The sequence below is a fragment of the Agromyces sp. NPDC058484 genome (assembly GCF_042720415.1).
Classification (GTDB): Bacteria; Actinomycetota; Actinomycetes; order Actinomycetales; family Microbacteriaceae; genus Agromyces.
The window spans coordinates 54221-111891 of sequence record NZ_JBHXMP010000004.1 but is presented as its reverse complement, the minus strand read 5'-3'; the positions used below and the strand labels follow the sequence as shown (position 1 = coordinate 111891).

Annotated in this window: 47 protein-coding genes, 1 tRNA gene and 2 pseudogenes (1 of these 50 cut by a window edge); 21 read left to right on the top strand and 29 right to left on the bottom strand. The window is 70.9% G+C overall.

Annotated elements, in window-relative coordinates; genetic code table 11:
* Positions 1 to 1398, top strand: the 3' portion of a protein-coding gene (locus ACFWN7_RS05045; protein WP_376937637.1) for a tyrosinase family protein. Its footprint begins 51 nt before the window's first position; only the last 1398 of its 1449 coding nucleotides appear in the window; the start codon falls outside the window, past its left edge; it ends in the stop codon at positions 1396 to 1398.
* A gap of 91 nt (positions 1399 to 1489) precedes the next feature.
* Positions 1490 to 1708: pseudogene (locus ACFWN7_RS05040) on the top strand (RNA-binding S4 domain-containing protein); the annotation flags it as partial.
* A gap of 80 nt (positions 1709 to 1788) precedes the next feature.
* On the opposite strand, the gene ACFWN7_RS05035 reads toward ACFWN7_RS05040, so the two are convergent.
* From ACFWN7_RS05035 to ACFWN7_RS05010, 6 genes are all read right to left on the bottom strand, one after another.
* Entirely contained in the window at positions 1789 to 3000 is a 1212-nt protein-coding gene (locus ACFWN7_RS05035; protein WP_376937636.1) for a tyrosine-type recombinase/integrase, read from the bottom strand.
* A complete protein-coding gene (locus tag ACFWN7_RS05030) occupies positions 2997 to 3236 on the bottom strand; it encodes a helix-turn-helix transcriptional regulator (RefSeq protein WP_376937635.1) in 240 nt (79 codons plus the stop codon). The genes ACFWN7_RS05035 and ACFWN7_RS05030 overlap by 4 nt, the downstream gene beginning before the upstream one ends.
* 169 nt (positions 3237 to 3405) lie before the next feature.
* Positions 3406 to 3482 (bottom strand) — tRNA-Met (locus ACFWN7_RS05025).
* 64 nt (positions 3483 to 3546) lie between these two features.
* Positions 3547 to 4410, bottom strand: a complete 864-nt coding sequence (locus ACFWN7_RS05020) for a class I SAM-dependent methyltransferase (RefSeq protein WP_376937634.1) — start codon at positions 4408 to 4410, stop codon at positions 3547 to 3549.
* Position 4411: 1 nt separating this feature from the next.
* Positions 4412 to 7333, bottom strand: coding sequence for a UPF0182 family protein (locus tag ACFWN7_RS05015; RefSeq protein ID WP_376937633.1), 2922 nt, complete (start codon positions 7331 to 7333; stop codon positions 4412 to 4414).
* A gap of 71 nt (positions 7334 to 7404) precedes the next feature.
* The gene (locus ACFWN7_RS05010) at positions 7405 to 8517 is read right to left on the bottom strand and encodes a PDZ domain-containing protein (protein ID WP_376937632.1); all 1113 of its coding nucleotides are present in this window, start codon (positions 8515 to 8517) and stop codon (positions 7405 to 7407) included.
* A 162-nt stretch (positions 8518 to 8679) separates the two neighbouring features.
* Between ACFWN7_RS05010 and ACFWN7_RS05005 the strand changes: the two genes are divergently transcribed.
* Positions 8680 to 10056: a zinc-dependent metalloprotease gene (locus ACFWN7_RS05005; protein WP_376937631.1), complete on the top strand. Its 1377-nt coding sequence runs from the start codon at positions 8680 to 8682 to the stop codon at positions 10054 to 10056.
* 843 nt (positions 10057 to 10899) lie between these two features.
* On the opposite strand, the gene ACFWN7_RS05000 is transcribed toward ACFWN7_RS05005, so the two are convergent.
* Both ACFWN7_RS05000 and nudC read right to left on the bottom strand, forming a co-directional pair.
* Positions 10900 to 12714: an ATP-dependent helicase gene (locus tag ACFWN7_RS05000; protein WP_376937630.1), complete on the bottom strand. Its 1815-nt coding sequence runs from the start codon at positions 12712 to 12714 to the stop codon at positions 10900 to 10902.
* Positions 12711 to 13718, bottom strand: a complete 1008-nt coding sequence (gene nudC, locus ACFWN7_RS04995) for an NAD(+) diphosphatase (RefSeq protein ID WP_376937629.1) — start codon at positions 13716 to 13718, stop codon at positions 12711 to 12713. The genes ACFWN7_RS05000 and nudC overlap by 4 nt, the downstream gene beginning before the upstream one ends.
* An 86-nt stretch (positions 13719 to 13804) precedes the next feature.
* Here nudC and ACFWN7_RS04990 point away from each other — a divergent pair.
* A pseudogene (locus ACFWN7_RS04990) lies at positions 13805 to 14560 on the top strand (phosphotransferase); the annotation flags it as partial.
* 278 nt (positions 14561 to 14838) lie between these two features.
* Here the strand turns inward: ACFWN7_RS04990 and ACFWN7_RS04985 are convergent.
* Entirely contained in the window at positions 14839 to 18309 is a 3471-nt protein-coding gene (locus ACFWN7_RS04985; protein ID WP_376937628.1) for an ATP-dependent DNA helicase, read from the bottom strand.
* Positions 18306 to 21425, bottom strand: a complete 3120-nt coding sequence (locus ACFWN7_RS04980; protein WP_376937627.1) for a PD-(D/E)XK nuclease family protein — start codon at positions 21423 to 21425, stop codon at positions 18306 to 18308. Before ACFWN7_RS04980 ends, ACFWN7_RS04985 begins: the two co-directional genes overlap by 4 nt.
* A 92-nt stretch (positions 21426 to 21517) precedes the next feature.
* Between ACFWN7_RS04980 and ACFWN7_RS04975 the strand changes: the two genes are divergently transcribed.
* The gene (locus ACFWN7_RS04975) at positions 21518 to 21742 is read left to right on the top strand and encodes a DUF3107 domain-containing protein (RefSeq protein ID WP_376937626.1); all 225 of its coding nucleotides are present in this window, start codon (positions 21518 to 21520) and stop codon (positions 21740 to 21742) included.
* Between the two features lie 2 nt (positions 21743 to 21744).
* Entirely contained in the window at positions 21745 to 22056 is a 312-nt protein-coding gene (locus ACFWN7_RS04970; RefSeq protein WP_376937625.1) for a hypothetical protein, read from the top strand.
* 19 nt (positions 22057 to 22075) lie between these two features.
* Here ACFWN7_RS04970 and ACFWN7_RS04965 read toward each other — a convergent pair whose 3' ends face one another.
* Positions 22076 to 22792 (bottom strand): ferritin-like fold-containing protein, encoded by a 717-nt coding sequence (locus ACFWN7_RS04965; protein ID WP_376937623.1) that lies wholly within the window; start codon positions 22790 to 22792, stop codon positions 22076 to 22078.
* 133 nt (positions 22793 to 22925) lie between these two features.
* Between ACFWN7_RS04965 and ACFWN7_RS04960 the strand changes: the two genes are divergently transcribed.
* Entirely contained in the window at positions 22926 to 24410 is a 1485-nt protein-coding gene (locus tag ACFWN7_RS04960) for a DEAD/DEAH box helicase (protein ID WP_376937622.1), read from the top strand.
* A gap of 25 nt (positions 24411 to 24435) precedes the next feature.
* Here ACFWN7_RS04960 and ACFWN7_RS04955 read toward each other — a convergent pair whose 3' ends face one another.
* Positions 24436 to 25305 (bottom strand): PHP domain-containing protein, encoded by an 870-nt coding sequence (locus tag ACFWN7_RS04955; RefSeq protein ID WP_376937621.1) that lies wholly within the window; start codon positions 25303 to 25305, stop codon positions 24436 to 24438.
* 97 nt (positions 25306 to 25402) lie between these two features.
* Here ACFWN7_RS04955 and ACFWN7_RS04950 point away from each other — a divergent pair, with 97 nt between their 5' ends.
* The gene (locus tag ACFWN7_RS04950) at positions 25403 to 26425 is read left to right on the top strand and encodes an endonuclease/exonuclease/phosphatase family protein (protein ID WP_376937620.1); all 1023 of its coding nucleotides are present in this window, start codon (positions 25403 to 25405) and stop codon (positions 26423 to 26425) included.
* Positions 26426 to 26496: 71 nt separating this feature from the next.
* Positions 26497 to 28098 carry an aminopeptidase P family protein gene (locus tag ACFWN7_RS04945; RefSeq protein WP_376937619.1) on the top strand — a complete coding sequence of 534 codons (1602 nt, stop codon included), beginning with the start codon at positions 26497 to 26499 and terminating at the stop codon, positions 28096 to 28098.
* A 360-nt stretch (positions 28099 to 28458) separates the two neighbouring features.
* Here ACFWN7_RS04945 and ACFWN7_RS04940 read toward each other — a convergent pair whose 3' ends face one another.
* Entirely contained in the window at positions 28459 to 28800 is a 342-nt protein-coding gene (locus ACFWN7_RS04940) for a TIGR02611 family protein (protein ID WP_376937618.1), read from the bottom strand.
* Positions 28801 to 28976: 176 nt separating this feature from the next.
* Here ACFWN7_RS04940 and ACFWN7_RS04935 point away from each other — a divergent pair, with 176 nt between their 5' ends.
* A complete protein-coding gene (locus ACFWN7_RS04935) occupies positions 28977 to 29375 on the top strand; it encodes a hypothetical protein (protein ID WP_376937617.1) in 399 nt (132 codons plus the stop codon).
* Positions 29376 to 29388: 13 nt separating this feature from the next.
* On the opposite strand, the gene ACFWN7_RS04930 is transcribed toward ACFWN7_RS04935, so the two are convergent.
* Positions 29389 to 30099 (bottom strand): general stress protein, encoded by a 711-nt coding sequence (locus tag ACFWN7_RS04930; protein WP_376937616.1) that lies wholly within the window; start codon positions 30097 to 30099, stop codon positions 29389 to 29391.
* 77 nt (positions 30100 to 30176) lie between these two features.
* Between ACFWN7_RS04930 and ACFWN7_RS04925 the strand changes: the two genes are divergently transcribed.
* The 5 genes from ACFWN7_RS04925 to ACFWN7_RS04905 all read left to right on the top strand — a co-directional run bounded on the left by ACFWN7_RS04925 (position 30177) and on the right by ACFWN7_RS04905 (position 35723).
* On the top strand, positions 30177 to 31505 hold the full coding sequence (locus ACFWN7_RS04925; RefSeq protein ID WP_376937615.1) for a magnesium transporter MgtE N-terminal domain-containing protein: 1329 nt from the start codon (positions 30177 to 30179) through the stop codon (positions 31503 to 31505).
* Positions 31492 to 32016: a DUF1003 domain-containing protein gene (locus tag ACFWN7_RS04920; protein WP_376937614.1), complete on the top strand. Its 525-nt coding sequence runs from the start codon at positions 31492 to 31494 to the stop codon at positions 32014 to 32016. Before ACFWN7_RS04925 ends, ACFWN7_RS04920 begins: the two co-directional genes overlap by 14 nt.
* A complete protein-coding gene (locus ACFWN7_RS04915) occupies positions 32003 to 33181 on the top strand; it encodes an Mrp/NBP35 family ATP-binding protein (RefSeq protein WP_376937613.1) in 1179 nt (392 codons plus the stop codon). The genes ACFWN7_RS04920 and ACFWN7_RS04915 overlap by 14 nt, the downstream gene beginning before the upstream one ends.
* 16 nt (positions 33182 to 33197) lie before the next feature.
* The gene (locus tag ACFWN7_RS04910; protein ID WP_376937612.1) at positions 33198 to 34100 is read left to right on the top strand and encodes a hypothetical protein; all 903 of its coding nucleotides are present in this window, start codon (positions 33198 to 33200) and stop codon (positions 34098 to 34100) included.
* A gap of 72 nt (positions 34101 to 34172) precedes the next feature.
* Entirely contained in the window at positions 34173 to 35723 is a 1551-nt protein-coding gene (locus ACFWN7_RS04905; protein WP_376937611.1) for a succinic semialdehyde dehydrogenase, read from the top strand.
* Here ACFWN7_RS04905 and ACFWN7_RS04900 read toward each other — a convergent pair whose 3' ends face one another.
* Positions 35724 to 36113 (bottom strand): sec-independent translocase, encoded by a 390-nt coding sequence (locus tag ACFWN7_RS04900; protein ID WP_376937610.1) that lies wholly within the window; start codon positions 36111 to 36113, stop codon positions 35724 to 35726.
* Positions 36114 to 36205: 92 nt separating this feature from the next.
* On the opposite strand from ACFWN7_RS04900, the gene ACFWN7_RS04895 reads away from it, so the two are divergent.
* Positions 36206 to 36838 (top strand): O-methyltransferase, encoded by a 633-nt coding sequence (locus ACFWN7_RS04895; protein ID WP_376937609.1) that lies wholly within the window; start codon positions 36206 to 36208, stop codon positions 36836 to 36838.
* 24 nt (positions 36839 to 36862) lie between these two features.
* Here the strand turns inward: ACFWN7_RS04895 and ACFWN7_RS04890 are convergent, their stop codons facing one another.
* The 3 genes from ACFWN7_RS04890 to dapE form a co-directional block, all read right to left on the bottom strand.
* Positions 36863 to 37036 carry a DUF3117 domain-containing protein gene (locus ACFWN7_RS04890; protein WP_067875042.1) on the bottom strand — a complete coding sequence of 58 codons (174 nt, stop codon included), beginning with the start codon at positions 37034 to 37036 and terminating at the stop codon, positions 36863 to 36865.
* Positions 37037 to 37105: 69 nt separating this feature from the next.
* Complete coding sequence (locus tag ACFWN7_RS04885) at positions 37106 to 38335, bottom strand: hypothetical protein (RefSeq protein WP_376937608.1); 1230 nt, start codon at positions 38333 to 38335, stop codon at positions 37106 to 37108.
* A gap of 10 nt (positions 38336 to 38345) precedes the next feature.
* Positions 38346 to 39446 (bottom strand): succinyl-diaminopimelate desuccinylase, encoded by a 1101-nt coding sequence (gene dapE / locus ACFWN7_RS04880; RefSeq protein ID WP_376937607.1) that lies wholly within the window; start codon positions 39444 to 39446, stop codon positions 38346 to 38348.
* Positions 39447 to 39502: 56 nt separating this feature from the next.
* On the opposite strand from dapE, the gene dapD reads away from it, so the two are divergent.
* Together dapD and ACFWN7_RS04870 are read left to right on the top strand one after the other, a co-directional pair.
* On the top strand, positions 39503 to 40462 hold the full coding sequence (gene dapD / locus ACFWN7_RS04875; protein WP_376937606.1) for a 2,3,4,5-tetrahydropyridine-2,6-dicarboxylate N-succinyltransferase: 960 nt from the start codon (positions 39503 to 39505) through the stop codon (positions 40460 to 40462).
* A gap of 109 nt (positions 40463 to 40571) precedes the next feature.
* Positions 40572 to 43142, top strand: a complete 2571-nt coding sequence (locus ACFWN7_RS04870; RefSeq protein WP_376937604.1) for a penicillin acylase family protein — start codon at positions 40572 to 40574, stop codon at positions 43140 to 43142.
* Between the two features lie 12 nt (positions 43143 to 43154).
* On the opposite strand, the gene ACFWN7_RS04865 is transcribed toward ACFWN7_RS04870, so the two are convergent.
* Positions 43155 to 43586 (bottom strand): Lrp/AsnC family transcriptional regulator, encoded by a 432-nt coding sequence (locus ACFWN7_RS04865; protein ID WP_376937603.1) that lies wholly within the window; start codon positions 43584 to 43586, stop codon positions 43155 to 43157.
* A 122-nt stretch (positions 43587 to 43708) separates the two neighbouring features.
* Here ACFWN7_RS04865 and ACFWN7_RS04860 point away from each other — a divergent pair, with 122 nt between their 5' ends.
* On the top strand, positions 43709 to 44737 hold the full coding sequence (locus ACFWN7_RS04860; RefSeq protein WP_376937602.1) for an ornithine cyclodeaminase: 1029 nt from the start codon (positions 43709 to 43711) through the stop codon (positions 44735 to 44737).
* A 2-nt stretch (positions 44738 to 44739) separates the two neighbouring features.
* A complete protein-coding gene (ctlX, locus tag ACFWN7_RS04855; RefSeq protein WP_376937601.1) occupies positions 44740 to 45744 on the top strand; it encodes a citrulline utilization hydrolase CtlX in 1005 nt (334 codons plus the stop codon).
* Here ctlX and ACFWN7_RS04850 read toward each other — a convergent pair.
* From ACFWN7_RS04850 to ACFWN7_RS04830, 5 genes are all read right to left on the bottom strand, one after another.
* Positions 45705 to 47015: a citrate synthase gene (locus tag ACFWN7_RS04850; protein WP_376937600.1), complete on the bottom strand. Its 1311-nt coding sequence runs from the start codon at positions 47013 to 47015 to the stop codon at positions 45705 to 45707. The two genes, ctlX and ACFWN7_RS04850, sit on opposite strands and share 40 nt — an antisense overlap.
* 155 nt (positions 47016 to 47170) lie before the next feature.
* Entirely contained in the window at positions 47171 to 48286 is a 1116-nt protein-coding gene (gene dapC / locus ACFWN7_RS04845; RefSeq protein WP_376937599.1) for a succinyldiaminopimelate transaminase, read from the bottom strand.
* A 2-nt stretch (positions 48287 to 48288) separates the two neighbouring features.
* Positions 48289 to 48609 carry a ferredoxin gene (fdxA, locus tag ACFWN7_RS04840; RefSeq protein ID WP_376937598.1) on the bottom strand — a complete coding sequence of 107 codons (321 nt, stop codon included), beginning with the start codon at positions 48607 to 48609 and terminating at the stop codon, positions 48289 to 48291.
* A gap of 38 nt (positions 48610 to 48647) precedes the next feature.
* Complete coding sequence (locus ACFWN7_RS04835; RefSeq protein WP_376937597.1) at positions 48648 to 49058, bottom strand: hypothetical protein; 411 nt, start codon at positions 49056 to 49058, stop codon at positions 48648 to 48650.
* Entirely contained in the window at positions 49055 to 49501 is a 447-nt protein-coding gene (locus ACFWN7_RS04830; protein WP_376937596.1) for a hypothetical protein, read from the bottom strand. Before ACFWN7_RS04830 ends, ACFWN7_RS04835 begins: the two co-directional genes overlap by 4 nt.
* A gap of 147 nt (positions 49502 to 49648) precedes the next feature.
* Here ACFWN7_RS04830 and ACFWN7_RS04825 point away from each other — a divergent pair, with 147 nt between their 5' ends.
* Positions 49649 to 50464 carry an enoyl-CoA hydratase/isomerase family protein gene (locus ACFWN7_RS04825; RefSeq protein ID WP_376937595.1) on the top strand — a complete coding sequence of 272 codons (816 nt, stop codon included), beginning with the start codon at positions 49649 to 49651 and terminating at the stop codon, positions 50462 to 50464.
* A 63-nt stretch (positions 50465 to 50527) separates the two neighbouring features.
* Here ACFWN7_RS04825 and ACFWN7_RS04820 read toward each other — a convergent pair whose 3' ends face one another.
* From ACFWN7_RS04820 to ACFWN7_RS04800, 5 genes are all read right to left on the bottom strand, one after another.
* Positions 50528 to 51409 carry a M23 family metallopeptidase gene (locus tag ACFWN7_RS04820; RefSeq protein WP_376937594.1) on the bottom strand — a complete coding sequence of 294 codons (882 nt, stop codon included), beginning with the start codon at positions 51407 to 51409 and terminating at the stop codon, positions 50528 to 50530.
* 223 nt (positions 51410 to 51632) lie between these two features.
* Complete coding sequence (gene typA / locus ACFWN7_RS04815) at positions 51633 to 53555, bottom strand: translational GTPase TypA (RefSeq protein WP_376937593.1); 1923 nt, start codon at positions 53553 to 53555, stop codon at positions 51633 to 51635.
* Between the two features lie 225 nt (positions 53556 to 53780).
* Positions 53781 to 55550 (bottom strand): dipeptide ABC transporter ATP-binding protein, encoded by a 1770-nt coding sequence (locus ACFWN7_RS04810; protein ID WP_376937592.1) that lies wholly within the window; start codon positions 55548 to 55550, stop codon positions 53781 to 53783.
* Positions 55547 to 56506: an ABC transporter permease gene (locus ACFWN7_RS04805; RefSeq protein WP_376937591.1), complete on the bottom strand. Its 960-nt coding sequence runs from the start codon at positions 56504 to 56506 to the stop codon at positions 55547 to 55549. The genes ACFWN7_RS04810 and ACFWN7_RS04805 overlap by 4 nt, the downstream gene beginning before the upstream one ends.
* Entirely contained in the window at positions 56496 to 57425 is a 930-nt protein-coding gene (locus tag ACFWN7_RS04800; RefSeq protein ID WP_376937590.1) for an ABC transporter permease, read from the bottom strand. The genes ACFWN7_RS04805 and ACFWN7_RS04800 overlap by 11 nt, the downstream gene beginning before the upstream one ends.
* Between the last annotated feature and the right edge of the window lie 246 nt (positions 57426 to 57671).

Genomic DNA, 57671 nt, shown 5'->3' with positions numbered 1-57671 from the left:
TCGCGTTCGGCGATCTCGGTGGTGTACGGCAGCCCGGGCAAGTGGCTCCGATCCTCGCCGGATGCCGCGCCCGACAACAACCTGCAACTCCTTCCCTTCTGCACGGCTCGACTCGATCCGGGCGAGATTCCGCCGACTACGCCGGTGCGGAGAAACGCGGCCACCGTCACCCAGGAAGAGCGGGACCGGCTTCGGGACGCCATCATCGAGCTCGATCGGCGATGGCCCGGCGCCGACCGATCGACCAGCTGGTGGAAAATGCAGCACGAGATCCACCGCAGGACGCACGTGCACGGGGGTCCTGCCTTTCTTCCGTGGCATCGCAACCTCATCAATCGGTTCGAGGGGCTCCTGCAGGAAGTCGATCCGGGCATCGCCTTGCACTATTGGGACTGGCAGACCGATCCTCGAAGAAGCCCCGACGGACGCGGGGGTTTCGTCAACCTCTTCAACAGCGAGTTCATGGGGTCTTCGAACGGCGGCCTGTTCCCGCCCTTCCACAACCTCATCGGAGCGGGCGTCGTTCGGGCGGTCGCCGCGGGTGCTCCGCAGAACTTCTCCATCGCGGGTCGTCAGTTGGGGCTCGATCCCGACGATGCCACCGTCGCGGCCGAAACATTCCCCGAGATGCGGATCCAGGTCGAGGGCAACCACGGCGAGGCCCACGCGTACATCGGCGGAACGATCGGGGCCGGTCATCCCTCGTTCATGGATCCGTTCGTCTTCCTGCTTCACTCGAATGTGGATCGGCTCTTCGCCAGCTGGCAACTGCGTGCCCGTGGAGACTCCCGGCAATGGCTCTCGAGGCTTCGCCCGGACGAGGTCTACGGCGACGAGCGGGATACGGTCGACAGCCTGGTGGAAGACCCTGACGGCTCCGGGATGGTGACCTCAGCCGGAATCTCGGTCACGATGAAGCCTTGGGATGGGAGCACGGGACTCGAGCCGTGGGCATCGCAGCCCGAGTCGATGACATCACTTGACCCGAGCATCGTTCGACCGCCGCTCTATGACCAGTACACGTTCCCGATCGGATTCTCGTGGAACGCTATGATCGGCGGTCACCGGCTTCCGGATGGTGACCTCATCGAGGTGACTATTGCCGAGGGCGCGACGTCGTACGAGACCGTCGACTTCGTGCTCGAGAGCGGGCCGAACGTGGGCTCGTGGAAGGGGCTGAGGGTGCCCGACGGCGAAGGATCGAGCTGGCTGATCAGCACCGACGGCGCCGACAGGCGAGCCAGTGTCGGACTGTGGGCGCACCAGGTACGCAACGGCCAGCGTCTCATCTTCTACAAGGCCAAGGGCCTCGGTGCGAAGTCCACCGTGTATCGCCTCGCCGATCTTGAGAGATTGGCGCCCGGGACTCGGGTCACCTTCCGATGGCTGGCGGATTGATCACGCGGAATCTAAGCGGATTGTCCGCAGTGCGGCCGCGCGGTGGCCATTCCGCGGCTCGTCGGCCCACCTGGCCGACCAACTTTCGGGGATGACGAACCCGGCTCCGCTCGACGACGTCCCGATCGGCGGTGAGGTCACTCGCCTCGGGCAGTTCCTGAAGTTCGCTGGGCTCCTCGGCTCCGGTGGAAACGTGCAAGAGGCCATCATCGACGGCTATGTGGCCGTGAACGGCGAGGTTGATCGCCGGCGCGGACGACAGCTGCAGGTCGGAGACATCGTGCTCCGTATACCCCGCCCGGTCAAGGTAGGTTGCCCGCATGGGCACGCCATCCGCAACAGAAGCTGTCGGCACATCAGGCGAGTCGGTCACGTGGGCGCTGTCGCCGGTCATGTGCGACGTGCAGCGGTGAGCTCCCGTCGTGGCGCCAAGCCCTGCAGGTAGAGCGCCGGCGATGCGATCGGCTTCGGCTCCTCGGGCTGGATGTAGTGCTTCTTGGCGACCTCGGGGCTGTTGCCGAGAACGTCCGCTGCGGTTTCCACGTCACTGGCACGCGCGATGACGGTTCCGGCGGTGCGACGGAAGGTGTGCGGAGTCACCTTGAGGTCGGCAAGGCCTGCGTCCTCCAGCATCTTCCGAAGCGTGCGCCGCACGTTGTTCGGCGCCAGCGGCGTTCCGACCCGCGTATGGAAGATCAGGTGGTCACCGTCAGCATCCTCGAGAAGGCCGAGTCGTCGGCGCAGAACCTCCGCGGTGAAATCAGGAACCTGCAGGATGCGGTGCGACGAGGATGTCTTCGGGTGATCCTGCCGATAGACGCCTCGGCCTCTGATCACGACGAGCGTCCCCGCCACGGTGACCTGCATCGGCGAGGTCGTGTCGTCGACGTCGCTCTTCCGTAGTGCGAGCGCCTCTCCGATTCGATCGCTGGTGCCGAGCATCACCTCGATGACGTCCTGCACCTGCCCGTCCGGGCGCGGACCGCTGACGGACGGCCCGCTGCGCCATGACGCGACGGCCTGACGAACCAGCTGCAGCTCATCCAGACTCAGGGCGACCGGTTTGCTGACCGGCTGCTTGAGGCGGGCGGTGCCGGCGACGGGATTGCGATGCAGCGCGTCGTGTCGAAGCGCATAGTTGAACATGAGGTTGAGCACCACCCGACTGTGCCGGGCGTGCGCGTACGAGACGAGCGACTGCCGCTTGAGGAACTGATCAACCCGACCCGTCGTCACCTCGCGGAGCCGGAACGTGTCGAACGTCGGCAGCACGAGACTGGTCAGCTCACGTCGATACAAGTCCTTCGTGCCCGCTGCGAGATCTGTGCGCACCCGCACATCCTCGATCCACGCTGCGGCGAGCTCGGCGACGGTGCTCTCCGGCGACAGGGCGACCCCGAACCCGGTCGCCGTGTTGCGCCGTTGAAGCTTCAGCCGCAAGCTCTGCTTGGCCTGCTTCGCGGTCGCCGCCGAGGCGGTCACCTTCCGAACCATTCCGTCGCCGTCCCGGTACCTCGCCTCAGCCCGAATGGTGCCGCGACCAGTGCGGATGGTGCTGATGTCGCCGTAGGTCCCGATCTCCAGTCGGCTGCGACCGGTCATCGGGTGGCACCTTCGGCGAGGTCGGCGGCGTGGTCGTGCGCCTCCATCCCTTCCAGCCAGGCCTGTACCTCGGAGAGCCGGTAGCGCAGCTCGCGGCCGACCCGAAAGCCGCGCGGGCCCCGGTGGGCGTGCCGGAGGTCGTGGATGGTCTGCACCGGGACGCCGAGGTGGGCGGCGAGCTCGCTGGTCGTCAACACCGGCTCCAGGCCGGGGAATGCGTGCGATGTCTCACTCATACCAGTGAGTTACACCAGCGCGTCCGAGCGCTCGCGAGGAGGGTCGAGGCGCACCTGGCGGTGAGACGAGAAATCCGGCGCAGCGTGGGGCTGCGCCGGATTTGCGCCGAGTCAGTCATTCTTCGTTCCCTTGGTAGGTACCGAGAAACCGAATCTGACCGGGACTTCTTGGTTGCGGGGGCAGGATTTGAACCTACGACCTCTGGGTTATGAGCCCAGCGAGCTACCGAACTGCTCCACCCCGCGGCACAAGAGATAACACTAGCATGCGGGGCATCCGTCGTCCAATCGAACCGACCCCGCCGGCGCCCTACCCGTTGCGGCCGGGGGCCGACGCCACCACCTCGTACGACAGCGGAAGCCAGCGCTCGGCCGGCCAGCCGAACATGCCCTCGCCCTGCGGTTCGGCGATCGGGAAGATCTGCCAGGGCACCTGGTAGTGCTCGGTGAACTCGTCAACCGTGAGGCCCGCCGCGCGCAGCGAACCCAGGACCTCATCGAGCGGATGCATCCATTCCCACGTTCGGCAGTTCTGAAGCTCGACCTCGGGGTCGGCGTAGTCGCTCGGGTCGTCGAGGATGTCGGGTTGGGGGTTCGCGTAGGGGTACTGGAACGTCGGCATTCCGCCGGGTCCGTCGGCACCGTCGAAGACATACGCGCTCGGATGCCCGTCGGCGAAGTAGAGGCGCCCGCCGGGCTTCAGGTACCAGGCGATGATTCGCGCCCATTCCGGGACATCCGGAAGCCAACCGATCGTGCCCCAGGTCGTGAACACGAGGTCGAAGGATTCTGGCTCGGGGAGCACGTGACGCGCGTCGTAGACGTTCGCTTCGATGAAGCGGGCGCGTGGAGCGACGCCGATCTCGGTGGCCATGCGCCGCGCTTCCTCGACGGCCGGCCGTGAGAAGTCCAGGCCCACCACGCTCGCACCCAGGTTGGCGAGCGAGAGGCTGTCGGACCCGAAGTGGCATTGGAGGTGCAACACCCGGATGCCCTCGAGCCCATTGGGATGCAATCGATCGATGCCCGCACGCGCGATCGGGTCGAGCACCCCCTGTCCTCGCCTGAGCGGCTCCTGGTCGTAGAAATCCGACGCCAGGTGCACCGGCACCCGCTCGTCCCAGTTCGACCGGTTGTCGTCGAGCCAGTCGCCGCCCCGGAGGTCGATCGTCACGTCAGCCGGCCGGCTGCTCGGCGCTCGTGAGCTCGATCAGCTGGGCGATGATCTCGGCCAGCTGCGCATCGGCGACGCCGTACGCCGCCCAGTCGCCCTCGGCGAGCGCCGCCTGCTTGTCTTGGAGCGCGACCTTCGCCTCGTTCAGCAGCGCCTGCACCTCGTCGCTCGGGGTGGTCGGGGTGGTGGGCGTCGTCGGCGTCGTCGGCTCGCCGCCGTCGGGCGGCGTCGTCGGCTCGGGGGCGGGCTCGACCTCGTTGTCTCCGGCTTCGGCACCCGAGTCGCCGCCGAACAGCACGTCGAGGGCGAGATCGAGGGTGTCCTCGAAGGCGATCTGGTCGCCGAAGGCCACGAGCACCTTCTGCAGCAGCGGATAGCTCGTGTTGCCCGTCGACTTCACGTACACCGGCTGCACGTAGAGGAGCCCGCCGCCGACCGGCACGGTCAGCAGGTTGCCGTTGATCACCTCGGACTGGCCCTGCTTCAGGATGTTCAAGGTCGCCGAGATGCTGGGATCGCCGTTGAACTGCGCCTGCACCTGGCCGGGACCGGGGACGTTGTCGTCTTCTGGGAGGGTGAGCAGTCTGAGGGAGCCGTATCCGTCGGCCCGCTCGCCATCGGTGGAACCCGCGTCGGAATCCACAGCGAGGTAACCTCGCAACACGTTGCGGCTCTGTTCGCCGCGCGCCTCGGGAATGAACGTCGAGTACAGCGAGTACGACGGCACGTCCTGGCCGGGCATCTGCATCGTCAGGTAGTACGGGGGTTGCAGGAGCGTCGAGTTCGCGCCGGCGGTGGGGTCGTTCGGTGTCGTCCACGCGTCTTCGCGCGAATAGAAGGAGAACGGATCGGTCACGTGGTAGCGGCCGAGCACGGCCCGCTGCATCTTGAACAGGTCGGCCGGGTAGCGCACGTGGCTGAGCAGTTCGCCCGACATCTCGCTCATCGGCTCGAGTGTGTTCGGGAAGATCTTCTGCCACGTCTGGAGGACGGGGTCCTGCTCGTCCCAGGCGTACAGCGTGACCGAGCCGTCGTATGCGTCGACCGTGGCCTTGACCGAGTTGCGGATGTAGTTGACCTCGTCGAACGGAAGCGTCTGCGGCAGGCCCTCGCTGTCGGCGATGGCCTCGCTCATGCTCACCTTGTTCGAGTACGGGTACTGGTCGGTGAGGGTGTAGCCGTCGACGATCCAGACGATGCGACCGTCGACGACGGAGGGATACGTGTCGGTGTCGAGGGTCAGGTACGGAGCGACCTTGCGCACGCGTTCGAGGGGCTCGCGGTCGTAGAGGATCTGCGACTCGTCGTTGACGGCCTCGGAGAGGAAGATCTGCTCCGACTGGAACTTCAGCGCGTAGACGAGCTTCGTGAACACGTTGTCGAGCTTCGGCCCGCCGTCGCCGTCGAACGTCGACTGCGTCTCCCGCGCGCTGTCGCCGCCCGCGGGGTAGTCGAGCTCGACCGGGTCGGTGCCCTCGGGTGCGCCGACGATCGAGTACTCGGGCGAGGTCTCGCCGAAGTACACCCGCGGCTGGAAATCGCCGAGCTCACCGGTCGACGGGATGCCCGACTGCAGGAACACCGGCTGGCCGTCGACCGAGCGCTGATTGCCGGCCGCGGCCACGAGACCGTAGCCGTGGGTGTAGACGATGTGCGAGTTGAACCACGTCTGGGCGTCGCCCAGGCCTTCGAGGGCGAGGTCGCGCACGGCCACGACCGTGTCGCGCGTCTCACCCTCGATCTGGTAGCGGTCGACGTCGAGCGCGTCGGGGAACTGGTAGTACTGGCGGAACTGCTCGAGCTGCTGGAACGCGGGGCTGATCACGAGCGGGTCCATCAGGCGGATGTTCGCGGTGGTCGTGGCGTCCTCGCGGAGCGCGCCCGGCTCGGCGTCGGTTTCGGCGTTGAAGGGGATGGTCTCGATGTCGGCGACGCCGTAGGCGTCACGCGTGAGGTCGATGTTGCGTTCGATGTAGGGAGCCTCGAGGGTTCGGGCGCTCGGGTCGACCTGGAAACGCTGGATCACCCACGGGTAGAGCGACCCGATGAGCAGGCTCGACACGACGAGGAGCGCGGTGCCCACGAGCGGCAGGCGCCACCGCCCGATGACCGCGGTGACGAAGAACAGGAGCGCGACAACGACGAAGATGGCCGCGATGATGCCGCGACCGGGGATCACCGCGTTCACGTCGGTGTATGCCGCGCCGGTGATGAGCTCGCCCTGCTCGGTCACGGCTGCGTACTGGTCGAGCCAGATGCTCACGGCCTGCAGCAGGAGGTAGATGCCGGCGGTGACCGCGATCTGCACGCGGGCGGACTTCGAGATGACGACCTCGCGCCCGCTCACCCGGATCGACCCGTAGAGGTAGTTCGTGGCGATGACGAGAAGGAGCGACAGCAGGACGACGGCCGACGCGAATCCGACGATCGAGCGGTAGAAGGGCAGCTCGAAGACGAAGAACCCGATGTCGAAGCCGAACTGCGGGTCCGTGGTGCCGAACGGGGTGCGGTTCAGCCACGTGAGTGTGAGATCCCAGCGTGTCGACGTGGAGACACCCGCGAACACGCCCAGCACGACCGGGATGCCGTACATCGCGAGCCGGCGCAGGGGCTCGAACACCTCTTGGTAGCGGTCGAGCTGCGAGTTGAGCTTCGCGTACACGGGTCGGGTGCGGTAGGCGATCTGGATGGACGCCCAGACCGGCACCGCCATCGCGAGGAATCCGATGACGAACAGGATGACGCGGGAGATCCATTCCGTGGTGAGCACGCCCAGGAACCCGAGCTGGTCGTACCACAACACGTCGGCGTAGAGTCCGACGAACACGAAGAACGCGATGACGAGGGCGATGACCACCCCGATCGTCACGACGATGGGCGCGCGGCGGCGCGGAATCCTCGGTTCTTGCGGCTGTGCTGACACTCTCGGCCTCATGTTCGGTCGCTGTGGGATCGAGACTCCATCCTAGGGTCGTGATCCTTGGAATCGGCTGTTCAGGCGGCTGGGCAGGAGGCGAATCCGGCGGTGTCGTCGCCCTCGCCGATCGCTTCGACGATGGTCCGCGCCTCGTCGAGTGTGGAGACGGCGAACACGCGCATGCCGTCGGGGACATGTCCTGTCACCTCGTCGCAGTTGGAGGCGGGGGCGAGGAACCATTCGGCTCCGGCGTCCTCGGCACCCCAGAGTTTCTGCCGGATGCCGCCGATGGCGCCGACCGCGCCCGCCGAGTCGATCGTTCCGGTGCCGGCGATGATCTCCCCGCCGGTCATCGCCCCGCGCGTCAGCTTGTCGACGATGCCGAGCGCGAACATCATCCCGGCGCTCGGGCCGCCGACGTTGTCGAGTTGCAGTTCGATATCGATCGGGAACTCGTATTGCATCCGGACGCCGACGCCGAGCACGGTCGCCCCGTCTCGCTCGACGGGCGTCACCTCGACGCGCTGCTCGGCGCCGTCGCGCACGACGAGGAGGTTCGCGGGGGCATCCGTGCCGTTCTCGCGAACCGCTGCGCGCAACTCGTCGACCGAGTGCATCGGCTCACCGTTCACCTCTGCGATGACATCGCCGTCGGCGAGCACCCCTGCGGCGGGCGAATCGTCGAGGACACCGGCGACGGTCACGTCGCGCGGGAAGTCGTGGCCGAGCTCGACGAGGGCGGCAGCGATCGCGTCCTGCTGCGAGTCGACCATCGCCGCCTCGTTCCGCGCGTCGCGATCGTCATCGCTCAGGCCGGGCGGGAAGATCGACTCGACGGGGACGGCGGACCGCGTGCGGTCGAGCCACGCGCCCAGCACCTCGAGCCAGTTCGGCGTCCGGCCCGGTTTGCCGAGGACCGTGACCGTCAGCAGGTTGAGCTCGCCGTCGGTCGGGAACGTCTCCTCGTCGGGGATCTCGATGAGCGGCACCTCTTCGCCGTCGGTTCCCGCGACGCCGAGGGTGTCGTAGACCGGACCCGGCTGCTCGATGACGTACGGCGTCGGGGTCAGTGCGAGCACCACGGCGATGCCGACGGCGAGCGTGATCGCGGCCCAGCCGATGCGATCCCGGCGGGAACGGCGGTGGCGACCCTGCGGGCTCGGCGACGGGCCGTCGGCGAACAGTGCCATCGGTGGATTCCTTCCGGGCGACCGGAGTCGCCGTGTGCGAACGCCTGGGCCGGCGCTGTTCGCGAAGGGCGGACACCCGGAAGGTCCAGCCTAGGCCATTTCCCAGACACGCGCCCATGGCCCGGGGCTACGGTTGAGGGGACGCGACTGGAGGTGGCTCACGTGGCCGATCACGACGACGAGCCGGGCGGCAGGAATCCCGAGGAGGAGTTCCGAGAGATGCTCCGCGACCTGCTGTCGGGGGCCGGCGGGATCGATCCGTCGCAGCTCGCGGGCGCCGCCGGGCTCCCGAACGACCCGGCCAGCCTCGCCGCCCTCTTCGGCCAGCTCCAGCAGGCGATGAACCGCGGCGGCGACGGCATCGACTGGAGCCTCGCGCTCCGCCAGGGCGAGGAGCGCGCGGCATCCGCTCAGAGCCAGATCAGCCAGGAAGACCGCAACCGCCTCGACCAGGCGCTGCAGGTCGCCTCGCTCTGGCTCGACGAGGTGGTCGACTTCTCGGCCCTGCCCGAGACCCCCGAGCTGCTCACCCGCCGCGCGTGGGTCGCAGCCACGATGCCGGTGTGGTCGCAGCTGGCGGAGCCGGTCGCCCTCAGCATCTCCGACTCCCTCACGCGCGTCATGAGCGAGCAGGCGCCCGAGGAGCTCCGCACGATGATCCAGGGCGCGAGCCGCATGATGCGCGGCATCGGCGGAGCCCTCTTCGCGATGCAACTCGGGCAGGTCGTCGGCCAGCTCGCGACCGAGGTCGTCTCGGGCGGCGACATCGGCATCCCGCTGCAGAACGACGGTCGGGCGGCCCTCGTGCCGCAGAACGTGGCCGAGTTCGGCGACGGCCTCGACATCCCCGGCGACCAGGTCGAGCTCTACCTCGCGGTGCGCGAGATCGCACATGCCCGGCTCTTCCGGCACGCCCGTTGGCTTCGCCTGCATCTCATCACGGCGATCACCGCGTTCGCACGCGGCATCGACATCGACACCGATCGGCTCGAACAACTCGCCGAGGGCTTCGACCCGTCGAACACCGACGCGCTTCGCGACGCGGTGGTGAACGGTGCCCTCATCAGGCCGAAGAGCGAGGCGCAGCAGGCCGCACTCGGCCGGCTCGAGACGATGCTCGCGCTCGTCGAAGGATGGGTCGACGCCGTCACCGCGGATGCCACGGGGCGCCTGCCGCGCTCCGACGCCGTCGCCGAGTCCATCCGCCGCCGCCGGGCGTCGGGGGGTCCCGCCGAGTCGGCGTTCGCGACGCTCGTCGGACTCGAGTTGCGGCCGCGCCGACTCCGCGATGCCGCGGCGATGTGGCGCGCGGTGACCGACGCCGTGGGCGTCGAGGCGCGCGACGCCCTCTGGGCGCATCCCGACATCCTGCCGACGGCCGACGACCTCGACGACCCGAGCGGGCTCATCGCACGCCTCACGGGCGCCGAGTCCGCCGAGTCCGCGACGGGCGACGAGTTCGACCAGGCGCTCGAGCAGCTGCTGCGGGGCGAGACCCCCGCCGCACCCGGTGAGGACGGCGAGGAGCCCAGGGGCTGACGCCCGGGGACGTGGCTGTGCCCGCCTGTGGACGGATGCCGCGGGCGACGTGCGGTCTCGGGCAAGCTCTGGTCATGGCACCGCGCATCGACCCGACGCTCCCCCTCGTGTGGCGTACGCCGACCGACCTGCAACTCGGAGCAACGAGCGCCCGCGTCGTGCTCCCACGCGCCGGCGAGCTGGAGACCGGGCTCATCGCGGCACTCCGCGCCGGCGCGAGCGTCTCGACGCTGATCATGATCGGCACCGGCCTCGGCGCCGGCGAGGGCGAGGTGCGCCGGCTCCTCGCAGCCCTCGAGCCGGCGTTCGAGCGCGACCCCGGCTCCGAACCCGGCTCCGAACCCGACGTCGACCCGCGGCACGGTGCTGCGGCATCCGCGACGGCCCCATCAGACGGCGGGCTCCGGGTCGCGGTCGACGCCGAGGGCGTGATCGCGCACCACCTCACTGCGAACCTCGAGGCGCTCGGCTATGACGTGGCGTCCATCCACGACGACGGCGGCGAGCCGGCGGACCTGACGGTGATCGCCGCGATGTGGGTCGTGGCCCCCGCGCGGCATCTGCCGCTCCTCCGCCGTGACGCACCGCACCTCTCGGTCGTCTTCGACGACACAGGCGCCCGCGTCGGGCCGCTCGTCGAGCCCGGGTCGGGTCCGTGCCTGCGCTGCCTCGATCTCGCGAGGCGCGACGCCGACCCCGCCTGGCCGGTCATCGCGGCGCAACTCGCGGGGCGCGCTGCGGCGAGCTGCACGCCGAGGGCGGCCTTCGACGCGAGCGCGCTCGCCGCCGGCGTGATCGACGACCGGCTCGCGCGCGGCGCGCGGAACCTCGCCGACGCGTCGCTCACCCTCGGGCGACCGGGCGCCCTCCCCCGGCGACGGCGCCACGCGCCGCATCCGGAGTGCGGCTGCCGAGCTCCCGGAGGAATCGCGACGGCTCCCGTTCGCCTCGGTGCGCGCCACTCGCACGCGCCCAGCTCAGGCAGAGCCGGCGCCGTGCCCGCGTGATGCCGACGTAGAGCAGGCGCCGTTCCTCGTCGATCGCGTCGAAACCCTTCGCGTACGCGATCGGCAGCATGCCCTCGGCAAGACCGACGATGAAGACCTCGTCCCATTCCAGGCCTTTCGCGGAGTGCAGCGTCGCGAGTGCGACGGCCGACACCGTCGGCTCGTGCTGCGCTTCGGCACGAGCGCGGAGCTCGTCGGCGAACTCGCGGAACGTCGTGCCCTCGGGCGCGTCGTCGACGAGCTTCGCGATGGCGTTGAGCGACTCCCATCGCGCCCGCAGCGCGCCCGGCCCATCGGGCGCCCGCACCGTCCAGCCCATCGAGCGCAGCACGTCGCTCACCGACTTGAACAACGGCTCACCCGCGATCGTGAGCGCAGCGGCGCGCAGCGAATGCACCGCCTCGCGCACCTCGGGCTGGTCGAAGAACCGCACCGCGCCGCGTACGCGAGAGCCGACGCCGACGTCGTCGAGCGCCCGCTCGAGCATCGCCGACTGCGAGTTGACCCGCATGAGCACGGCGATCGTCTCGGGCGCGACGCCCTGGTCGATCCGATCGCGGATCCTGGTCGCGACCCCGCGGGCTTCGGCGAGCTCGTCGCCGTAGGCGACCACGGTGGGGTCGACGACGGCGCGGTCGACGACGCTGCGGTCGACGACGCCAGTGTCGATGACGGATGTCGCAGCGGCATCCGTTCGGCCATCGTCAGCGCCTGCGACCGCCTCGAGCACCAGCGCACCGGGCCGGCCGCGCATGAGCCGGTTCGCGACGCCGACGACCGCCGGCGTGGACCGATAATTGCGCTCGAGGCGCACGAGCGTCGCATCCTCGAACCTGCGCTCGAAGCCGAGCAGGTACTCGGACGTCGCGCCGGCGAACGAGTAGATGGTCTGGCTCGCATCGCCGACGACGCACAGGTCGCGGCGGCCGCCCAGCCAGAGGTCGAGGAGCTGCTGCTGCGCGGGCGAGACATCCTGGTACTCGTCGATGACGAAGTGCCGGTAGCTCTCTCGCACGTGCAGCGCGACCGACGGCTCGGACTCGATCATGCCCGCGGTGGCGAGGAGCACGTCCTCGAAGTCGAGCATGCGGCGCTCGTCCTTCAACTGCTCGTAGCCGGCCATCAGCGCGAGCAGCTGCTCGGGGCCGAGTGATCCGGGGGCGCCTCGAGCCGCGAGCCGCGCCTCGTAGCCCGTCATGTCGACGCAGCTCACCTTTCGCCACTCGATCTCGGATGCCACGTCGCGGAGCGTGGGCACGTCGACCCGGAGCTTCAGGCGCTCGGATGCCTCGCCGAGCAGCCGGCCCTTGTACTCGAGCACACGAGGCGCCGAGCCGCCGACGACGAGCGGCCAGAAGTGGTTGAGCTGGGCGAGGGCCGCAGCGTGGAACGTGCGCGCCGGCACCCCGCCGGCACCGAGCATACGGAGCCGCGCGCGCAGCTCCGCGGCGGCGCGTGCCGTGAACGTGAGGGCCATGACCCGGGCGGGGTCGTACGCTCCGGATGCCACGCCGTAGGCGATGCGGTGCGTGATGGCCCGCGTCTTGCCGGTGCCGGCGCCCGCGAGCACGCACACCGGTCCGATCAACGCCTCGGCGACGACCCGCTGGTCGTCGTCGAGCGCGTCGAGGATCGGATCGCCTGCGGTCATGGCGCTTCCCAGGGCGTGCGCTCGGCGATCGGGCCGCCGTACCAGCGCTCGAGCATCCACCTGGCGATCGAGGTCTCGCCCGGGAGGGCGATCTCGGCGGTCGCCTCGGTGAGCTCGGCTCTCGTGAACCAGCGGAGCTCGAGGATCTCGACGCCGTCGGGGCGGGCCGCGGCTGCGGCATCCGGTGCGACTCGCGCCGTGAAGCCGAGCATGAGGCTCGCCGGAAGCGGCCAGGGCTGCGAGCCGGAATAGACGACCCGGTCGACGCGGATGCCGGTCTCCTCGCCGATCTCGCGGATGACGGCGCCCTCGAGCGACTCCCCCGGCTCGACGAACCCCGCCAGGAGCGAGAAGCGATGCTGCTCCCAGAGCGCGTTCGAACCGAGCAGGACACGGTCGTCGTCGTCGGTCACGAGCACGATCACCGCCGGGTCGGTGCGAGGGAAGAGCAGGTTTCCCTCGCGTTCGCAGCGCCGGGCCCAGCCGGCCTGCTCGATCGAGGTCGCCGATCCGCAGCGGGGGCAGAACGGGTTCGCGTCGTGCCAGTTCGCCAGCGCGATCGCTTCGGTGACGAGGCCCGCGTCGCGGTCGTCGAGCAGGGGCACGGCCGAACGGAGCCCCGCCCAGCGGCCCGCTTCGGGCTCGATCGACGCCGCGGCATCCGCCTCGAAGACCCGCAGCTCGACGGGCGTGCCCGACGGCAGGCCGGGCACCCAGCCGCCGACGTCGTCGCCGTCGCCCCCGCCGTCGAGGTCGTCGCCGCCGAGGGTTCGACCGAGATAGGCGCGCAGCTGCGGAACGGGAAGTTCCGACGGATGCCGGAGGTCGAGCGTGGGCGACGACCCCTCGACCTGCTCGGCGAGCAGGACGCGACCGCGGTGCAGAGCGACCACGCGGGAGGCCGGATCGGCGTCGAATCGCTCGGCGAAGTGCTCGAGGCCGCGAGCGTCGCCGTCGCGGTCGATTGCCGCACGAGCGAGCGGTGGGACTGTCGGTTCGCGCACGGGCCACCTCTCTGCTTCAGGGCGGAGTCGGCGGGAAGGCGTGGCGGTCGCCCCGGAGGCGGAGTTGCCTGCTTAAGCTGTGTGCCATGGCCAGACCCCCACTCACTCTAGCCGCGTTGGCCACGGCGGCGGTGCCCGGGCTCGAGGTGCGCAGGGCACGGGCGCACACCCGTCGCAGCCACGGCGCCTACGACAGCGTCGAGCTCGAATCCGCCGACGGCCGCCGTCTCGTGATCCGTGCGCCGCGCTCGCAGAGCGCTGAGACCGAGCAGTCCGCCGACCTCGTCGCCATCAGGGCGATGACCCCCGGCATCCGCTCGCGCCTGCCCTTCGCCGTGCCCGGCTTCATCGGCCAGGCGCCGATCGACGGCACCCGCGCGATCGTCACCGAGTTCCTGCCGGGTGGCGTGCGCACCGCCGATGAACTGACCGAGCACGAGGGCCTCGCATTCTCGGTCGGCTCCGCGATCGCGGCGATCCACGGACTGCCGGCGGGGTTCATCGGCGACGCCGGACTGCCGCGGGAAGACGCCGACCAGGCTCGTGACGGGGTCGTCGAGCTCGTCGGACGCGCCGCGGACACGGGTCGTCTCCCGGTGGCGATCCTTCGTCGCTGGGAGCAGGCCACCGACGACGAGGCGCTCTGGCGCTTCCGTCCGACGGTCGTGAACGGGTCGCTCACGGGCGACTCGGTCCTCGTCGAGGGCGATGCCGTGAGCGGCGTCGTGGGGTGGGCCGCCCTCTCGGTCGGCGACCCGGCCCGCGACCTGCACTGGCTGCTCACGTCCCGGGGCGCGGCGGCCGAGGTGGCACTCGACGCCTACACGACGGCCCGCGGAGGCGGGGCGGATGCCCACCTGCCTCAGCGCGCCCTGCTGTACGGGGAGCTCGAACTCGCCCGCTGGCTCCTGCACGGCGTGGCGCAGCACGATGCGGCGATCGTCGAGGACGCCGTCGCGCTCCTCGACGGACTGGTCGGGAGCATCCACGATCGCTCGAGCGAGCCGCTCTCGCCCGAGACCGGGCCCATCCTCGCGGTCGGCGAGGTCGAGCGGATGCTCGACGACACGCCGCGCGATCACCTCCGCCGCGAGGCGGGCGCGACGCTGCTCACCGACAGCTACGACTTCTCCGAACTCGAGCGTCGCGAGGCCGGCGAACGGCCCGCTGCCCCCATAGACGCGACGGCGCCCATCCCGCTCGACCTCAGCGACTGGGGCGATGCCGCGCCCGCCGTTGACGCCCCGGCCGATGACGCCCCGGCCGATGACGCGACCGACGCCCACGATCGGCGCAGCGCCGCCTCGTCGTAGAGCCGGTCGGGCCGGATGACCAGGTCGTCTTCGACGAAGTAGAAGACGGCGTCGACCTCCTCGGGCGCCACCCCGGCCCACTTCGCGTACGCGAGACGGTACAGGGCGAGCTGCATCTGCTTGAGTTCGAGGTCGTGCGCATCGCGCGGTGCGGCGCCCGTCTTCCAGTCGACCACCTGGTAGCGGATGCCGCGTGCCGCGAGTTCGCCGCCCGCGGGCACCTCGTACACCGCGTCGAGCTTGCACACGAACACGTGCTCCTCGATCGGCAGGTGCAGCTCGAGCTCGACCGCGATCGGCCGCCGGCCTCCCCACTCGGATGCCTCGAACGTCGCCTGCAGTGCGCGCAGCCGATCAGGCGAGGCATCCGCGAGGATGTACCCGTCTCGGTCGTCGGTGCCGGCCTCCGAGGTGACGTCGGGCCACGCGTCGTCGATGGCGGATGCCTCGCCGAGGCCGGTCGAACGGTGCTCGACCCAGGCGTGGAACAGCGTGCCGATGCGGGTGGCCCGGTAGGGGCGCTGCGGCATCGGGCGCCGCAGCTGCTCGGCGACCGCCGAGGGATCGTCGACGTAGTCCTTGAAGCGCGATGCCGGCACGCGGGCGGGGATCGGCGGTGCTCCCGAGCCCTCGAGACGGCGGCGACGGTCTTCGAGGAGCAGGCGCAACTCGTCGGCCAGCTGCGGACCGATGCCGGTGCCCGTCGGCTGCTCGGCCGCGGCACGCACCGCGGCGGCCGCGGCGTGCACCGCGGTGCGCCGGACTCCGAGCGGGTCGAGCGGCCACCGCTCGCGGGACGCGGCGCTCGAGCGCGGGTTCTCGGACGCGGCAGGCGCAGCCGGCAGGACGCCGGGGTCGAGCACCCCGGCGACGGCGAGCTCGCGGAGGAACGGGCTCGGGCTGCGCGGCGTCTTCTGCGTGGACCACCACGAGCCGGTGAGCAGCAGCTGGTCGCGGGTGCGGGTGAGCGCGACGTAGGCGAGCCGGCGCTCCTCCTCGGCGTGGCGCTCGCGGTTCTCGTCGCCGAACGCCCGCACCGCGGCGTCGAACTCGGCCTGGCTCTGCGTGCCGCGCCACGCCAGCTCGGGCAACTCGTCGCGGTCGCCCTTGAAGTCGTTCGGGAGCTCGCCGAACGCCAGCCATCCCTTCGTCGACCGCGGCCTCGACGGGAGTTCGTCGTCGACAAGCCGCGGAACCGCGACGAGGTCCCACTCGAGGCCCTTCGAGCCGTGGATCGAGAGCACCTGCACGGCGCCGGGCTCTGGTTCGTCGTGCCGAGGCGTGAGGCGGTCGCGCTGCTCGGCCTCGGTGAGCCAGCCGAGGAACGCGCCGAGGGTCGGGTGGTCGGCGACGTCGGCGAATCCGGCGAGCAGCTCGTCGAACGCCTCGAGGCTCGGCGCCCCGAGTGGCTGCGACGCGTTCGCGGCGACCTCGACGTCGAGGAGGAGCTCCTGCTCGACGAGGTGCACGAAGTCGACGAGGCCGAGGCCGGCGCGTCGGCGCAGGGACTGCAGCTGGGCACCGGCGCGCCGCATCCGCCCGAGTCCGGTGGTGCTGAAGCCACGCAGGGCGCTGTGGTCGTCGGGAGCGGTGAGGAGGAAGTCGAGTGCGTCGACGATGGAGGGCGACTCGCCGGGCGCAATCGACGCCCTGAGCTCGCGACGCACGTCGTCGCCGAGGCGACGACGCGCGAGGTCGCGGTCGGCGAGCCAGCGGGCGAGGTCGTGGAGCGCGGCGAGGTCGGCGGGGCCGATGCGCCACCGCGCGCCGCCGAGCACGCGAACGAGCTCGGAACCGGCGGTCGGGTCGTGGAGCACGCGCAGCACGCACACGAGGTCGGCGATGACCGGCTGGTCGAGCAGGCCGGCGACGCCCAGCACGTGCACCGGCACGCCGCGGGCGCGCAGGGCGGACGTGAAGACGCCGACGCTCGCGAACGTGCGGCAGAGCAGCGCCCCGCTCCGTGCGGAGCGGTCCCCCGCCCGCCCCAGCCTCGCCGCGAACCATCGGGCGACGAGCTCGGCCTCCTCCTCGATCGTCTCGGCCCATCCGGCCTCGAGCCGGCCCGGCCCGGCGAACGAGGATGCCGCGAGCGGCGCCTTGGGGATGCCGGCGTCGAGCGGCCCGATGATCGTGTTCGCGGCGTCGAGCACGATGCGCGGGTTGCGCCAGCTCGTCGAGAGGTCGTAGACGCCGGCGGCCGCGTCGGGGGCGAAGTCGCCCGCGAAGCGGGCGAGGTTCGCCGCGCTCGCCCCGCGCCATCCGTAGATCGACTGGTCGGGGTCGCCCACGGCCATGACCGAGTGCCCGCGGAACAGGGCGGAGAGCAGCCGCGTCTGCACCACGCTCGTGTCCTGGTACTCGTCGAGGAGCACGGTGCGTGCGCGCTCTCGATGCGCTGCGACGACGTCGGGATGCCGCTCGCAGATCGCGAGGGCGAGGGCCACCTGGTCGGAGAACTCGACGTACCCCCGCTCGCGCTTCGCTGCGGCGTACGCGTCGGCGAGATCGAGCAGCGGCGGCAGGGCGCCGACGACGCCGAGCGCGTCGGTGAACGTGGCGAAGTCGGTGCGCTTGCGCGGCGCCTCGATCGGAAGCCCCTCCATCGCGAGGAAGTCGCGGGCGAACGCGCGCACGTCGCGGCTGTCGGCGACGTTCTCGGCGAGCGCCCGGCCGAGCGCAAGCACGGCTCCGGTGACGCGGTCGAGCGAGGCGTCGAGCTCCACGAGGCGCGGGTCGGCCGACGCGCTCGCGACCGACCGGGCGAGCAGCCACGCGGATGCCTCGCCCAGCACGGTCGCGTCGGGCTCGCGCCCGATCAGCATGGCGTGCTCGCGGAAGATCGCACTCGCGAACGCGTTGTACGTGCCGACGGAGGCCGACTCGAGCGGGTCGAGCACGACGTCGGCGATGCCCTCGGCGACGAGCTGCGCGACCCGCTCGCGCACGCGGTCGGCGAGCTCACCGGCGGCTTTGCGGGTGAAGGTGAGGCCGAGCACCTCGGGCACGGCGACGTGCCCGTTGGCGAGCAGCCACACCACGCGGTTCGCCATGGTCTCGGTCTTGCCGCTGCCGGCACCCGCGACGACGACGCTCGCGCCGTGCGGGTCTGCTTCGATGACGGCGCGCTGCTCGTCGGTGGGGGCGTGCAGCCCGAGGCGGGCGGCGATCTCGATGGCGCCGACGCGCATCGCGCCGGCCCGACTCGCGCCGGCCGCCATCGCGCCGGCCCGACTCGCATCGGCCGCCGTCCCGCCGGCCGAGGTCACCGCGCTCATGCCGACACCGCCGGCACGAGGTGCACCCGGTACTGCCAGGCACCGAACCGCGACCGGAATCCGAGTTCGCCCGGGCCCTCGAATGTGTTGCCGGCCATGATGCGTCCGACGCCGTCGAGTCGCTCGCGGAATGCCGCCTCGGCCTCGTCGTCGAATGGCTGCTGTGCTTTCTCGGTATATGCGACGCCCCGTGCGGGCCTGGCGAGGTAGACGAGCTTGGCGCCGCCGAGCAGCCCGGCGTTCGGCACCTCCCCGGCCCGCGCGGCGAGCTGGTACGACGCGAGTTGCGGATGCTGCGCGGTCTGCTCCGCCGTGGGCGGCGTGCGCCCCGTCTTCAGGTCGACGATCACGGTCGTTCCATCGGGCGACGCCTCCACACGGTCGATCGTGCCGGTGAGCCGAATCCGACCGGCGACCAGCGTGAAGCGCCCCTCGGCGCCGAGCAGCACCTTCCGGTCGTCGTCGAAGTTCGCAAGGTACCCGGAGGCCCCCTCGGTCATGCGCCGCGCGCCCCGACGCTCGCGCTCGGCGACCCAACCGGCCTCGAACCGGAGGTCGCGCCAGCGTTCCTCGACGGACGCCCACAGCGTCTCGACGCTCGTGTCGCCGTCATCGCGGGCACCGGCCTCCTCGACGACCGCGTGCACGATCGTGCCGATCGACGCGGCGATGCCAGACGGGGGCGAGGCCACGTGATCGATGAACCAGCCGAGCGGGGACTCCTCGGCGCGGTCGATCTGCGACGGCGAGACAGCGACGAACGCGTCGGGGTCGCCGTCGAGGTCGACGAGCGGAGCGGTCGTCGACGGCTCGGCGAGCCCGTACCAGTCGTCGGGATGCGCACCCGGCACGCCCTCCTCGGCGAGCAGCGCGAGCGCGGCCGCGGCCTCGCCGTCGGCCGACGCGACCGCCTCGCGACGGAGCGCGCCGACGAGCCCGCGCAGGTGCAGGGGACGCCGGCGCGGCCGCACGCGCGTCGGCGCGCAGCCCATGAGCATCGACGGCTGCTCGTCGTCGTTGGCGGTGCAGCTCAGCACGAGCTGGCGCTTCGCCCTCGAAGCGGCGAGCGCGAACAGTCGCAGTTCGTCGCCGCGCACCGTCGCGCGCGATTCCGACGCCGTCTCGGGCGCCGGCAGCGGCGCACCGGCCCGCGCCGCCGCGACGACCCTCGACAGGAGTCCCGCATGCAGCAGGGTGCCGCGCGGGCGGAGGTTCGGCCAGACGCCGTCTTGCAGGCCGGCGACGACCACGACGTCGAACTCGCGGCCGATCAGCGCTGGCGGCGTGGTCACGAGCACCGTCTCGGCGGCGCGCCGCGGCGCGAGCGAGTCCTCAGGCAGTTCGCTCGCGAGCACCTCGGCGACGAACCGCGTCGCCGGGGCGTCGGGCTCGCGTTCGACGAACCTCGTCGCGGCCGCGAACAGCGCCACCGCGGCGTCGAGCGATCGGTTGGCCTCCTCGGCGAGCACGCCCGTGCCCCGTGCCTGGCTGCCCCACTCGGCGGCGAGGCCGCTGTCGTGCCACAACGACCAGAGCACCTCCTCGATCGTGCCTCCGCCGCCGGCGATGCCGCGCGCCGCGGCGAGGAGCTTTGCGAGCCGTGCGGCACGGCGGCCGGGCGCCGCGTCGATGGTCTCGAAGCCGCCGGGCGCGGCGAGCGCGTCGACGAGCAGCTCGTCGCCGGTGCGGATGCCCCCTGCCGCGAGCTCCTCGTGGCGCAGGGCGAGCCGGAGCCGGCGGAGGCCGATGCCGTCGAGCCGCCCGAGCGGACCGGTCAGCACCTCGACGGCGCGCTCGGCCGTGAGCGGCTCACGGTCGAGCGCGAGCGACGCGGCCACGAGGAGCGCGGCCGCCGCCGGCGCGTCGCGCAGGGCGGTGCGTGCGGCGTCGCCCGCGGTCGGCACGTCGGCGTGCGCGAGCCCCCGTTCGAACGCCGGCACGTCGGCGCCCGAACGCAGCACGACCGCCATCGACGACCACGGCACGCCGTCGAGCAGGTGCCGCTCGCGGAGGAGCGCAGCGACGGACTGGCACTCGGCCGCGTGCGACGGCGCCTCGATGCCGAGCACCGCGCCGAGCGGGTCGGGGTCGGCCGCGGGACCCCCCTCGCCGACGTCGCGCACGAGCGTCGCCCGCCGATGCGTGCCGCCGAGGGCCGTGCCGACGTGCGACGTCGCAGACTGCACGACGTCGCGGATCGCCGCACGCCCGCGATGCACCTCGGCGAGTTCGATGCGCCGAACGGGAGCCCCGTCGAGCACGGCCGTGAGCGACCCGAGAAGCTCCGGCCGCCCGCCGCGGAACCCGTTGCTCGCGACGTCGGGGTCGCCGAACGCCACCACCGCGACACCGCGCGCCGCGAACGCTCCGAGCATCGCGGCAGTCGCCTCGGTCGCCTCCTGCGCGTCGTCGACGACGACGAGACGCAGCCCCGCGAGGGTGCCCAGGGCAGCGGATGCCGCGGCATCCGTCAGGCTCCGGCGCACGATCGACGCGGCGAACGCGCCGAGCTCTGCGGAGTCGAACTGCGTGGGGCGCAGCTGCTCCTTGACCTCGGCGTACTCCTCGAGGAACGCGGCCGCGGCGACCCATTCGGGCCGCCCGGCGCGCTCGCCGAGCCGGGCGAGCGCCGGTGCGTCGACGCCGTGCTCGACCGCCCGCATCATGAGGTCGCGGAGCTCCGACCGGAACCCGCGGAGCGCCCGCACCTCGGTCACGAGCGGCTCGGGCCAGGCCGGGCCGAATCCGTCGCGGATGCCGCCCTCGACCATGTCGCCGACGATCTGGTCGTGCTCGGCGCCGGTGAGCAGCGTGACGCGGGCGCCGGTGGCAGCGCGCACGAGCTGGAAGGCGACCGAGTTCGCGGTGCGCGCGAGCGGGCCCCGTGTCGTGACCCCGAGCCGCACCGCGAGCTGGTCGCGGAGCGCGGTCGCCGATGCGCGCGTCGCCGACAGCACGAGCACCTCGTCGGTGCCGTAGCCGCGCCGCTCGACGCGGTCGGCGACGAGCTCGACGACGAGCCACGTCTTGCCGCTGCCCGGAGCTCCGAAGACCGCGGCGTGCTCACCGTCGGCGAGGGTCACGACGGGGTTCGGGAGGGTCGCGGTGCCGGGCATGCCTGAACGCTAACGCGTTCCGCCGACAGTGAACGCGCACGGCCCGGCGCGGCCCGTGTCGTAGGGTTTCAGCAAGAGCAGAAAGGCGCACAGTGGACGTTCGCATCGGCATCCAGAACTCCCCCCGTGAACTCTCATTCGAGACCTCGCAGTCTGCGGCGGAGGTGGAGCAGGCCGTCGCGGCGGCCCTTGCCGGGCAGGCCGCGCACCTGAAGCTCGCCGACGACAAGGGCACCGTCTACGTCGTGCCGTCGGCGGCACTCGCATACGTTGAGATCGGCTCCGAGGAGTCGCGCCGCGTCGGATTCGTCGCCTGACGATGGAGCTCATGTTCGTCGTGCTCGGCGGCGCGATCCTCGGTCTGGCCGCGCGCTACGCACTGCCCCGACGGCGCACGTACGGCAGCGTGCTCGTCCCCGCGATCGGCGCGGGCGTGGCGGCCGTCATGTGGGTCGGGCTCACCTGGCTCGGCTGGCCGTGGGACGGCACGTGGATCTGGGTGGTCTCGCTGGCCGCCTCGGGCGTCGCCGCCGCGGCATCCGCATTGCTCATCGGTCCGCGCCGCGAGCGCGGCGATGCGGTGCTCTTCGAACGGCTCGCCCGCCCCGGCGCTTCGGCGCGCAACGCGTAGCAGCCCCGAGCTTCCGCACCTACGCGGTGAGGCCGAGCGCGTCCATCCGACGCGTGTGATCGGCGATGAGCTCGGTGAACACCGGCTCGACGCGCTCTCCGGCGCGGCCGTCGGCCTCGGAGGCGCGCAGCGCCGACCGCGCGATCAGGAGGGTGTCGCCCACGAGGCTGCGCCCCCACAGCGCGAGGCGGTCGGCGAGTCTCGGATCGGATCGGATGGCGGCGCCGAGCTCCGACCCGAGCACGACCGCCGCGCCCTCCTCGTCGAGGATGGCGCGCACGCGCGCGCCGAGGTCGGCCGGCAGTCCGTCGGCGAGCCGCGAGAAGTAGTCGTCGAGCATTCCGGCGGTGAGGTGGATGCCGAGCAGCAGCTCGTACCAGTCGGCTCCGGCGGTCGCCTGGCGGAACCGGTCGGTGGCGGGCGCGAACGGCGCCATCACGTCATCGGGTTCGACGCCGAGGCGGCGGAGCTCGGCGATGAGCGCGTGGTGCTTGCGGAGCGCGACGCCCGCGGCGGCGCTCAGCCCCTCTTTCGAGGTGAGGCTCGGCGCGGTCGCCACCGCCTTCGCGAGCCCCTCGAAGAACTCGAGCTGGATGTACGCGGCCTGCCCGAGGAACGGCACCGGCTCGGGCACGAGTTCGCCGAAGTCGACCCGGGCGAGGTCGGTGGGCGCGACGCGCGGACGCAGCCGCGGGGCCTCGGGGCGGGCACCCCGCCGGCTCGTCCAGAACACCACGGACACAGCCTATCCGAGGCTCTCAGGGAGTCTCCGTTAGGCTGGGAGGGCCCGTGGGCGATGGATCCGCGGCCGTGCGCCTGAAGTTGAGACGAGGCGCATCCTCATCTACGACTTCCGAACAGGCAGATCTTTGACTACATTCGCAGAGCTCGGCGTCGCGTCCGACATCGTCGACGCCCTCGCCGGGAAGGGCATCGTCGATGCCTTCCCGATCCAGGAGCAGACCATCCCCCTCGCCCTCGACGGGCAGGACATCATCGGCCAGGCCAAGACCGGCACCGGCAAGACCTTCGGCTTCGGCCTGCCCATCATCCAGCGACTCGGCGACGACCCCGAGAGCGGCGTCAAGGCGCTCGTCGTCGTGCCGACCCGCGAACTGTGCGTGCAGGTGACCGAAGACCTCGAGCTCGCATCCTCGAACCGCCCCACGAAGGTCGTGTCGATCTACGGCGGCAAGGCGTACGAGGGCCAGATCGAGCAGCTGAAGGCCGGTGCGCAGATCGTCGTCGGCACGCCGGGCCGGCTGCTCGACCTCGTATCGCAGCGCATCCTGTCGCTGAAGAACGTGACCGAGATGGTGCTCGACGAGGCCGACAAGATGCTCGACCTGGGCTTCCTCGCCGACATCGAGAAGCTCTTCGCGCAGACTCCGGCCGTGCGCCACACGATGCTCTTCTCGGCCACGATGCCGGGGCCGATCGTGGCTCTGGCGCGGCGTTTCATGACCCGGCCGATCCACATCCGTGCGAACGACCCCGACGAGGGCCTCACGCAGGCGAACATCAAGCACCTCGTGTACCGGGCGCACTCGCTCGACAAAGACGAGGTCATCGCGCGCATCCTCCAGGCCGACGGGCGCGGCAAGACCGTCATCTTCACCCGCACGAAGCGCGCCGCGGCGAAGCTCGTCGAGGAGCTCAACGACCGCGGCTTCAATGCGGCGGCGGTGCACGGCGACCTGAACCAGGACCAGCGCGAGCGCGCGATGGCCGCGTTCAAGGCCGGCAGGAAAGACGTGCTCATCGCCACGGATGTCGCGGCTCGCGGCATCGACGTCGACGACGTGACGCACGTCATCAACCACACCATCCCCGACGACGACAAGACCTACCTGCACCGAGCGGGCCGCACCGGCCGCGCGGGCAAGACCGGCATCGCCGTGACGTTCGTCGACTGGGACGACCTGCACAAGTGGGCGCTCATCAACCGCGCCCTGGAGTTCGGCCAGCCCGAGCCGACCGAGACGTACTCCTCGAGCCCGCACCTGTACCACGATCTCGACATCCCCGCGGGCACGAAGGGCCGCCTGAAGTCGGCCGCCCCGACCGCGTCGCCGACGCGTGCCAGCACCGCCGGCCGCAGCGAGGGCCGCGCCGAGGGCGACGCCGAGCGGGCACCGCGGTCCCGGTCGCGCCGTCGCACCCGCGGCGGCCAGCCCGCCGGCGAGGCCGCGCAGGGCGGCGGAACCGCCGGTTCCGCGGTCGCCGCGCCGAAGGAGCCCGGCACGGGAACACACGACGGCAAGGGACACGAGCACCACGACGGCAACGCGGCGCCGCGCCGCCGCCGTCGTCGTCGCGGGCCGTCCACCGGCGGGGCGGCGCCCGCGGCCTGAGCCCCGCGGCATCCGCTGATTCGACCTACGGCGTGACGGGCGACGAACCCGAGCCCTCGGCGATGATCCGCTCCACCACGTCGCGCGCGGTTCGGCACTCGCCGAGCCGGTTGGGCTTGCCCGCGCCGTGGTAGTCGCTCGACCCCGTGACGGCGAGCCCGAACCGCCGCGCCAGCTCGCGCAGCTGCGGCTTCGCGTCGTCGCGGTTCTCGGGGTGGTCGATCTCGAGCCCGAAGAGCCCGGCGTCGACGAGCCGCGCGAGGCGCTCGGGCGGGATGACCCGGTGGGCTCCCCGGGTGCCGGGGTGGGCGAGCACCGGCACCCCGCCGGCCGCCCGGATCAGGCGCACGGCGGTCAGCGGGTCGGGTGCGTAGTGCGGCTGCGCGTATCCGGTGCGCGGGTGCAGGATGCCGTCGAACGCCGCCGACCTCGTCGCCACGTGACCCCGGGCGACCAGCGCGTCGGCGATGTGCGGCCGGCCGATGGTCGCACCCTCGATGGTCTGGGCGAGCACGTCGTCCCAACTGAGGTCGTAGTCGCGCCCGATGCGCCGCACGATCTCCTCGGCACGCGTGAGACGGGACTCGCGGATGCGCGCGGTCTCGGCGAGCAGCCCCTCGTGGAGGGGATCGATCAGGTACGCGAGCATGTGCACGCTCGTGAAGCCCTCCCGCGTGGAGAACTCCATGCCCGGAATCAGCACGACGCCCGTCTCGGGCACCGCGGCCGCGGCCTCGGCCCACCCTGTCGTCGCGTCGTGGTCGGTCAGCGCGACGCCCCAGAGCCCCGCGGCCGCGGCCTGCCGCATGAGGCGCGCGGGCGATTCCGTTCCGTCCGACACCGTCGAGTGCGCGTGCAGGTCGGCTTCGCCGACGACGGCGGGGGCTTCGGGCATCCCCTCATGCTAGTCGCGGCATCTTCACCCCCGACTCCCAGCGGATCGGCGGCGCCGCCTCGGCCTGCACGCCCGAGCCTCGCCTAGGGTTGGTGGAATGCTCCCCCGCATCCTCGGCTGGGCCGTCGTGCTCGGCACCGCGGCCCTCGCCGCGGTGCTCGTCTGGCCGCAGGGGTTCGGGCTGCAGAACCAGTGGGTGGCCGCGCACGTCGTCGCCCTGCGCGGCGTGGCCGCGGCGTGCGGCATCGTCGCCGCCGTCGGGTTCGGGCTCCTCGCGATCCCACGCGCGACCCGTCGCTTCGGTCTCGCGATGGCCGTCGTGCTCGCCCTCTTCGCGGCCGGGAACGTGGCGGTGCTCGCCGTGCGCGGCACGGGCGGGTCGGATGTCGCAAACGACGCGGCATCCGTCACCGTACTGTCTTGGAACACCCTCGGCGAGGTGCCCGAGGCGTCGACGATCGCGGGCCTCGCCCTCGACGAGGGGGCCGATGTCGTCGTGCTGCCCGAGACCACGGTTCCGCTCGGCGAGGAGGTCGCGATCGCGATGCGCGAGGGCGGCAGCCCGATGTGGGTGCACACGGTGGCGTTCGACGAGGTCGCGAAGGCCCGCTCGACGACGATCCTCATCTCGCCCGAGCTCGGCGACTACCGGGTCGTGTCGGACCTCGTCCCGGGGCCGCCCGGCAACACGAACACGCTCCCGACGATCGTCGCCGACCCCGTCGACGGCGACGGGCCGCGCATCGTCGCGGTGCACGCGGTGGCCCCCATCCGCTGGGAGCTGCGCAACTGGCGAAGCGACCTCGACTGGCTGGCCGAACAGTGCGCGGGCGAGAACGTGATCATGGCGGGCGACTTCAACGCGACCGTCGACCACTTCGCCGGCCGGGGCGCCGACGGCGGCGACCTCGGGCGGTGCCGGGATGCCGCGGTGCAGGCCGGGGCCGGCGCGCTCGGCACCTGGCCGACCGACCTTCCCGAGCTGTTCGGCAGCCCCATCGACCACGTGCTGGCCACGCCCGGATGGCGGGTCGACGCCTTCCGCGTGCTCGGCGAGCACGACGGAGCGGGCAGCGACCACCGCCCGGTCGTGGCGACGCTGTCGCCTGTCGTTCGCTGAGCTCGTCGAAGCGGGGCTGCTCCCTTCGACAAGCTCTGGGAACGAGGCGCGACGGTGCGAGAATGGACGGCATGGCGAACTCGACCGACACCTCCACGACCACCGTGCCCGACGGCACCGCACCCGACGGCACCGAGACGACCGCGACCGAGACGACCGCGGAGGAGACCGGCCGCAACGCGAATCGCTCGACGACACCGAGTTCTGAGGGCTTCAAGCACTTCATCGGCAGCGGCTGGGCCGAGCGCGACGAGACGCTCCCGCCCGCCCGCGAGCAGGCCGCCTTCGCCGCCGCGCGCCGGGCGAAGGTCTCGGCGGCGTTCACCGGCATCCGTCTCATCGTTCCGGCAGGTGACATGAAGCAGCGGGCGAACGACACCGAGTACCCGTTCCGCGCGCACTCGGCGTTCGCCCATCTCACGGGCTGGGGCTCCGACTCCGAGCCCGGGGCCGTGCTCGTCTTCGAACCCGCCGGCGACGGCCACGACGCCACGATCTACTTCCGCGAGCGCGCCGGCCGCGACTCCGAGGAGTTCTACGCCAACCCGGCGATCGGCGAGTTCTGGATCGGCCCGCGCCCCTCGCTCGCGCACGTCGCCGCCGACCTCGCGATCGCCACGCGCGGCATCGGCGACCTCGACCACGTGATCGACGCGGTCGACACCGCCACCCTCGTGCTCCGCGAGGCCGACGCGGCCGTCACCGAGCGCGTCGACCACGCCCGCATCCGCTTCGCCGCCGAAGCGGCGCTCTCGACGAACGCCGCGGATGCCCCGTTCTCGATCGAGGTCGGCGGCGAACACGAACCCGACGCCGAGCTGGCCCGGGTGCTCTCCGAGCTGCGCCTCGTGAAGGACGAGTTCGAGGTCGCCGAGCTGCGCGCGGCCATCGACGCCACGCAGCGCGGCTTCACCGAGGTGATCGAGGAGCTCCCCCGCATCACCGCCGAGGTGCGCGGCGAGCGCGTCATCGAGGGCGTGTTCGCCACGCGCGCCCGGCTCGACGGCAACGACGTCGGCTACGCCTCGATCGCCGCAGCCGGCCCACACGCCACGATCCTGCACTGGACCCGCAACGACGGCCCCGTCGTGCCCGGCGACCTCGTGCTGCTCGACGCCGGCGTCGAGCGCGACAGCTACTACACCGCCGACATCACGCGCACGTTCCCCGTGAACGGCACCTTCTCCGACGTGCAGCGCAAGGTCTACGAGGCCGTGCTCGAAGCAGCGGATGCCGCGTTCGCGATCGTGCGGCCCGGCATCGTGTTCCGCGAGGTGCACGCCGCCGCCATGGAGGTCATCGCGCGCAAGACGGCGGAGTGGGGCTTCCTGCCGGTGAGCGCAGAGGAGTCGCTCGAGCCCGAGAACCAGTTCCACCGCCGCTACATGGTGCACGGCACGAGCCACCACCTGGGCCTCGACGTGCACGACTGCGCGCAGGCGCGCCGCTCGATGTACATGGACGGCGTCGTCGAGGCGGGCATGGTGTTCACGATCGAGCCGGGCCTCTACTTCCAGGCCGACGATCTCACGGTGCCCGCGGAGTTCCGCGGCATCGGCGTGCGCATCGAAGACGACATCCTGGTCACCGCCGACGGCGCCGAGAACCTCTCGGCGGCGATCCCGCGCACGGCCGACGAGGTCGAGGCGTGGGTGCGCGGCCGCGCGTCCTGACCGACTTCCGCTCCGGCTCCCACGAGTGTGCAGTCCCCGCCCGCTGATGGACGGGGACTGCGCTCCCGGCGATCACATCGCGCACGCGGCGCATCGAGAGTGCACATCCCGCCCCGAATCGGGCGAGGACTGCACTCTCGGCGTCCACACCACGCACGCGGCGCATCGAGAGTGCACATCCCGCCCCGAATCGGGCGAGGACTGCACTCTCGGCGATCACACCACGCACGCGGCGCATCGAGAGTGCACATCCCGCCCCGAATCGGGCGAGGACTGCGCTTTCGGCGATCACATCACGCTCGCGGCGCATCGAGAGTGCACGTCCCGCCCCGAATCGGGCGAGGACTGCACACGTGGCGATCAGGTCGTGCCGCGCGCGGCCCGCCGCGCCTGCCACCACGCCCAGAATCGGGTGAGCTGCCGCTTCGTGAACGCGGCCAGACGCTTCGCCCACGCGAACTCGGTGCCGAGGATCGCGAGGCCGAGGAATACGATGAGCCATCCCGGCCCGGGCAGCGGCACGAGGAAGAGCCCGCCCACTGCGATCACCCCGCCGAGTACGCCCACCAACGCGCGGTAGGTGCGACGCAGCACTGGGCGCCGGTCGATGCGGTGACGGATGCCCCGGAGCATCCGCCGAATCGGCCGATCGGGCCGCTCGCCCTCGGCGATCTCGCGCTCGACCTCCCGCTGCGTCACCATGTGGACACGATATATCGCGAAGCTGGAAGTGCGCCGACTCTGGCGGTCGATATCCCTCCGGTCTACATTGGGCAGCAGGTGCTCGCAGCCCACTGGCACGCCGATCTCGAGACCCTGACGCGCACGTTTCCGGCGTTGGTGGCACCATCTGACCGACCGCAAACGGAGGTAGCGCCATGGCCGAACCACTCGTGTACATCGACCACTCCCAGATCAGACCGGGCAGGCTCGCGGAGGTCAGGAAGGGCATCCCCGACTTGGTCGGATTCGTCGACGAGCACGAGCCGCAACTCATCTCCTACGGCTTCTACATCGATGAGCAGGCTTCGGCCATGACCGTCGTCGCCGTCCACCCCGACTCCGCGTCGTTGGAATTGCACCTGGAGATCGGTGGCCCGCAGTTCCGCAAGTTGGCGCAGTTCATCGACCTGCGATTGATCGAGGTGTACGGCGAGCCGAGCGAGACCGCGCTGCACCAGTTGCGACGGAAGGCCGACCTGCTCGGTGAGGACGCACGAGTCGTCGTACACGGGCTACAGGCAGGATTCGCGCGCGTCCCCACTGCCGATTCCTGAGGCCGCGCGGCCGTCAGCGGTCGGACGCGGGCCGTTCGGCCTCGTCGTCGGGGGCAGCGGATGCCGCGGCATCCGTCTCCTCGGACGACGGGGCGAACTCGCCGTAGCGCGGCCGAGCAGGGCGAGCTGACTCGGCGGATTCCGCCGAGGCCGCTCGGCGTGCGGCATCCGTCGCCTCGCCGTAGCTCATGGGCCGCGACGACGCCGACGGGGCGGCGGGAGGCGCCTCCTCGGGCGCGCCGACGCCGAGCACCGACCGGGCCCGTTCGGCGTGCGCCGACTCCGTGACGATCGCATACCTGGTGGCGAGCACCTGCGCGACCGAGGTGAAGTCGCGGCGCCTGCGGTTGACCGAGTACGAGACGACGCTGAAGATCATCCCGAATCCGGCGCCGATGAGCACCGCGGAGATGAGGATGCCGAGCGAGGCGCCCGTGGGGGCGAAGATGAAGAACAGCAGGCCGAGGAACGTGCCGAACCACGCTCCCGAAAGCGCGCCGGCACCGGCCGCCCGCCCCCAGCTCAGCGTGCCGGTGATGCGCTCGACGCTCGTCAGCCCGGTGCCGACGATCGCGAGCTCCTTCACGGGGAACGCCGCCTTCGCGAGCGTGTCGACGGCGGCCTGCGCCTCGGCATACGTCTCGAAACTCGCAATGGTCTCGCCCTTGGGAAGCGTGGGAAACGCGCGGGCCAGGCGTCCGCCGAACGGGGATTGGGTGCTCACCCGGCCATTGTCCCACGGGGCCCGCCGGCCCTGGCCGGAACGGCCGGGAAACGGACGGCGGGGGCTAAGTTGGTAGCGTGAGCGCCACGAGAGTCTTCGTCGCCCGACTCGCCGGGTGCGCCGTCTTCGACCCCGCCGGCGACCGGGTCGGCAAGGTGCGCGACGTGCTCGTCGTGTACCGCAGGAATGACCCGCCGCGCGTGGTGGGGCTCATCGTCGAGATCCCGGGCAAGCGCCGCGTGTTCGTGTCGATCGGGCGCGTGACCTCGATCGGCGGCGGGCAGATCATCACGACCGGGCTCATCAACCTTCGCCGATTCGAGCAGCGCGGCGGCGAGGTTCGGGTCATCGCCGAGATGCTCGGCCGCAAGGTCGTCTTCAACGACGGCACGGGCGAGGCGACCATCGAAGACGTCGCGATCGAGGAGCGCGAGCAGGGCGATTGGGAGGTCGACCAGCTGTTCGTGCGCCGGCCCAAGGGCGCCTCGCCGTTCTCGAAGGGCCAGTCGGCCTACGTCACCTGGCGCGAGGTGCGCGAGCTCTCGGCGAGCGGCGAGGCGCAGTCGGCCGAGCGGCTCATCGCGACGTACTCCGAGCTGAAGCCGGCCGACCTCGCGAACACCCTCCTCGACCTGCCCGCGCAACGCCGCCAGGAGGTCGCAGAGGAGCTGCCCGACGACCGTCTCGCCGACGTGTTGGAGGAGATGCCCGAGTCCGATCAGGTCGAGATCCTCTCGGGCCTCGGTGACGATCGCGCGGCCGACGTGCTCGACCACATGCAGCCCGACGACGCGGCCGACCTCATCGCCCAGCTCCCCGAGGAGCGCGGCGAGCACCTCCTCGAGCTCATGGAGCCCGAGGAGGCCGACGACGTGCGGTTCCTCCTCTCCTACGGCCCCGACACCGCGGGCGGCCTCATGACGCCCGAGCCGATCATCGTGTCGGCCGACGCGACCGTGGCCGAGGGGCTCGCGCTCATCCGCCGGCACGACCTGCCGCCGGCGCTCGGCGCGGCCGTGTGCGTCACCCTTCCGCCCTACGAGCCGCCGACCGGCCGGTTCCTCGGCATGGTGCACTTCCAGCGGATGCTCCGCTACCCGCCGCACGAGCGCCTCGGCACCCTCATCGACCAGGGCCTCGAGCCCGTCCGCTCCGACACCTCCGCCGCGGAGGTCAGCCGCATCCTCGCGAGCTACGACCTCGTCTCGGTGCCGGTCGTCGACGAGAAGCACCGACTCGTCGGGGTGGTGACGATTGACGACGTGCTCGACTACCTGCTGCCAGATGACTGGCGAAGTCATCCCGACGAGGGCGAGGTGGGGCGCCGCGCGGCTGCGCGGGCCCAGTTGACGACAGGCAGCATCCCGATCCCGCATGGAAGGAGGGCAGGAGATGGCACGCGTTGACGTCGAAGACCGCCGGTTCGACACCCCGAAGGGCATCCGCCGATCCCCGGCCTTCCGGGGTTCGGGCGACAACGACCGGTTCGGGCGCTTCACCGAGTGGGTCGCGCGCGGCATGGGCACGCCGGGATTCCTGGTCGGGCTCACCGTGTTCGCGGTCGGCTGGATGGCGTGGAACACGTTCGCGTCCGAACCGCTGCGATTCGACTCGATCGCGATCGGCTTCACCGCACTGACGCTCATGCTCTCACTGCAGGCCTCCTACGCCGCCCCGCTGATCCTGCTCGCGCAGAACCGGCAGGACGACCGCGACCGCGTGCAGATCGAGCAGGACCGGCAGCGCGCCGAACGCAACCTCGCCGACACCGAGTACCTGGCCCGCGAGGTCGTCGCCCTGCGGCTCGCCGTGAAAGACCTCGCCTCGAAGGACTTCATCCGGGCCGAGCTCAGGGCAGCGCTCGAGGAGCTCGATCGACGCGACGAGGAGGAGGCGACCGACCATGCCCCCGGTTGACGTCGGCTCGCTCGAGCAGGGCGTGCGCGCCGCGCTCGCGGGCGTCATCGACCCCGAGATCCGCAAGCCCATCACCGAACTCGACATGGTGGAGTCGGTGAGCGCCGGTGACGACGGCCGAGTTCAGGTCGTGATCCGGTTGACGATCGTCGGATGCCCCGCCAGCGACCGCATCGAACGAGACGTGCGCCAGGCGGCCGAGACGGTCGCGGGGCCCGGCAACGCCGACGTGACCCTCTCGGTCATGACGCCCGAGCAGCGTGCAGCGCTCACCGAACGGCTCCGCGGCGGCAAGGCGGCGCGCGGCAACCCGTTCGGACCGGGCAGCCTCACCCGGGTGATCGCCGTCACGAGCGGCAAGGGCGGTGTGGGCAAGTCGACGATCACGGCGAACCTCGCCGTCGCGCTCGCGGCGCGCGGGCTCTCGGTCGGGCTCGTCGACGCCGACGTGCACGGCTTCTCGATCCCGGGCCTGCTCGGCCTCGTCGACGAGCACGGGAACGCCCCGCGCCCCACCCGCGTCGACGAGATGATCCTGCCGCCCGTCGCGCACGGCGTGAAGGTCATCTCGATCGGCATGTTCGTCGAGCCGACCGAGCCCGGCGGGCGCGCGTCATCCGTCGCCGTCGCCTGGCGGGGGCCGATGCTGCACCGCACCCTCAACCAGTTCCTCACCGACGTGTACTTCGGCGACCTCGACGTGCTCCTCGTCGACCTGCCGCCGGGCACCGGCGACGTCGCGATCTCGCTCGGGCAGCTGCTGCCGAACGCCGAGGTCGTCGTGGTGACCACGCCGCAGCCCGCCGCCGCCGACGTCGCCGAGCGCTCGGGCGTCGTGGCCCGCCAGACGGGGCAGCGCATCGTCGGCGTCGTCGAGAACATGGCGGGCTTCGCCGGTCCGAGTGGCGACCTGATCGAGCTGTTCGGGTCGGGCGGCGGCGGGATCGTCGCCGAGCGGCTCTCCGAGGGGCAGGCGTCTCCCGTGCCGCTGCTCGCGAGCGTGCCGCTCAGCATCGCGTTGCGCCAGGGCGGCGACGCGGGTGCGCCCGTGGTGCTCTCGGCGCCCGACGACCCGGCCGCCCGCGCCATCGAGGAGGTCGCCGCCCGCCTCGCGGCACTCCCCCGGTCGCTCGGCGGCCGCCGCCTCGACGTGTCGGTGCGGTGAACAAAGCATGAGACGGATGCCCCGCGCCCGCCTCATCCGTTCGATCGCGCTCGTCGCGGCCCTCGCGACCGTGCCGATCGGTCTCGTCGCGTGCACGGGCGCGCCCGCGGCGCCCGCGTCGCCCGACGGCCTCGCCGTCTCGCTCCGGCAGGGGCGCCTCGACGTCGTCGAACGCCGGCTCGTCGTGCGCTTCGAGAACACCGGCGCCGAGCCGGTCGCCATCGAGGGATTCACGGTCGAGACCCCGACGCTCGAACCCGGCCTCGAGCGATCGAAGCCGTTCGAACTGGCCGCCGGCGACGCGATCGCGGTGCGGCTCGACCTGCCTGGGAGCGCCTGCGACGCCGAGCCCGGTCCCGTCGTCGTCGACGTCGCCTTCCGCACCACGGGCGTCGACGGCGAGGCCCGGCTCACCGCCGACGACCCGTTCGACACGATCTCGCGGGTGAACGCCGCCGACTGCCTCGGCGAATCGGTCGCGGAGGTCGCCGAGATCGTGATGCCCGAGCATCTCCGCTCCACGGGCACGGGAGCCGGGCGGCGCGCGTTCATCGACGTGGAGATCGTGCCCGCGGCATCCGCTCGAGAAGCTCAAGGCGGCGCCGGCGCCGCTTCGATGCGGATCGAGCGCGTGTACGGCACGACCCTCCTGAGCGCGGAGGACGGCGTCGACTGGCCCCTCGGACTCGACGTCGCCGCCGGCGACCCGCCGCTCACGATCAGCCTGCCGGTGCGTCCCGCCCGGTGCGACGCGCACGCGATCGCCGACGACAAGCGCGGCACGATCCTGCCGTTCGAGGTCGAGACGAGCGACGGCAGCGCCGGGCGCCTCGACGTGCCGTCGGACGACGGGTTGAAGGCGGAGCTGTACGCGTACTACGTCGAGCGCTGCGGGCTGGCGACGCCACCCGCGGGTTGACCTCGCACACCCACACGCTCACGTCGCGTGCCCGGCCTGGGCGAAGTGGGTCAGTTGACCTAGACTGTGCCAATGCGCGCCTCCACGGCCTCCCCCGAACTGTTCGCGAGCCTTGCCGACGACGTCGTCGCCTCGGGCTCCGACACCGCCGCGATCCCCACCCCGTCGACGGGAGAGACCCTGCACGAGCTGCCCCGATCGAGCTCCGACGACGTGCGCGACGCGATCGCACGGGCGCGCCTCGCCCAGCTCGCCTGGGCGCGCGCCGGCTTCGCGGAGCGCCGGCGCGTGCTCCTCCGAGCGCACGACCTGCTGCTCGACCGGCGCGAGCTCCTGCTCGACCTCGTGCAACTCGAGAGCGGCAAGACCAGGGGCCAGGCGCTCGAGGAGCTCTTCCAGGCGGCATCCGTTACCCGCTACAACGCCCTCGCGGCCCGGCGGGTGCTCCGAGGGCGGCGACGACGCGCTGGCGTCCCCGTCGTGACGACGACCCGCGTGCGGTACCGCCCGAAGGGCGTCGCCGGGGTCATCACCCCGTGGAACTTCGCCCTCAGCCTCGCCGCGATGGACGTGGTGCCCGCCCTCGCGGCCGGCTGCGCGGTCGTGCAGAAGGCCGACGACCAGGGCGCGCTCTCCATCCTCGCGCTGCGACGCGCGTTCGTCGACGCTGGCGTCCCCGAGGCGCTCTGGGCCGTCGTCGCCGGCGAGGCGAGCGAGGTCGGCGAGACCCTCACCGACCACGCCGACTACATCTGCTTCACCGGCTCGACCGCGACGGGCCGCAGGATCGCCGAGAAGGCCGGTCGCAGGCTCGTCGGCGCCTCGCTCGAGCTCGGCGGCAAGAACGCCATGCTCGTGCTCGACGACGTCGACCCCGAGCAGGCCGCAGCGGATGCCGCGTACGCGTGCTTCTCGGCGATGGGGCAGCTCTGCGTGTCGATCGAGCGCATCTACGTGCATCGCGCGGTTGCCGGCCCGTTCACGCGGGCGCTCGTCGACCGGGTCGACGCGGCAGCGCTCGGGTCCTCCCTCGACTACACGACCGACTTCGGGTCACTGGCGAGCCGCGCCCAGCTCGAACGCGTCGAGACGCACCTCGACGACGCGCTCGCCAAGGGCGCGACGGTGCTCGCCGGGGGTCGCCGCCGTCCCGACGTCGGGCCCTGGTTCTTCCAGCCCACCGTGCTCACCGGGGTCACCCCCGAGATGCGCGTGCACGCCGAGGAGACCTTCGGCGCCATCGCCTCCCTCTACATCGTCGACAGCGAGGAGGAGGCGATCCTCGCGGCGAACGCGAGCGAGTACGGCCTGAACGCCTCGGTGCTCACGCGGTCGGCGCTCCGGGGTCGTCGCGTCGCCGACGCCCTCGAGGCCGGGAGCGTCAACGTCAACGAGGGCTACCGCGGCACGTTCGCCTCGGTGGACGCGCCGATGGGCGGGATGAAGGCCTCGGGCGTGGGTCGTCGCAACGGCCCGGAGGGGCTCATGCGCTTCGTCGAACCCGTCACCGTGTCACGTTCGACCGGGCTGCTCCAGCTGCCGCGCACGTCGGGCGAGTTCGCCGTGCTGTCGGGGCCGTTCCTGCTGCTCGCCCGCGTGCTCCGCGCGGTGCGGCGCCGCTGATCAGGTCGCCTCGGAGTCGAACGGCGCCGGCTCCCCCGCGCCGAGGGCCTCTCGTTTGCGCTTGCGCTGGAGGTACGCGGAGTTCTCGTTCACCGCCGCGCGTGCCACGACGGGCTTCGCCGGCTCGGCGAAGGGATCGACGTCGGTGAGCGCCTCGCGGATGATGCGGCGCGGGTCGTACTGACGAGGGTCGAGCTTCTTCCAGTCGACGTCGTCGAAGTCGGGGCCCATCTCGTCGCGCACGCGGTCTTTCGCGCCGTTCGCCATGTCGCGCATGGAACGTACGAAGCGCCCGAGCTGTGCAGCGTAGTGCGGAAGACGCTCGGGCCCGAGCAGGAAGACGGCGATCACCCCGATGATGAGGAGTTTCTCGAACGTCAGACCGAACACCTCTACAGGATAGTAGGCGGCGAGGCGTGCCGGTGACGTGCGCAGGAGGCCCGTAGGCTATGGGGTCGAGAGCATTCACCGGGAGTCGCCACGTGTCCGATCGAGACCTGAACTGGAAGTACGTCGACGAAGCGGTCGTCGAGACCGATGCGGTCGTGAAGGCCAGACAGCAGTCGCTCGAACTGGGCATCGACCCTGTCTCGCCCGCGGTGGGCGCGCAGATCGCGCTCATCGCCGCAGCCGCGGGCGCCGAGTCGATCATCGAGGTCGGCACGGGCGTCGGAGTCTCGGGACTCTGGATGTTGCAGACCGTGCGCCACGCGATGCTCACCTCGATCGACACCGAGAACGAGTACCAGCAGTACGCGCGCGAGCACTTCGCGGAGGCGGGCATCGCACCGGCCCGCGTGCGGCTCATCGCCGGACGTGCGAGCGAGGTGCTCCCCCGCATGAACGAGAGCTCCTACGACGTCGTCCTGATCGACGCCGACGGCCCGTCGGTCATCGAGTACGTCGAGCACGGCCTGCGCCTCGCCAAGCCGGGCGGTTCCGTGCTCGTCGCGCGTGCGCTTTGGAAGGGACGCGTCGCCGACCCCGCACGGCGCGACGACGCGGCCACCGCGTTCCGGGAGCTCATCGCGGAGCTCGCGGGGTCGACCGCGGTGGCGACGGCCGTCTCCCCCGCGGGAGACGGCCTGCTCCAGATCGTGAAGCTGGGTGCCTGACCTCGTGTCAGGCAGGATGCATCGTCAGGCGGGATTCACGACGCCGCCGAGGACGTCGTAGAGCTCTTTGGCTTCAGCGTCGTTCACCGAGACGACCAGACGACCACCGCCCTCGAGCGGAACCCGCACGATGATGAGGCGACCCTCCTTCACAGCCTCCATAGGCCCGTCTCCAGTGCGTGGCTTCATGGCCGCCATTGAGCTACCCCTTTCGTCGCTGACCGTTCCATTATCGGCTATCCGAAGCGGCGCTGGGAAATCCGCTGATCAGGGCGGGGTCCAGTCTCGTCCGTCGATGCCCCAGCAGATCAGGAGCCACCCGATCTGCATCGCGAGGAAGGCGACGACGACGCCCCAGCGGTACCAACGCGCCCTCGGCAGTGCCAGCGCGCCCAGCAGCGGGAACATCGGGGCGAGGATCCGGAACGTGCTCGACTGCGGAAAGAAGACGGCGAGCAGGTACAGGGCGTAGCTCACCGTCCAGAGCCGGATGTCGACACCCAGCCGCCGCACCGCCGGCGACGCGACGGCGAGCGCGAACGCCACGACGACCGCGACGACGGCGATCGTGCCCAGCGGTTGCCCCAGCCACCAGTCGCCCGACTGGAACCAGCCCGTGAACGGCACGAGCTCGTGGTAGCCGATGTACGCCGACCGCCACGCGAGCTCCGTGTCGGTGTAGCCGCGGAGGTCGCCGGTCACCGTCCAGACGATGGCGGGCCACGCGAGGCCGGCGAGGCCGGCGAACACGGCGACGGATGCCACGAGCACGCGTTCGCGCATCGGGAACCCCTCCCGTTCCCGCCGCAGCCAGCGCCATCCCCAGTGCAGCACGAGCGTCAGCGCGAATGCGAGGGCCCCGGGCCGCGTGAACGACCACACGGCGATCACCGGGACGAGCCAGCCGTACCTCCGGTCGACGAGCAGCAACAGGGCGAGCGCGAGCCAGAGGAATCCGAGCGATTCGGCGTACCCGAACTGCATGATCGGCGCCACCGGCGCGACGCAGAACAGCAGGACGGCGAACAGTGCCCGGTCGGGCTCCAGGAACCGCGACATCAGCCGGTGGAAGACGAGCGCGGCACCGAGGCCGGCCGCGACGGCGATGATGACGGATGCCACGTTCCACGGCACGCCGAACCACATGACGACGCCCACCAGGGCCGGATACACCGGCAGGAACGCCCACGCGTTCTCGGCGACCTGCCCGGCGTCGGTGAGCGGCAGCTCCGACGGGTAGCCGCGGAGCAGGATGACCTGGTACCAGCGCGCGTCCCACAGGTTCGCGTACTCGAAGTACCCCGGACGAGCCCCGGTCCACGCGTTCGCCTCCTGCACGCTCGCGAGGGCGAGCACGAACACGGTCGTGACCGCGCGTGCCGCCGCGTAGACGAGCACGACCTTCGCCCACCACGGCATGAGACGCCACCGCACGCGCGGCGACCACCGCGTCGCGCGGAGCGGATCCCGCTCCCGCTCGATCGGCGCGTCGGTCACGGTCGGGCGCTCAGACCGCGCCGGTGAGCCACTCGCGCAGGGCGCGTTCGCACGACAGGATCTGGTCGCACGCCACGCGCTCGTCGTCGGCGTGGGCCTTGAGCGGATCGCCGGGGCCGAAGTTCACCGCGGGGATTCCGAGTGCGCTGAAGCGCGCGACATCCGTCCACCCGTACTTCGGCTTCGCCTCGCCGCCCACTGCGCGCACGAACTGCTGTGCGAGCGGATCGTCGAGCCCTGGACGCGCCCCCTCGGCCTCGTCGACGACGGTCAGGTCGTACTCGGGGAAGAGCGCCGAGACGTGCTCGATCGCATCGGCCACCGTGCGGTTCGGCGCGAAACGGTAGTTCACGTGCAGCATTGCCTCGTCGGGGATGACGTTGCCGGCGATGCCGCCCGTGACGCCGACCGCGTTCAGCCCCTCGCGGTAGGCGAGGCCGTCGACCTCGATCGTCGCGGGCTCGTAGGCCACGAGCCGTTCGAGCGCGGGCGCGAGCTTGTGGATCGCGTTCTCGCCCACCCAGCTGCGCGCGGAGTGCGCTCGCAGCCCGTAGGTGCGCAGTTCGACGCGCAAGTTGCCGTTGCAGCCGCCCTCGACCCGCCCGTTGGACGGCTCGCCGAGGATCGCGAAGTCGCCGGCGAACAGGTCGGGACGGTGGCGTGCCAACCGTCCGAGCCCGTTCAGCTCGGCCGAGACCTCCTCGTGGTCGTACCACATCCAGGTCAGGTCGACGACGGGCTCGGCGAGTTCGAGCGCGAGCTTCAGCTGCACCGCGACGCCCGCCTTCATGTCCACAGTGCCGCGCCCCCAGAGGTAGCGCTGCCCGTCGATGGTCTCGAACCGCGTCGGCACGTTGGCGTTGATCGGCACCGTGTCGAGGTGTCCGGCGATCACCACGCGGCGATCGCGTCCGAGGTTCGTGCGGGCGACGATCGTGTCGCCGTCTCGGATGATCTCGAGGTGGGATGCCCCGGCGAGCGCGTCGACGATGAGGTCGGCGAGCCGGGTCTCGTCGCCCGAGACGCTCGGCACGTCGCAGATGGCCTGGGTGATCGCCACCGAGTCCGCGGTGAGGTCGAGCGCGGGCGTGGGCGTGTCGAGAGGCGGCATGCTGGAAGTCTACGGATGCCGCGGCATCCGCCGTCGCTCGCCGATACGCTGGAGTAATGCCCTCCACCGACACCGCCTCCCGCCCTGCCCTCCGTACGGCCTGGGGTCACGGGCTCGCGACGGTCGCCGCCGACGGCACCGTGCTCGACACCTGGTACCCCGCGCCCGCGCTGGGCGCCCCCGACGCATCCGCCGTGCCCGTCGAACTCGACGCGCTCGCCGGCGGCGACGAGCGGCGTGGTGTGTCCGTCGAGGCCGTGACGGTGTCGATCGAACTCGACGCGGCACCCGCGGGCACCGCCGACGCCTACCTGCGGCTGCACCTGCTCTCGCATCTGCTCGTGCGCCCCAACGAGGTGAACCTCGACGGCGTCTTCGCGCACCTGCCCGCCGTCGTCTGGACGAACGCGGGGCCGGTGCATCCGGCAGACTTCGACCGGCTGCGCCCCACGCTCCAGCGCGCCGGCATCCACGCGACGAGCCTCGACAAGTTCCCCCGACTGCTCGACTACGTCACGCCCCAGCGGGTCCGCATCGCGGATGCCGCGCGGGTGCGCCTCGGCGCCCACCTCGCGCCCGGCACGACCGTCATGCACGAGGGCTTCGTGAACTTCAACGCCGGCACCCTCGGCGCCTCGATGGTCGAGGGACGCATCTCTCAGGGCGTCGTCGTGGGCGACGGAAGCGACATCGGCGGCGGCGCCTCGATCATGGGCACGCTCTCGGGGGGCGGCACGCAGCGCGTCGCAATCGGCGAGCGCGCCCTGCTCGGCGCGAACTCGGGCATCGGCATCTCGATCGGCGACGACTCCGTCGTGGAGGCCGGCCTCTACGTCACGGCGGGCACCAAGGTCGTCGTCGTGGGTGCGCCGAAGGGACGCCCGCGCTCGGTGAAGGCCGTCGAGCTCTCAGGCGTGCCGAACCTGCTGTTCCGCCGCAACTCCCTCAACGGACAGGTCGAAGTGCTCTCCCGCACGGGCGACGGCGTCGCCCTGAACGCGGCCCTGCACGCCTGACCCGGTCGGCCGGGCGGGGCCGCGGGGCCGACGACGGCGCCGTCGACTACAGTGGGTGCTCAGGCCGCCCGCGCGCGGTCATCGCCATGCGCCATCACGAAGGAGCGACGTGGGCACCGACGCACCGAGAACCCGCAGGCACCGAGGCCTCAGGTTCCTGACGGTCGTGCTCGTCACCGTGCTCGTGCTCGCCGTGGTGGCCGCCGGCCTCGGCTGGTGGACCGTGCAGCGGTCCTTCCCCACGACCAGCGGTCGCATCGAGGTGCCCGGCATCACGGCCGCCGTCACCGTCTACCGCGACGACGCCGGCATTCCGCAACTCGTCGCCGAGACCGACCACGACCTGTTCTTCGCGCAGGGCTACGTGCACGCGCAGGACCGGTTCTGGGAGATGGACTTCCGCCGGCACGTCACCGCCGGCCGCGTCGCCGAGCTCTTCGGTGAGTCGCAGGTCGCGACCGACACGTTCATCCGCACGCTCGACTGGCGGGGCCTCGCCGAGCAGGAGTACGCGATGCTCGACGACCTGACGCGCAGGTACTACGACGCCTACGCCGAGGGCGTGAACGCCTATCTCGCCGAGCGCGGCGGCGCCGACCTCTCCCTCGAGTACGCCGTCCTCGGCCTCCAGAACCCCGGATACGCCCCCGAACCATGGTCGCCGGTCGACTCGATCGCGTGGCTGAAGGCGATGGCCTGGGACCTCCGCTCCAACCTCGGCGACGAGATCGACCGGGCGCTCCTCGCCACCGAGCTTCCGCCCGAGGAGGTCGCGCGCCTGCACCCGGGCTTCGCCTGGGGCGAGATGCCGACGATCGTCGACGGCATGGCCGCGCCCGCGCCCGCGGCATCCGCAGTGACGCCGCTTCCCTCCTCAGGTACGGGCGATGCGGTCGCGGGCGGGGCGACCGACGAGTACGCAGCGTCGCTGGCGTCGCTGCGCGCCCTCCTCGACGGGGTGCCCGAGCTCCTCGGCCCCGAGGGCGGCGATCTCGGCTCGAACTCGTGGGTCGTCTCGGGCGCCCACACCGAGTCCGGGATGCCGCTGCTCGCCAACGATCCGCACCTGGGTCCCGCGATGCCCTCGATCTGGGCGCAGATGGGCCTGCACTGCGCGTCGATCCGCGCGGACTGCGCATTCGACGTCGCGGGATACACGTTCTCGGGTCTTCCCGGCGTGATCATCGGTCACAACGAACGCATCGCCTGGGGATTCACGAACCTCGGCCCCGACGTCGCCGACCTCTACCTCGAGCGCGTCGACGGCGACGCCTACGAACTCGACGGCGCGATGGTGCCGCTGACGCTCCGCGAGGAGACGATCGAGGTCGCCGGCGGCGATCCGGTGACCGTGACCGTGCGCTCGACCGCGCGCGGGCCCATCGTCACCGACATCGGCGCGGACTTCGCCGCCGTCGCCGACGGTCTTCCCGCGGCATCCGGTGCGCCCGACGGAGACTACGAGGTCTCCCTGCAGTGGACGGCGCTCACGCCCGGCACCACCGCGCAGGCCATCTTCGATCTGAACAAGGCGAGAGACTGGGCCGGGTTCCGTCAGGCGGCCGCGCTCTTCGACGTGCCCGCCCAGAACCTCGTCTACGCCGACGTCGACGGGAACATCGGCTACCAGGCGCCCGGAACGATCCCGATCAGGAGATCGGGCGACGGCACGATGCCGCTGCCCGGGTGGACGAGCGAGAACGGCTGGACCGGCAGCGTCTCGTTCGACGCGCTTCCGTCGGTGCTGAACCCCGCGCACGGCTACATCGTGACGGCGAACAACGCGGTGAGCGCCAACGGCCCCACGCTCACCCAGGACTGGGACCTCGGCTACCGCGCCGCCGCCATCGAGCACATGCTCGAGGAGCGCATCGCAGCGGGCGCGAAGCTCACCGCCGCCGATCTCGCGCAGATGCAGCTCGACACCGCGGACTCGAACGCCGCGGCCTTCCTGCCGGTGATCGCCGAGCTCGACCTCGACGGCGACGCGGCCCGCGGCGCCGCGCTCCTCGCCGACTGGAACGGCCGCGCCGACGTCGACAGCTCCCAGGCGGCGTACTTCGCGGTGTTCTGGCGCAACCTGCTCGACGACATGTTCGGCGGCCTGCCCGAGAGGACGAGGCCCGAGGGCGGCGACCGGTGGTTCAGCGTGGTCGGCACCCTGCTCGGCGAGCCCGAGTCCCCGTGGTGGACGAACGAGGCCGAGGGCGTCACGGGACGGGACGCGACGATCGCGCACGCGCTCGACGCGGCGTGGAGCGAGGCATCCGATCGCATGGGCGGCGACCCCGGCAGCTGGCGCTGGGGTCGACTGCACACGCTCACGCTCACGAACCAGAGCTTCGGCGAAGCGGGCATCGGGCCCATCGAGTGGCTGTTCAACCGCGGCCCGTACGAGCTCGGCGGCGGCACCTCGATCGTGAACGCGATCGGATGGGACGCGAGCCTCGGCTACGAGGTCGACTGGGTGCCCTCCATGCGCATGATCGTCGACCTCGACGACTTCGACGCCTCGCAGTGGATCAACCTCACCGGCGCATCGGGGCACGCGTTCCACGCGCACTACGCCGACCAGGCACCGCTGTGGCAGCGGGGCGAGCTGCGCGACTGGCCGTTCACGATCGCCGCGGTGCAGGACGCCGCGAGCGACACGCTCCAGCTTCGGCCGCGCGGCGAGTAGCCGAGGCGATTCCTAGCGCAGCACCGAGCTGAGCAGGAGGCTCGTCTCGCTGTTGACGACGCCCTCGATGGAGCGGATCCGGCCGAGCACGCGATCGAAGCCGCCGAGCGTCTCCGTGGCGAGCTCGGCGACCAGATCCCACCCGCCGTTCGTCGTGTGCAGTGCGACCACCTCGGGGAGGCCCCGCAGGCGCCGGATGACCTGGTCGGTGGTGCGTCCCTCGACCTCGATGAGAGAGATCGCGCGGATCGCGAGCGGGTCGAGCTCCTCGCGCACCCGCACCGAGAAGCCGACGATGGTTCCGGATGCCACGAGCCGGTCGATGCGGCCGTTCACGGTCGCCCGTGCGACACCGAGCCGCCGTGCGAGCTCGGCCACCGGCGCCCGTCCGTCCTCCCGGAGCGCCGACAACAGCCTGCGGTCTAGGTCGTCGAGGGATGCCATGCGCACATGGTATCGCTGAGGCTCTCACACTGGCCATTTCCTCGACGAATCGTGCACAGAACGCTCATTGTCGTTGCATATCGTCGGAATCTACTCTCGTATCACGAAGTGAAAGGACTGTGATGACGAGTTTCGTCGATGTACACGGCATGGTCGGCTGGATCGCCCGAACGGGCACCGAATCGGTCATCGCCGGAATCCTCGAGTACCTCGAGCACGACTTCCGCCGGTGGGAGAGCTTCGAGAAGTCGGCCCGTGTCGCGAGCCATACGCCGTTCGGCGTCATCGAGCTGATGCCGACGAGCGACCAGGAGTCCTACGCGTTCAAGTACGTGAACGGCCACCCATCGAATCCGGGGCGCGGCTACCAGACGGTCACCGCGTTCGGCGTCCTGGCCGACGTGCACAACGGCTATCCGACCTTCCTCGCCGAGATGACCGTGCTGACGGCCCTTCGCACCGCCGCCACCTCGGCCCTCGCAGCGAAGTCGCTCGCCCGCCCCGACTCCGCCGTCATGGCGATGATCGGCACCGGCAGCCAGGCGGAGTTCCAGGCGCTCGCCTTCCGAACCGCACTCGGCATCACGAGCCTCCGCGTCTACGACGTCGACCCCGACGCCATCGCGAAGCTCGTGCGCAACCTGCTGCCGCTCGGTTTCGCCATCCACGTCGCGGGCAGCGCCGCCGAGGCCCTCGACGGCGCCGACATCGTGACGACGTGCACCGCCGACAAGGCGCGCGCGACCGTCGTCGCCGACGAGCTCGTACAACCCGGCATGCACCTCAACGCAATCGGCGGCGACTGCCCGGGCAAGACCGAGCTCGACGCGGCCATCCTCGACCGCAGCAGCGTCGTCGTGGAGTACGCCCCCCAGACGCGCATCGAGGGCGAGATCCAGCAGCGCCCGGCCGACTTCCCGGTGACCGAACTGTGGGAGGTGCTCACGGGGCGTGCTCCTGGACGCATCAGTGCCGAGGACATCACCGTGTTCGATTCCGTGGGGTTCGCCATCGAGGACTTCTCAGCCCTGCGCTTCGTGCGCGACCGCGTCGCCGGCACCGCGTTCGAGCAGCGTATCGAGCTCGTGGCCGATCCCGACGACCCGAAGGACCTCTTCGGTCTCATGGGCGCCTTCTCGCCGGTCGGCTGACGATGTCCGTCCAAGCGCCTTCCGCGGTCGTGATGGTGCGGCCCCACCACTTCACCCCCAACACCGCGACCCTCGCCGACAACGCGTTCCAGGCCGGCGCCGCGGGTGCCGACCCTTCGGAGGTCGCGGCGGCCGCATTCGAGGAGGTCACGCGTGCGGCATCCGCCCTCGAGGATGCCGGCGTCACCGTGCATCTGTTCGAGGACGAGGCATCCGACCGCCCCGACAGCGTGTTCCCCAACAACTGGATCTCGACGCACTCCGGCGGCCACATCGCCCTCTACCCGATGTACACGCCGAATCGGCGCCGCGAACGTCGCAGCGACATCGTCGAGACGTTGAAGGCCATGTACCGGGTACAGGACGTCATCGACTACTCGGGCCTCGAGTACGACGATGTCTTCCTCGAGGGAACCGGGGCGATGGTGCTCGACCACGAGGGACGGATCGCCTACGCGGCGCGCTCGAATCGTGCCGATCCGGTGGCGCTCGAGCGGTTCTGCACGAACTTCGGGTACGAGCCGATGGTGTTCGACGCGGTGGACGCGCAGGGCGTGCCGGTCTACCACACGAACGTGCTGATGTGCGTCGGTTCCGAGTTCGCCCTGGCCGGGCTGGACCTGGTCGTGTCGCCGTCACGCCGGGCGGAGATCGCCGACCGGCTCGCCGGTCGCGGCCGCCGGGAGGTCGTGCCGCTGTCGGCCGCGCAGGTCGCCGAGTTCTGCGGCAACGCGATGGAGCTCTGCGGACGTGAGGGCCGCGTGCTCGCGCTGTCGCGCCGAGCATTCGACGCGTTGCTGCCGACTCAGCTCGCCGTCATCGAGCGCACTGCGACCGTGCTCCCGCTCGACGTGCCGACGATCGAGCTCGCCGGCGGGTCGGTGCGGTGCATGCTCGCGGGCGTGCACCTCGACCCTCGGTCGCCGCGCCCCGTCGCCGGCGAGGCGATGCCGGCCGCCGAGCCGGTTCAGGCGCCGGGGTACCTGCGCTCGGGCGCGCCCACGTAGAGCTGCTGCGGGCGGCCGATCTTCGTCTGGGGATCGAGGTTCATCTCGCGCCAGTGCGCCATCCAGCCGGGCAGGCGGCCGATCGCGAACAGCACCGTGAACATGCGCGTCGGGAAGCCCATGGCCTTGTAGATGACGCCCGTGTAGAAGTCGACGTTCGGGTAGAGGCGGCGCTCCTTGAAGTAGTCGTCTTCGAGGGCGATCTGCTCGAGCTCCTTCGCGAGGTCGAGCAGCGGGTCGTTCACGCCGAGGCCGGCGAGCACCTCGTCGGCGGACTCCTTGACGAGGCGCGCACGCGGGTCGTAGTTCTTGTAGACGCGGTGGCCGAAGCCCATGAGCTTGACGCCGTCCTCCTTGCGCTTGACGCGCTCGACGAACTTGGCGACGCCCTCGCCCGAGTCGCGGATGTCGGCCAGCATCTGCAGCACGGCCTCGTTCGCCCCTCCGTGCAGGGGTCCGGAGAGCGCCTGGATGCCCGCCGAGATCGAGGCGTACAGGTTCGCGCCCGTGGACCCGACGAGGCGCACGGTCGACGTGGACGCGTTCTGCTCGTGGTCCTCGTGCAGGATGAGGAGCCGGTCGAGCGCTTTGGAGAGCACCGGGTCGATCTCGTACGGCTCCGCCAGGTTGCCGAAGTTCAGGCGCAGGAAGTTGTCGACGAAGCTCAGCGAGTTGTCGGGATAGAGGAACGCCTGTCCGATGCTCTTCTTGTGCGCGTAGGCCGCGATGACCGGGAGCTTCGCCAGCAGGCGCACCATCGTGAGCTCGACATCGTCGTGGTCGTGCGGGTTCGAGGAGTTCTCGTAGAACGTCGAGAGAGCCGAGACGGCGCTCGAGAGCACCGACATCGGGTGGGCGGTGTGCGGCAGCGCGGAGAAGAACCGCTTCAGGTCTTCGTGCAGCAGGGTGTGGCGGCGGATCTTCTCGTCGAACTCGCCGAGCTGGTCGGCGGTGGGCAGCTCGCCGTAGATGAGGAGCCACGCGACCTCGAGGAACGTGGAGTGCTGGGCGAGCGCCTCGATCGGATACCCGCGATACCGGAGGACGCCCTCCTCTCCGTCGATGTAGGTGATCTCGGACTGCGTGGACGCGGTGTTGACGAACCCGTAATCGAGTCCCGTGAGTCCCGTCTGCCGAGTGAGCGTCGACAGGTCGATGCTCGAGCTTCCGTCGACCGCCTGACGGATGGGGAACTCCGCGGTGCCGCCCGGGAAGGTGAGGGTGGCGGCTGCGGGATCATGCCCGGCCGCCTGGTTCACGACGTCGCTCACGGCGCCTCCTGTGATCGTCACTTGCGCGGTCACCTGCTTTCCGATCGGGGCCGAAGGTGGCCGCGGTCCGGATACAGCCTAGACGCGCTCGGGGCCCACTGTTGCATCCGCCAAGAGATCTGGGCGGGTATTGGGGGAATGCACAGGGTCGCCGCTCAAGCGGTGGAACCGGCCCGCAACCGCGCCGCCGCCGCCGAGATCCGGTCGTCGGGCGCGGTGAGGGAGAGCCGTACGTGCTCGGGAGAATGCACCCCGTAGAAGTGCCCGGGCCCCGCCAGGATGCCGAGATCGGCGAGTCTCGCGATCGAGTCCCACGCCTCGCGCCCCTCGGTGGCCCAGAGGTAGAGGCCCCCCTCGCTGCGGTCGATCCGGAAGCCGGCCGCCTCCAGCGCGGGTCGGAGGATGTCGCGCCGCGCGCGATAGCGCGCCTTCTGCCGCCGCACGTGCTCGTCGTCGCCCAGCGCCGCGACCATCGCCGCCTGGAGCGGCGCCGGGAGCATCAGGCCCGCGTGCTTGCGCACGTTCGTGAGCCTCGCGATCGATTCGCGGCATCCGGCGATGAAGGCCGCACGGTAACCGGCCATGTTCGACTGCTTCGAGAGCGAGTAGATCGCGAGGGCATGGTGGGTGTCGCCTCCCGTGACCCGCGGGTCGAGGAGGCTCGGCACCGGCTCGTCGCGCCACGGGCCGTCCCAGCCGAGCTCGGCATAGCACTCGTCGCTCACGATGACGGCGCCGAGCTCGACGGCCCGAGACCGCGCCGCACGCAGTTCGTCGATCGAGAGCACCCGGCCGTCGGGGTTTCCGGGCGAGTTCAGCCACACCAGCCGAGTCTCGGCGGGCCATTCGTCGGGATCGTCGGACGCGAGCGCACGTGCACCGGCGAACAGGGCGCCCATCTCGTACGTCGGGTAGGCGGCGCGCGGGTGCACGACGACATCGCCCTCGCCGAGACCGAGCATGAACGGCAGCAGTGCCACGAGTTCCTTAGAGCCGATGGTCGGCAGCACGGATGCCGCGTCGAGCCCCGTGACGCCCCGCCGCCGCGCGAACCAGTCGACGATCGCCGCGCGCAGCTCGGGAGTGCCGACGGTCTGCGGGTACGCGTGGGCGTCGGTGGCACGTGCGAGGGCGCCCTGCACCACCTCGGGAGTCGGGTCCACCGGGGATCCGATCGACAGGTCGGCGATACCGCCGTCGTGCGCCTCGGCGCGCGCACGATACGGCGCCATGAGGTCCCAGGGGTAGTCGGGAAGCGCTCCGAGCGCCATGCTCAGTGCACCTGGGGCGGCAGAGCGGCGATGACGGGGTGATCCTTCGGGATCACGCCGATCTTCGCGGCGCCGCCGGGCGAGCCGATCTCGTCGAAGAACTCGACGTTGGCCTTGTAGTAGTCGGACCACTCGTCGGGCAGGTCGTCTTCGTAGTAGATCGCCTCGACGGGGCACACCGGCTCGCACGCGCCGCAGTCGACGCACTCGTCGGGGTGGATGTACAGCGAACGTTCACCCTCGTAGATGCAGTCGACGGGGCATTCGTCGATGCAGGCGCGGTCTTTGACGTCGACACACGGCAGGGCGATGACGTAGGTCACGGTGGCTCGCTGTCCTTTCGGAAGACTGGACTTCCAGTCTATGCGGCCCCGGCCTTCCCTGGGCGCCCCGCCGGGAGCCGCGGCCAGGCCACGACGAGCACCGCGATGAGCGCGGGGCCGACCGCCCAGACCGTGCCGGTCACGTCGCCCGCGACGAGCACGCTGCCGCCGAGGCCCGGCAGCGTCAGGAGCGCGACGACGCCGACGACGCCGATGGCCGCGCCGGCCGCGGCGAGTCGACCGCCCGCGACGAGCCGGAGCCCCACCAGGAGTGCGAGCACGCCGATGAGCGCCGCGACGAGCCCCCAGGGGATGACGACGTCGCCGATGCGGAGCTCGTTGCGGTGCCCGATGGTCGCGACCGCGCCGTAGCCGATGCCGACCAGGAGCGCGAACGCGAAGGCGCCCGCGCTCGCGGCCCGGCCCGTCGGTGCGACGGCGCCGCTCACGGCTGCGGCGTGACCGTGTACGTGACCGTCGAGCCGTCTCCGGCGAGGAGCACGAGGTACTCGGCGTTCGAGTAGACCTTGGCGCCCACGCCGCCACCCGCCACGGTCGTGTCTTCCGTGAAGCCGGCGCCCTCGAGCTCGGTGGCCGCCTCGGCCACCGGGTCCGACGCCGACGAGGTGATGATGACGACCCATCCCTCGACGCCGCCGGCGCCCGCGGAGAAGCTGACGTCGCCGTCGACGAGGGGAACCGACGCGGGGAACCCCTCGGGCAGCTCGCCGTCGACGTTGACCTCGCCGCCGGTGGCGCCCTCGACCGCGTCCTCGACTCCCTGGCTCACGAGATCCTCCACCGGGTTGCCGATGCAGCCGGTGAGCAGCGCCACGGAAAGGCCGGCGATCGCGACGACGGTCGCCGCCCGGGTCGTGGTCAGGGTCGACATGCGAACTCCTCTGAGAAGTGGGTTGCGATGGACGCGGGCACGCGGCATCCGCTTCGAGTCGGAGTCTACCCGTCGGTTCTCAGGGCGTCGCCATGGCGTAGCGTGGGTCGCGGTGCGGCCCGGGCCCGCCGGAGAGGATCGATGACGATGTCGGATGCCGCCCCCACGAGCCACCCTGAGGATTCCGCCGTGCGGGTCGAACGCGACGGCGATGTCGCGATCGTCACCATCGATCGGCCCAGGTCGCTGAACGCCCTCTCGGCATCGGTGCTCGCAGAGCTCGAGTCCGCATTCGAAGCGCTGGCGCAGGAGGACGGCGACGTGCGGGGCGTGCTCCTCGTCGGGGCCGGCGGCAGGGCGTTCGTCGCGGGCGCCGACATCCGCAGCATCGCGTCGCTCTCGCCCGAGGAGGCCGCCGAGGTCTCCCGGCTCGGCCACCGTGTGGCCGCAGCCGTCGAGGCGCTGCCCGCGCCGGTGATCGCCTGCGTCGACGGCTTCGCGCTCGGCGGCGGCCTCGAGCTCGCACTCGCGTGCGATCTCATCTTCGCCACGGATGCCTCGAGCTTCGGCCAGCCCGAGGTGAAGCTCGGTCTCATCCCCGGCTTCGGCGGCACGGTGCGACTCCCGCGTGCGATCGGCGCGGCGCGGGCGAAGGAGCTCATCTACTCGGGCCGGCGCATCGGCGTCGACGAGGCGGTCGCCGCGGGGCTCGTCGCCCGCCGCTTCGCCGACCGCGACGCGCTGCTCGAGGGCGCACGCGCGACCATCGCCGAGATCGCCGCGAACTCGGGCACCGCCGTCGGGATCGCGAAGCAGGTGCTCGTCGCAGCGGCCGGCCGTCCGACGGATGCCGCGTCGCAGCTCGAGGTCGACGGGTTCGAGGCGGCCTTCCGCACCGATGACATGCAAGAGGGCGTCGCCGCGTTCATCGAGAAGCGCGAGCCCAGGTTCGGCGGGGCGTGAGCGACCGAGCCCGAACGAGTCGAGAACCCGAGCTCGCGACGGAGCCCGCGCTCACGCCTTCGATCAGCCGATGCGCTCGCTGAGCCAGGCGAAGCCGTCGAAACGCTCGCCGTCCTCGCCGAACATCTCGAGGTGGAGATGCGGACCGGTCGACTGCCCGGTCGAGCCGACGAGGCCGAGCTCCTGGCCCGCGCTCACCTGCTGCCCCTCGACCACCTGGAGCGAGCCGTACTGCATGTGCCCGTAGGAGCTCGTGATGAGCTCGCCGCCGATGTTGTGCTGCACCTCGACGTTGACGCCGAGGCCGCCGCCGTTCTCGGTCGCGAGCACGACCACGCCGTCGGCGATCGACATCACCGGCGTCCCGTTGCCGGGGTTGAAGTCGATGCCGTCGTGGTAGGTCGAGCAGCCGCCGCACGGCGCCGATCGTGGACCGAAGCCCGAGGCGATCCGATCGATGCTCACGACGGGCCACACGATCAGGCCGGACTCGACCACCGAGACGCTGCCGACACCGGCGACTTCCGAGACGACCGGGGGCGGAGCGGCTTCGACCGCGTAGGACCCGGCTGCGAGCGGCGCGAGCGCGGCTTCGCTGCCGACCTGGATGGTCTGGGGTGCGTGCGAGATCGTGTCCCCGACCGGTGCGTACACGGAGGCGCGGGCCTCGGCGTCGGTCGCGGTGATCGCGAGCGCGGGCACGCTCGTGGCGAGCATCATGCCGCCGACGAAGGTCATCGCCAGTGCGGAGAAGGCCGGGCGAACCGACCGCGGGCGCGCGGGCTTGCGGAACGCGGGCGCGGTCGTGTCAGTCGCCGGCGTCGCGCGCACGGCGGAGTGGCGGGCGGTATCACGGCTCGTGCGAGCGGAATCGCGGGTGGATCGGGTGCGGAGTCGGCGAGGGGTCTTGGGGGCGGCGCGGCGGCCGTGCTTGGGGGAAGTCATGCAGGTGCGTTACGTATCCAGTCGGGGGTTCTCGAGGCCATCTCGTCGGGCTTCCTGAGACAACCTCGGCTACGGTACGCACCGAATCTGGGAGAAACCTCCGTTACCCGATCGTGATGTTCGATGCTCGGAGCGCAATCCCCTTGCGTGACGCGCAACGAACCGAGCGGATGCCGCGGGCTCACGCACGCGACATCCGCTCGGTGTCGGAAGAACCCGCCGGTCAAGCCTGCTTCTTGAGGCGCGACACCAGGCGCGCCCGAGCCGTCTGATCGAGCTCCACCTTGCGGATGCGCACCTTCTCGGGGGTGACCTCGACGCACTCGTCCTCGCGGGCGAACTCCAGGCACTCCTCGAGCGTGAGCTGGCGCGAGGGCGTCATCGACTCGAAGGTGTCGGCCGTCGACGAACGCATGTTCGTGAGCTTCTTCTCCTTGGTGATGTTCACGTCCATGTCGTCGCCCCGCGAGTTCTCGCCGATGACCATGCCCTCGTAGACCTCCTCGGTCGGGTTCACGAAGAAGGTCATGCGCTCCTGCAGGGCGATGATGGCGAACGGCGTGACGACGCCCGCGCGGTCGGCGACGATCGACCCGTTGGTACGCGTCGTGATGGTGCCCGCCCACTCGCCGTAGCCGTGCGAGATCGCGTTCGCGATGCCGGTACCGCGGGTGATCGTGAGGAACTCGGTGCGGAACCCGATGAGGCCGCGACTCGGCACGACGAACTCCATGCGCACCCAGCCGGTGCCGTGGTTGGCCATGTTGTCCATGCGGCCCTTGCGGGCCGCGAGCAGCTGCGTGATCGCGCCGAGGTACTCCTCGGGGGCGTCGATCGTGAGGTGCTCGTAGGGTTCGTGCACCTTCCCGTCGACGGTCTTCGTGACGACCTGGGGCTTGCCGACGGTGAGCTCGAAGCCCTCGCGGCGCATCTGCTCGACGAGGATCGCGAGGGCCAATTCGCCGCGCCCCTGCACCTCCCACGCGTCGGGGCGCCCGATGTCGAGCACCCTGAGCGAGACGTTGCCGATGAGCTCGCGGTCGAGGCGGTCCTTCACCATGCGGGCGGTGAGCTTGTGTCCCTTCACCTTGCCGACGATCGGTGAGGTGTTCGTGCCGATCGTCATCGAGATCGCGGGGTCGTCGACGTGGATCGCAGGGAGCGGCTGCACGTCCTCGGGGTCGGCGAGCGTCTCGCCGATCGTGATCTCCTCGATGCCGGCGACGGCGATGATGTCGCCGGGCCCCGCCTCCTCGGCGGGGAAGCGGTCGAGCGCCTTCGTCTTCAGGAGCTCCGTGATGCGCACGTTCGAGTGGGAGCCGTCGTGACGCACCCATGCGACGGTCTGGCCCTTTCTGATCCGCCCGTTGAAGACGCGGAGCAGCGCGAGGCGGCCGAGGAACGGTGACGCGTCGAGGTTGGTGACCCACGCCTGCAGCGGCGCGTCGTCGTCGTAGGTCGGCGCGGGGACGTGCTGGAGGATCGCCTCGAAGAGCGGCTCGAGGTCGTCGCTGTCGGGAAGGCTCCCGTTCGCGGGCTTCACCGTCGATGCACGCCCGGCCTTGCCGGACGCGTAGACGACGGGGACGTCGAGGATCGCGTCGAGGTCGAGGTCGCCATCCGTGCCGGCAGACGCAGCGTCGTCGGCGAGGTCGCTCGCGAGGCCGAGCAGCAGGTCCTGGCTCTCCGCGACGACCTCGTCGATCCGCGCGTCCGGCCGGTCGGTCTTGTTCACGAGCAGGATGACCGGCAGGCGCGCCTCGAGCGCCTTGCGCAGCACGAAGCGGGTCTGCGGCAGCGGGCCCTCGCTCGCGTCGACGAGCAGCACCACGCCGTCGACCATCGAGAGACCGCGCTCGACCTCGCCGCCGAAGTCGGCGTGGCCGGGCGTGTCGATCACGTTGATGGTGACCGACCCGCCGTTCGCGTGCGCACCGCGGTACTCGACCGCCGTGTTCTTCGCGAGGATCGTGATGCCCTTCTCGCGCTCGAGCTCGTTGGAGTCCATCGCGCGCTCGTCGACGTGGGCGTGCTCGGCGAACGAGTGGGTCTGCTTCAGCATGGCGTCGACGAGCGTCGTCTTGCCGTGGTCGACGTGGGCGACGATCGCGACGTTGCGCAGGTCGTGGCGGATGGCGTTGGCCATGGTGGTTGGTCCTCGGGGTGCTGTGGTCACGTGGCACCGACGCGGCCCGGGGCGGGCGGCGCGGCGGCAGCGCGGGAAGCGCTGGTGTGAAGGTCTGTGGGATCGCACGAAGCCGGCTCGCGGCGCGCGCCATCCCAGCCTACCGTGCGCAGCAGCGGTTCGGCTGGGAACGACGAGCGCCCGGCATCCGCGTGAACGGATGCCGGGCGCCGATGGAGCGAGCGGCTACGCGCCGAGCTCGATGTTCGCCCCGGGGATCGCCGCGAGCAGGTCGCGGGTGTACTGCTCCTTCGGGTTGTCGAAGACCTCCTCGGTCGTCGATGCCTCGACGATCTTGCCGCGCTGCATCACGCAGACGTTGTCGGCGATGACGCGTACAACGGCGAGGTCGTGGGTGATGAAGAGGTACGTCAGCCCCAGCTCGGCCTGCAGGTCGGCGAGCAGGCGCAGGATCTGCGCCTGCACCAGCACGTCGAGCGCGGAGACCGCCTCGTCGAGCACGACGATCTCGGGCTTCAGCGCCAGCGCACGCGCGATGGCGATGCGCTGACGTTGCCCGCCCGAGAGCTCGTTCGGATACCGGCCGATCAGCGTGCGCGGCAGCGACACCTGGTCGAGCAGTTCGTAGACGCGTTCGCGGCGCGACGCCCTCGTGCCGAACTTGTGCGTGAACAGCGGCTCGGCGATCGTGTTGCCGATGTTGCGCAGCGGATTGAGCGAGCCGTACGGGTCCTGGAAGACCGGCTGCATACGGCTGCGGAGGTCGAAGAGCTCCTTGCCGTGCGTGGACTCGAGATCTTTGCCGCCGACGATGATCTTGCCGCTCGTGGCGTCTTCGAGTTTCAGCAGCATCTTCGCGACGGTCGACTTGCCCGAGCCCGATTCGCCGACGAGCGCCGTGGTGGTGCCCTTGGCGATCTGGAACGAGACGTCGTCGACCGCGGTGAACTCACCCGCGCCGCGGATCTTGAACACCTTGGTCAGGTTCTCGACGACGATCGCGGGCGGGGCGGATGCCGCAGCCGCGAGCGCCTCGGAGCGGGCCTCGGCGGTGGCGATGAGGTCGATCGCGTCACCCGCCGCAGCGGCGGCGCCGGATTGCATCGACGACTCGGCGGCGTGGACGCTGCCGGTCGACTGGATCCGCCGCGACGCGAGGCTCGGAGCCGCGGCCACGAGCCGCTGCGTGTAGGGATGCTGCGGATGCTGCAGGATCTCGATCGACGGACCGGACTCGACGACACGGCCCTTGTACATGACGACGAGCTGCTCGGCGCGCTCGGCCGCGAGGCCGAGGTCGTGCGTGATGAAGAGCAACGTCGTGCCGAGCTCGCGGGTGAGGGACTCGAGGTGGTCGAGGATCACCCGCTGCACGGTGACGTCGAGCGCCGACGTGGGCTCGTCGGCGATGAGCAACTGCGGATCGGCCGCGAGTCCCATGCCGATCAGAACGCGCTGGCGCATGCCGCCCGAGAACTGGTGCGGGAACTGCTTCAGGCGCCGGTCGGCGTCCTGCAGACCGGCCTGCTTCAGCACCTCGATCGCGCGCTTCTTGATCTCCTTGCGCCCGGTCGCGATGCCGTTGGCCTTGATGCCCTCCTCGACCTGGAAGCCGATTGACCACACCGGGTTGAGGTTCGACATCGGGTCCTGGGGGACGAAGCCGATCTTGCGACCGCGGATCGACTCCATCTCCTTCTCCGAGGCCTTGGTGAGGTCTTCGCCGTCGAGCAGGATCTGGCCGCCCGAGATGTGGCCGGTGCCGGGCAGCAGGTTGATGATCGCGTGCGCGGTCGTCGACTTGCCCGAGCCCGACTCGCCCACGATCGCGAGGCTCTGACCCCGGTACAGCGTGATGTTCACGCCGTCGACGGCCTTCACCACACCCTCCTGGGTGTTGAATCCGACCTGCAGGTCTTTGATCTCGAGGAGCGGACGTTCGTCACGGTCGGTCATGGAGTACTGCACATCGCTTCGCTTCACCGTCTCGCTCATCGCTGGGCCCTCGCCTTCGGGTCGAGGGCGTCGCGCACGACCTCGCCGAGCATGATGAAGCTCAGCACGGTGACCGACAGCGCGATCGACGGAAGGATCAGCGTCTGGGGTGCCGTGCGCAGGTCGAACTGCGCGGCAGAGATGTCATTGCCCCATGACATCGTCGACGACGGCAGGCCGACGCCGAGGAACGACAGGGTCGCCTCCGCGACGATGGCCGACGCCAGCGAGATCGTCGTGATGACGATCACGGGAGCGATCGAGTTCGGCAGCACGTGACGGAGCAGAATGCGGAACCGGGACACGCCGAGCGCCGTCGCCGCCATCACGAAGTCGGCGTTCTTCACCCTGAGGATCTCGGCTCTCAGCACGCGCGCCGTCGCGGGCCAGGCGAAGATGCCGATCGCGAGTGAGATCACCCACACGTTCGCGTACTGCGACAGCACCGACATGACGACCACGGCGGCGAGGATGTAGGGGATCGAGAAGAAGATGTCGCCGATGCGCGAGAGCACCGAGTCGAGCCAACCGCCGTAGAAGCCGGCGAAGGCGCCGAACACGATACCGAGGAACGCCACGAGGAACGTCACGATGAGGCCCACCGACAGCGATGTCGACGTGCCGTGGATGATGCGCGAGTAGATGTCGCAGCCCTGCTTCGTGAAGCCGAGCGGATGCCCCGGCGCGGGGCCGCCGTTGCTGTTCGCGAGCTGGCAGTCGCTGTTCGGCGGCGTCTGGGTGAACCAGTAGGGGAACAGCGCGACGACGATGACGAGCAGGATGAGCGCGGCCGAGATCCAGAACATGGGCCGCTTGCGAACGTCGGCCCAGGCGTCTCGCCACAGGTTGGACGGCTTGCCCTCGGCCTTGACGGTGTCGACGGCGACGAGCGGCGTCTCTTCGATCGGCGCGACGTAGTGCTGTTGATCGGGTCTGGTGTTGATGTTACTTGGCATAGCGGATCCTCGGGTCGAGCACGGCGTACAGCAGATCGATCAGCAGGTTCACGATGAGGTAGATCAGCACCATGACGGTCACGAAGGCGACGACGGTCGGGTTCTCGCCCCGGATGATCGCCTGGTACACCGTGCGACCGACGCCCGGCACGTTGAAGATGCCCTCGGTGACGACGGCGCCGACCATGAGCACGCCGAAGTCGACCGCGAGGTACGTGACGACCGGGATCAGCGAGTTGCGGAGGATGTGCACCGGCACGATCCGAGTACGTGAGAGGCCCTTGCTCGCGGCGGTGCGAACGAAGTCCTGTCCCTCGGTCTCGATGACCGACGCCCTCGTCAGTCGCATGATCTGGGCGAAGCTGCCCGTCGCCAGCACGATGGCCGGGAGTATCAGGTCCTGGGTCGGGGCGCCGGTGCCCACGGTCGTTCTGAACCACCCGAGCTGGATGCCGAAGATGAACTGCGCGACGAAGCCGACGACGAAGATCGGGACCGAGATGAGGATGAGCGCGACGACGAGCGAGCTCGCATCGAAGATGCCGCCCTTGCGAAGGCCCGAGACGAGACCGACCGTGATGCCCGCGATCATCAGGAAGAACACCGACATGGCAGCGAGGCGCAGCGTGACCGGGAAGGTCTGGGCGAGGATCTCGGTGACCGGCTGCCCCGAGAAGGAGACTCCGAGGTCACCACGGAAGATGTTGCCGAGGAAGATGAAGTACTGGACGATGAACGGCTTGTCCAGGTTGTAACGCTCGCGGAGTTGCTCGAGGACCGCCGGCGGCGGGGTCTTCTCACCGAAGAGCGCGACGACCGGGTCGCCCGGCATGGCGAAGACCATGAAGTAGATCAGGAAGGTGGTGCCGAGCAGCACGGGGATCGCTTGCAGCACTCGGCGCACGATGTAGCCGGCCATGGATCAGGCCTCGCGTTTCGTGGATGTTGACATGTCGAAGAAACCTCACCGTTGGGGAGTTCGTCCACACGATGCTACGCCGATCGGGTGCGCACCGGGGGATACGTGGGAGTGGGGGGGCCGCCCGGACCGACGCGGGCCCACCGCCGCGGAGGAAGATAAACACCCGCACCCCCGCGACGTAAAATAAAGGACCGGGTGGTTTGTTATTGTTGGGGGGCGGGGGGGCAGGCGCCCACACCGGAG

Excerpts from the sequence above, each read along its gene's own strand:
- ACFWN7_RS04820 (WP_376937594.1), bottom strand. The coding sequence starts at position 51,409 with ATGACTTCCCCCAAGCACGGCCGCCGCGCCGCCCCCAAGACCCCTCGC.
- ACFWN7_RS04945 (WP_376937619.1), top strand. The coding sequence starts at position 26,497 with ATGGCGAACTCGACCGACACCTCCACGACCACCGTGCCCGACGGCACC.
- ACFWN7_RS04985 (WP_376937628.1), bottom strand. The coding sequence starts at position 18,309 with ATGAGCGCGGTGACCTCGGCCGGCGGGACGGCGGCCGATGCGAGTCGG.
- ACFWN7_RS05030 (WP_376937635.1), bottom strand. The coding sequence starts at position 3,236 with ATGAGTGAGACATCGCACGCATTCCCCGGCCTGGAGCCGGTGTTGACG.
- ACFWN7_RS04910 (WP_376937612.1), top strand. The coding sequence starts at position 33,198 with ATGCCCCGCGCCCGCCTCATCCGTTCGATCGCGCTCGTCGCGGCCCTC.
- ACFWN7_RS05010 (WP_376937632.1), bottom strand. The coding sequence starts at position 8,517 with ATGGCACTGTTCGCCGACGGCCCGTCGCCGAGCCCGCAGGGTCGCCAC.
- ACFWN7_RS04830 (WP_376937596.1), bottom strand. The coding sequence starts at position 49,501 with ATGTCGACCCTGACCACGACCCGGGCGGCGACCGTCGTCGCGATCGCC.
- ACFWN7_RS04970 (WP_376937625.1), top strand. The coding sequence starts at position 21,745 with ATGGAGCTCATGTTCGTCGTGCTCGGCGGCGCGATCCTCGGTCTGGCC.
- ACFWN7_RS04800 (WP_376937590.1), bottom strand. The coding sequence starts at position 57,425 with ATGGCCGGCTACATCGTGCGCCGAGTGCTGCAAGCGATCCCCGTGCTG.
- ACFWN7_RS04935 (WP_376937617.1), top strand. The coding sequence starts at position 28,977 with ATGGCCGAACCACTCGTGTACATCGACCACTCCCAGATCAGACCGGGC.
- dapD (WP_376937606.1), top strand. The coding sequence starts at position 39,503 with ATGCCCTCCACCGACACCGCCTCCCGCCCTGCCCTCCGTACGGCCTGG.
- ACFWN7_RS04905 (WP_376937611.1), top strand. The coding sequence starts at position 34,173 with ATGCGCGCCTCCACGGCCTCCCCCGAACTGTTCGCGAGCCTTGCCGAC.
- ACFWN7_RS05035 (WP_376937636.1), bottom strand. The coding sequence starts at position 3,000 with ATGACCGGTCGCAGCCGACTGGAGATCGGGACCTACGGCGACATCAGC.
- ACFWN7_RS04915 (WP_376937613.1), top strand. The coding sequence starts at position 32,003 with ATGCCCCCGGTTGACGTCGGCTCGCTCGAGCAGGGCGTGCGCGCCGCG.
- typA (WP_376937593.1), bottom strand. The coding sequence starts at position 53,555 with ATGGCCAACGCCATCCGCCACGACCTGCGCAACGTCGCGATCGTCGCC.
- ACFWN7_RS04980 (WP_376937627.1), bottom strand. The coding sequence starts at position 21,425 with ATGCCCGGCACCGCGACCCTCCCGAACCCCGTCGTGACCCTCGCCGAC.
- ACFWN7_RS04950 (WP_376937620.1), top strand. The coding sequence starts at position 25,403 with ATGCTCCCCCGCATCCTCGGCTGGGCCGTCGTGCTCGGCACCGCGGCC.
- ACFWN7_RS04940 (WP_376937618.1), bottom strand. The coding sequence starts at position 28,800 with ATGGTGACGCAGCGGGAGGTCGAGCGCGAGATCGCCGAGGGCGAGCGG.
- ACFWN7_RS04805 (WP_376937591.1), bottom strand. The coding sequence starts at position 56,506 with ATGCCAAGTAACATCAACACCAGACCCGATCAACAGCACTACGTCGCG.
- ACFWN7_RS04860 (WP_376937602.1), top strand. The coding sequence starts at position 43,709 with ATGACGAGTTTCGTCGATGTACACGGCATGGTCGGCTGGATCGCCCGA.
- ACFWN7_RS04955 (WP_376937621.1), bottom strand. The coding sequence starts at position 25,305 with ATGCCCGAAGCCCCCGCCGTCGTCGGCGAAGCCGACCTGCACGCGCAC.
- ctlX (WP_376937601.1), top strand. The coding sequence starts at position 44,740 with ATGTCCGTCCAAGCGCCTTCCGCGGTCGTGATGGTGCGGCCCCACCAC.
- ACFWN7_RS04865 (WP_376937603.1), bottom strand. The coding sequence starts at position 43,586 with ATGGCATCCCTCGACGACCTAGACCGCAGGCTGTTGTCGGCGCTCCGG.
- ACFWN7_RS04920 (WP_376937614.1), top strand. The coding sequence starts at position 31,492 with ATGGCACGCGTTGACGTCGAAGACCGCCGGTTCGACACCCCGAAGGGC.
- dapC (WP_376937599.1), bottom strand. The coding sequence starts at position 48,286 with ATGGCGCTCGGAGCGCTTCCCGACTACCCCTGGGACCTCATGGCGCCG.
- dapE (WP_376937607.1), bottom strand. The coding sequence starts at position 39,446 with ATGCCGCCTCTCGACACGCCCACGCCCGCGCTCGACCTCACCGCGGAC.
- ACFWN7_RS04825 (WP_376937595.1), top strand. The coding sequence starts at position 49,649 with ATGTCGGATGCCGCCCCCACGAGCCACCCTGAGGATTCCGCCGTGCGG.
- ACFWN7_RS04890 (WP_067875042.1), bottom strand. The coding sequence starts at position 37,036 with ATGGCGGCCATGAAGCCACGCACTGGAGACGGGCCTATGGAGGCTGTG.
- ACFWN7_RS05000 (WP_376937630.1), bottom strand. The coding sequence starts at position 12,714 with ATGACCGCAGGCGATCCGATCCTCGACGCGCTCGACGACGACCAGCGG.
- ACFWN7_RS04810 (WP_376937592.1), bottom strand. The coding sequence starts at position 55,550 with ATGAGCGAGACGGTGAAGCGAAGCGATGTGCAGTACTCCATGACCGAC.